We start from the raw sequence: 41,385 nt of genomic DNA, 5'->3' as shown, positions 1-41,385 counted from the left end.
CACAACCGGCCCTCACGCCAGCGGAACGCCGAGCGGGTGTACTCCGCCGACGCCCGGGACTTCTTGCGGGACTTGAATGTGGGGTAGTTGGCGCGCCTGGCGAAGAAGTTCGCGAACGCCGCCTGAAGATGCCGCAGCGCCTGCTGAAGAGGGACCGACGACACCTCCGACAGGAAGTCATAGTCTCCGCTGCGCTTCCACTCCGTCAGGCGCGCGGAGGACTCCACATAGGAGACACGGCGGCCTTCCAGCCGGTAGGCGCGGGTGCGCTCCTCGAGTGCCTTGTTGTAAACGAGACGGACGCAGCCGAACGTCCTGGCAAGCTCGCCGGCCTGCTCAGGGGTCGGATAGAAGCGGTACTTGTAGGCCCGCTTCACGATCTGCGCCACGCCCCACATGCTACCGAACGATCAACCAAAGCTCGCTCCTGTGTTCGATACACCGGTTCACCTGACGGCGAACCGGCTGCCCCTGTCCTGCCCCGCAGGGGTCCGAATCCTTCCCCGCCTGAAGGCGGGGGTTTCCACGGAGGTATCTGATGACGGCGGAACACCTCGACGGCAACGCGCTGGCCGGCCCGCTCGGCGAGATCTTCGCGGTGGACGTGGTCTCCGCGACCGGCCGCTGCGCGAGCTGCGGCCTCACCGGGCCGGTGGCGTCACTGCGCGTGTACGGGCCGGAGCCCGGCCTGGTCGCCCGCTGCCCCGGCTGCGACGAGGTGGTGCTCAGGCTGGTGCGCGGCCCCGGCACCGCCTGGCTCGACCTGCGAGGCAGCGTATCCCTGCGCATGAGCGTGCCTGACTGAGTACACTCTGGCACTGTTCACCGGCCGAGATCTGTACGGCGAGGCTCTTGGCCACGGGCGGCTACCCTCGGCCCCGGTCTAGGGGGAAGTCACGTGAGCAGCGGGCTTGTCGAGGTGCCACCGTCCGGTCACCGCACTCCGCGGCGGCGCCGCCACTGGTTGCGCTGGGTCATCACGATCAGCGTGGTCGTCGTGCTCCTCGTCGTCGGGGTGGCGGTGGGCGTCTTCGCCCGGCTGACCGGCAACGTCAAACACACCGACCTCACGGCCGACGACCTCGGCGCCACCCGCCCGCCCAAGGTGGCAGGCACCGCGATGAACCTCCTGGTCGTCGGCTCCGACCAGCGCAACGGCAAGAACGCCAAGTACGGCCGGGTCGCCGGCGAGCGCACCGACACGATCATGCTGGTCCACGTGTCGTCGCAGCGCGACAACGCGATGGTGATCAGCTTCCCGCGTGACTCGCTCGTCCAGCTGCCCGCCTGCCGGGCCACCGGCGCCTTCCCCGGCCAGCAGGCCCACCTCGGCATGATCAACGAGTCGTTCAACTCCGGCGGCATCGGCTGCACCTGGAAGACGATCGAGTCGCTCACCGGCATCCACATCGACCACTTCGTGAAGGTCGACTTCACCGGCTTCAAGGGCATCGTCAACGCCGTCGGCGGCGTCGAGGTGTGCCTGCCCGAGCCGGTCGACGACAAGAAGGCGCTGCTGCACCTGCCCGCCGGGCGGCAGAGCCTCAACGGCGAGCAGGCGCTCGGCTACGTACGCGCCCGCTACAGCCTCGGCGACGGCTCCGACATCGGGCGCATCCAGCGCCAGCAGATGTTCATCGCCTCGATGGTGAAGAAGGTGCTGAGCGGCGAGACGCTCACCGACCCCGCCAGGCTGCTCGCCATCCTCGACGCGGCCACCCAGGCCGTCACCACCGACCGCGGCCTGACCCTCGGCGTCATGAAGGACCTCGCCACCAGCCTCCAGGGCATCGACGTCGGCAAGATCCGCTTCATCACCACCCCGTGGCACTACTCGCTCACCCAGCCGGGCCGCGTGGAGTGGGTGCAGCCGCAGGCGCGCAAGTTGTTCCAGATCGTCGCCAAGGACGAGAGCGTCGAAGGCGTCAAGGGCGGCCAGGAGAAGGTGGCCCGCTCGAAGATCCAGGTCGAGCTGCGCAACGGCACCTGGCGTACGGGGCTGGCGACCGAGGTGGCCGCCGCCCTCGAACAGCGCGGCTATCACATCGCCAAGATCGGCGACACCGCCCGCAAGCCGCAGAAGCAGACCACCGTCTTCTACGGGCCCAACGGAGAGACCCGGGTGCCCACCCTGTCCAAGGACGTGCTCAAGAGCCGGCCGAAGGAGCTGGCGGCGGCGCGTACGAGCCGGTTGGTGCTGGTCATCGGCGACGACTGGCAGGGGCTCAAGCCGCTGCGGGCGGGCGACACCGAGGCGCTCAAGGGTTTCGACGCCACGCACGACACCTGCGCCACCTGACCGGTGGACGCGGCGTCATGGGGGTCGCCGGAGCCCAGGGCTCCGGCGATCCGCGCAGCGGGCCCCTGGTCAACGCCCGCGTTCGGACTCCTGCTCCGACGGCGTAGGCGGGTACATCTCCTCGCGTCGCGTGTCGGCGCCCAGCTCCTCGCGCAGCCGGTCGTAGTCGATGTTGTGGTTGGCGTACTTCAGCTGGCGAGCGACCTTCGTCTGCTTCGCCTTGGCTCTTCCTCGGCCCATGGCTTCTCCCTAGTCCCCGCTGTCATGCTATCCAACAACATAGCGACTTGAAGAATTATGCAACTGAACTAGATTACTCTGAAGCTATGCACGTGGAGGTCTACCAGGCCAAGGCCGACTTCTTCCGAACGCTCGGCCACCCCGCTCGCATCCGAGTGTTGGAGCTACTCCAGGAAGGGCCACTGCCCGTCAGGGACCTGCTGGCCCAGATCGACATCGAGGCCTCGAGCCTCTCCCAGCAGCTCGCCGTCCTGCGCAGGGCCGGCATCGTGAGTGCGATCCGCGAGGGCAGCACCGTGGTCTACACGCTGGCCACGCCCGAGCTCGCCGACCTGCTGGGCGCCGCCCGACGCATCCTCACCGACATGCTGGCCGACCAGGGGGAGCTGCTCGCGGAGCTGCGCGCCGAGGTCACCTAGCCGACACCCGCCGCACGTGGCCGGGATACCACGCGGTGAAGGCGGCGGGCACCACGAACGAGAGCACTTTGATGGCGACCACCGTCGCCGTCGCGTGAAGGGAGGCGTGCAGCACCACGGTCAGGGCGATGGCGGCGACGGTGAAGGCCACCGCCCAGGCCGGGGTGAGCACGGTGTCGAGCCGGAGGAAGCGCGGGTGGTCCCAGGCTGATCTACGGCCGCCGCCTCGCCGAGAGCCGGCGCCAGTGGGGCGAATGGGCGGAAAACCAGATCGGTTAGGCTCTCGGCCATGGTCTCCGAGTTGTTCGATCCCAAGGCGTGGCAGCCCGTCGAGGGCTTCGACTTCACCGACATCACCTACCACCGGGCCGTCGACCACGGCACCGTGCGCGTCGCGTTCAACCGGCCCGAGGTGCGCAACGCCTTCAGGCCCCAGACCGTGGACGAGCTCTACCGCGCGCTCGACCACGCCCGGCAGACCACCGACGTCGGCTGCGTGCTGCTGACCGGCAACGGCCCCTCGCCTAAGGACGGCGGCTGGGCCTTCTGCTCCGGCGGCGACCAGCGCATCAGGGGCAAGGACGGCTACCAGTACGCCGACGGCACCCCCTCCACCGGCCGCCTGCACATCCTCGAGGTGCAGCGGCTCATCCGGTTCATGCCGAAGGTCGTCATCTGCGTCGTGCCAGGGTGGGCCGCGGGCGGCGGGCACAGCCTGCACGTCGTCGCCGACCTCACGCTCGCCAGCGCCGAGCACGCCCGCTTCAAGCAAACCGATTCCGACGTCGCCAGCTTCGACGGCGGCTACGGCTCGGCGTACCTCGCCCGGCAGGTCGGGCAGAAGTTCGCCCGCGAGATCTTCTTCCTCGGCGAGACCTACAGCGCGGCCGACGCCCACCGCATGGGCATGGTCAACGCCGTGGTGCCGCACGCGGAGCTGGAGGCGACCGCGCTGGAGTGGGCCCGCAAGGTCAACGGCAAGTCGCCGACCGCGCAGCGCATGCTCAAGTACGCCTTCAACGCCGTGGACGACGGGCTGGTGGGCCAGCAGCTGTTCGCGGGCGAGGCGACGCGGCTGGCGTACATGACGGACGAGGCGGCCGAGGGCCGCGACGCGTTCCTGGAGAAGCGCGAGCCCGACTGGTCGCCCTACCCCTGGCACTACTGATCCGGAGCCATGCGGATCACGGTGCCCGCCGCGCTGACCGCCTCGCACCTGCGTCACGCGGACGACGCGGGGCCCGCCTGGGTGGCCGCGCTGCCCGGGCTGGCCGAGCGCTTCCTCGACGAGTGGGAGCTGCGGCCTGACGGCGAGCCGAGCCACGGCATCGTGGCGCTCGTGCTGCCCGTGGTGCGGGCCGACGGGACGCGGGCGGCGCTCAAGCTCCAGCCCGTCACGGAGGAGACCGCCGGCGAGGCCCTGGCGCTGCGTACGTGGGCGGGCGACGGCGCCGTACGCCTCCTCGCCGCCGACCCCGGGACCGGCACTCTGCTCCTCGAACGCCTGCACGCCCGCCGCTCCCTGGAGGACGTCCCCGACGTCACCGCGGCCCTGGAGACCCTCACCGCCCTCCTGGGCCGCCTCTCCTCCCATCCCGCGCCGGCGTCCGGGTGGCGGCGGCTGGAGGACATCGCGTGGCGCATGCTGGACGAGGTGGACGCGGCCGTCGCCGCGTTGCCGCGCGAGCGGGACCGCGCCTGGTTGCGGCGGTGCGCCGATGCCGTCGCCGAGCTGGTTCCCGAGCTGGCGGGCGGGCATCGTGACCGGCTGCTGCACTGGGACCTGCACTACGCCAACGTGCTGGCCGCCGATCGGGAGCCGTGGCTGGTCATCGACCCGAAGCCGCTGGCCGGCGATCCAGGGTTCGAGCTGCTGCCCGCCCTGTGGAACCGCTGGGACGAGGCGGTGGCGACCGGCGACGTACGCAGGGAGACGCTGCGCCGCCTCGACCTCATGACCGAAGCACTCCGCGCCGACCGGCGGAGGGCGGCCGGCTGGACGCTCGGCCGGGTGCTGCAGAACTGCCTCTGGCTGGTCCGCGAAGGCGATCGCGAACTGGACGACGTCCAGCTCACGATCGCCGAGGCCGTGCACACGCGCTGGTGACCGGCCGAGCGACCAGAGACACTCCACCCACCCCGAACGCCTGCCGGCCGCCCGGGCGGCCCGCCCCATGACGGGGTGGGGGCGTCAGGGGGTGATGACGACCTTGCCGGCGCCGTGGCGGCCCTCGACGTCGCGGTGCGCCTCCGCCGCCTCCTCCAGCCGGTACGTCCGCCGCACCCGCCAGGAGAAGGAGCCTTCCGCGTACAGCCGCGCGTACCGTCCGAGCCGCTCGGCCGACCGCTCCCCCTGCACCAGCCGCACCCCGAGCGCGCCGGCCTTGTCGTGCTCGACCATGGTGACGATGCGCCGCCGGTCGGCGACCAGGTCGAGCGAGACCTCAAGCGCGTGCCCGCCGGCCCCGTCGAGGGCGGCGTCCACCCCGCCGGGCGCGAGCGCGCGGACCCGGTCGGCCAGTCCCTCGCCGTAGGTGACGGGGATGGCCCCCAGCTCACGCAGGTAGTCGTGGTTGGCCTCGCGGGCGGTGCCGATCACGGTGGCCCCGCGCCGCCTGGCGATCTGCACCGCCGCCGTGCCCACGCCGCCCGCCGCCGCGTGCACGAGCAGTGTCTCGCCGGCGGCCAGCCCGAGGTTGTCGAGCGCCAGCTCGGCCGTCTGCACCCCGGCGGTGAGGCTCCCCGCCACCTCCCACGGCACCCCGGCCGGCTTGGGCGTCACGTTGGCGGCCGGCACCACGACGTACTCGGCGCAGCAGTTGAGCACGTTGAACCCGAGCACCTCGTCGCCCGCCGAGAACCCGGTCACGTCCGGCCCGACCTGGTCGATCACGCCGGCGAACTCGTTGCCTGGAATGCGCGGGAAGGGGATGTCATCGAGGTAGCCGGGCATCCAGCCCGCCCGGATGGCCGTGTCGAACGGCTGCACGCCCGCCGCCCGCACCCGGACTCGCACCTGGCCGGGCCCCGCCTGGGGAGCGGGCAGCTCCATCATCTTCAGCACTTCCGGTCCGCCCGTTTCCGTGAAGGCGGCCGCTCTCATCAGATCGCTCATGCGATCAAGCCTGCTACCTCAACTTGGCTTGAGGTCAACACCATATCGACTCGGGAACTTTTTCCTTTACTTGTGCTTTATCTAGATATAGTCCTATTGGACACACACGGGGACGGGGCAACACCGGGGCGGCATGACCGACTTCTTCAGCATCGCGTTAGGTTTTCCGACTGTCATTTTCACCTTCCTGCTCGGGGTGGTCGTCGCCTATTGGCTGGCCGTGATCACCGGTCTGTTCGAGATCGAGGACGACGCCGCCTGGCTGGGGTTCGGGGGAGTTCCCGCCGGCGTCGCGCTGTCGTTGCTCGTCGCGCTGGCCTGGCTGCTGTGCCTCATCGGCGCCGTGCTGACGAGCGGCGGCCTGCTGATCGTCGTGCCGCTCGCCGCGTCGGCGGCGGCCTGGCTCGCCGTCCGTGCCCTGCTGAGACCGCTGCGCGCACTCTTCCCCCAAGGGGAGACCCGCTCGCGCGACGAGTTCGTGAGCCAGCCGTGCGTGATCCGCACCGGCACCGCGACCCCCGACTTCGGCCAGGCCGAGGTCACCTCCGCCGACGGCTCGTCCGCGATCGTGCAGGTGCGTACGACCGGCGCCGACCGCCTGAAGCGCGGCGACGCCGCCCTCATCTTCGACTACGACAAAGACGGCGAATTCTTCTTGGTCATGCCGTACGAAAGTGAGCACTGATGGACGTCATCTCCACCGGCTTCGGCGTATTCCTCGCCGTCGTCCTCGTCATCGTGATCGGCCTGCTGCTCGTGATCGGCCGCCTTTTCCGCAAGGTCGAACAGGGCAAGGCACTCATCGTGTCGAAGGTCAACAAGGTCGACGTGACGTTCACCGGCGCGGTGGTCCTTCCGGTCGTCCACAAAGCCGAGATCATGGACATCTCGGTGAAGACGATCGAGATTGAACGCACCGGCCGCGAGGGCCTGATCTGCCGCGACAACATCAGAGCCGATATCAAGATCACTTTCTTCGTCCGCGTGAACAAGACCGCCGAGGACGTCATCAAGGTCGCCCAGGCCATCGGCACCGCCAGGGCCAGCGACGAGACGACCCTGCAGGAGCTGTTCAACGCGAAGTTCTCCGAGGCGTTGAAGACGGCGGGCAAGCACCTCGACTTCGTCGACCTCTACACCAAGCGCGACGAGTTCCGCGACGAGATCGTCCGGCTGATCGGCACCGACCTCAACGGCTACAGCCTTGAGGACGCGGCCATCGACTACCTGGAGCAGACCGCGCTGAACCAGCTCGACAAGAGCAACATCCTCGACGCGCAGGGCATCCGCAAGATCACCGAGCTGACGGCGATCGAGCACGTGCGGACCAACGAGTACCAGCGCAACGAGGAGAAGGAGATCACCCGCCAGAACGTGGACGCCCGCGAGGCCATCCTGGAGCTGGAGCGCCGCCAGGCCGACGCCGAGCTGAAGCAGCGCCGCGAGATCGAGACCGTCAAGGCCCGCGAAGAGGCCGAGATCGCCCGCGTCCAGGCCGAGGAGCGGCTGCGCGCCCACGCCGCGAACCTCAAGACCGACGAGCAGCTCGGCGTCGCGAACGAGAACAGGGCCCGCGAGGTCGCCGTCGCCGAGAAGAACCGCGAGCGCGTGATCGCCATCGAGGCCGAGCGCATCGAGAAGGACCGCCTGCTGGAGGTCATCGCCCGCGAGCGGGAGACCGAGCTGTCGCGCATCGCGAAGGACAAGGAGGTCGAGACCGAGAAGCGGTCGATCGCCGAGGTCATCCGCGAGCGCATCGCGGTGGACAAGACCGTCGCCGAGCAGGAGGAGTCGATCAAGCGGCTGCGCGTGGTCGAGGAGGCCGAGCGCACCCGCCAGCAGGTCATCATCGCCGCCGAGGCCGAGGCCCAGGAGAACCTGGTCAAGGACATCAAGGCGGCCGAGGCGGCCGAGGCCGCGTCCAAGTTCAGGGCCCGCGAGGAGCTCGTGCTGGCCGAGGCCAGGCAGCAGGCCGCCGACCTGGACGCGCGCGCCAAGATCCGGCTGGCCGAGGGCATCCAGGCCGAGACCGCCGCGGCCGGCCTCGCGGAGGTGCAGATCAAGGAGCGCGACGCCGAGGCCATCGAGAAGGTGGGCCGCGCCGAGGCTCTGGCGCTGAAGGAGCGGCTGGCCGCCGAGGCCGACGGCGCCAAGGCGATGGCCCTGGTCGAGGGCGAGCGGCTCAAGGCCCGCGCCGAAGGCGAGCAGGCCATGGCGCTGGCCGGCGCCGCGGCGGTGGGCGAGAAGCTCAAGGCCGAGGCCGAGGGTCTGACCGAGAAGGCCGCCGCGATGGCCGCGCTGGACGAGGCCAGCAGGGCGCACGAGGAGTACCGCCTGCGCCTGGAGGCCGACAAGGAGATCAGGCTCAAGCACATCGACGTCAACAGGCAGGTCGCCGAGTCGCAGGCCAGCGTGCTCGCGGCCGGTCTGGCCAAGGCCAACATCGACATCGTCGGCGGCGACACCATGTTCTTCGACAAGGTGGTCGGCTCGATCACCGCGGGCAAGGTCGTGGACGGGTTCGTGGGCCACTCGCAGGTCGCCGAGGCGGTCGTGTCGCCGTACGTGAACGGCAGCGCGAGCCTGGCGTCCGACCTCGCGCGCGTGGTCGGCGGCGTCAGCACCGAGGACCTCAGGAACGTCACCGTCTCCGCCCTGCTCATGAAGCTCATCCAGGACGGCGGCCCGCAGTCGTCGGCCCTCGGTGAGCTGCTGGAGACCGCCCGCAGGCTGGGTGTCGCGGACTCGCCGGTGGCGGCGCTGGCCGGCGCGAAGTGAGCACGCTCGAAGCGAGTCTGGAGGCGGGGACGTACGAGGTCCTCAGGAACCGCCTCCAGGCTCAGGCCAAGGCGCTCGCGGAGGCGGCGGCCAGGCTCAACGACGCGCGGCTGAAGGTCTTCGGCGGGGCCGAGCTGCGCCTGCTCGGCACCGAGCGCATCCGTACGGAGCACAACTGCGTCCCCAGGGACATCGTCTCCCTGGGCGACGTGATGTTGTTCGGCTACAACGTCTTCATCGGGCTCAAGCCGGAGACGACGGTGGCCGACGTGTTCGCCGTGCACCGCTTCTCCAGGGACGGCGACGCCTTCAGGTTCGACGCCGACCGGCTGGCCGCGCTGGACGACCCGGCGTTCAGGAAGGACTTCGCCGAGCTCTACCGCTACTACAAGGAGACCCGGCTGCAGCAGCTCAGGCGGGTCGAGGGCAAGCTGCTCGCGGTCTTCAGGACCGGTCCTGGGGACACGCGGGTGCTGCGCTGGACGGTCAGCACCGCCGGAGTCTCGAAATATCTGGATAACAGGGGTGAGCGCGACCACGAGTTCCCCCCGTCCCACGACTTCGAGTGGACCGCCACCACCCGCGACGACCACGTGCTCGGCCGCCACCCGCACATCTCCATCGACGGCGAGGTGTTCGTCGAGACCGTCGGCGGCGACCTCACCATCAAGGTCGAGGACAACACCGAGACAGGGGCCGGCATCTACTCCGAGCCCGTGGCCGAGCCGCTGCAGAGCCTCGGGGACGCCGACGTCGAGTACGCCCGCGTCGGGCCGCTCATCCTCATGCGGATCCGGCCGTACAAGGAGCCCGACTGGCGCCACCTCGTCTTCAACACCCGCACCAAGGGCGTCGAGCGGCTCGACGGCATCGGGCAGGCGTGCCAGCGGCTGCCCGAGGACCAGGGGCTCATCTTCCCCGGCGGCTACTACCTCGCCACCGGCGTCAGCAAGACGTTCGACACCGACGTGACGGACCTGGAGTTCGAGCGGATGGTGCGCTCCCCCAACGGCGAGGACGTCCTGTACGTCTTCCACGCCAGGGGCGACGGGCGCTCGCTGCTGCTGCCGTACAACGTGATCAGGAAGGAGGTGGCCACCCCGATCGTCTGCCACGGGTACTCGCTGTTCGACGACGGCACGATGGTGGTCTTCCGCGCCACCTCCGACGAGCCCACCCGGGTGCACCCGATGCAGGTGTGGCAGACGCCGTACGTGTCCGACACCTACGCCGCCACCCAGCCCGTCGGCACCGGGCCGCTGGAGCGCATCGGCAACGCCGAGCTGGTCCGCGGCATCTCCGACTGCCTGTCGGTGGCGCGGATGGTCGAGGAGATGGCGCCGTCCGCCGGCACGTTCGAGGGGCTGATCGGGGCCTGCACGCGCGCCTTCGACTCCTACCACTGGCTCGGCGAGCACGGCCTGCTCGGGCCGCTCACCGACGTCCGCGCCACCGCCGAGCAGGTGCTCGACGAGTACGAGAACGTCGAGCAGCTCACCCGCCAGGCCGCGCGCACGCTGGAGTCGGCCACCGAGGAGACCACCCAGCTCGTCCGCCGCGCCCAGGCCGACGACCCGGACACCGCCGACGCGTGGGTGACGCTGCTGGCCACGCTGCGCCGCGCCCAGGGCCACCTGGTGACGCTGCGCGAGACCCGCTACATCGACCTCGCCGCGCTCGACGAGCTGTCCGCCGCCGTCACCGAGGCGGTGGCCGGCACCGGGCAGCGGGCCGTCGCGTTCCTGTCCGGCGAGGACGCCTTCACCGCCTACCACGCCGCCGTCGAACGCCTGGCCGCCGACGCCGCCGCCATCGGCACCGCCGCCGAGGCCGCGCCCGTCGCCGACCGGCTCGCCGAGCAGGCAGAAGGGCTCGAAGTCGTCACCGAGGTCGTCGGGTCGCTGGACATCGCCGACGCGACCGTCCGCACCTCCATCCTGGGCCGCATCGCCGAGGTGCTCGGCGGCGTGAACCGGGCGCGGGCCGTGCTCGACGGCCGCCGCCGCGAGCTGCTCGGCGCGGAGGGCAGGGCCGCGTTCGCCGCCGAGTTCGCGCTGCTCGGGCAGGCCGTCACCGGCGCGCTCGCGATGGCCGACACGCCCGCGCGGTGTGACGAGCAGCTCGGCCGGCTGATGCTGCAGATCGAGACCCTGGAGTCGCGCTTCGGCGAGTTCGACGACTTCGCGGCGCAGCTCGCCACCAAGCGCGACGACGTCTACGAGGCGTTCTCCGCCCGCAAGCAGACCCAGCTCGACGAGCTTGCCAGGCGCGCCGACCGCGTCTTCGCCTCCGCGGAACGGGTGCTGGCCGGCGTCACCAGGCGGCTCGGCACGCTCGGGTCGCTCGACGAGGTCAACACCTACTTCGCCACCGACCCGATGGTGGCGCGGGTCCGCTCGGCGGCCGGCGAGCTGCGGGAGCTGGGCGACGCCGTACGAGCGGAGGAGCTCGAAGGCCGGGTCAAGTCGGTGCAGCAGGAGGCGGGACGGGCCCTGCGCGACCGCCTCGACCTGTACGACGACGGCGGCGAGACGCTGCGCCTCGGCCACCACCGCTTCGCGGTCAACACCCAGCCGATCGACCTGACGCTGGTGCCCCACGACGGCTCGATGTTCTTCGCCATCACCGGCACCGACTACCGGGCGCCCGTGCCCGAGTCGTTCGCCGACACCCGGCCGTTCTGGGAGCAGTCGCTGGTCTCGGAGACGCCGGAGGTGTACCGCGCGGAGTACCTCGCCGTCTCCCTGCTCGACGGCGTCACGGCCGGCGCGCCGCTCGCCGACCTGGTCAGGCAGGCCGCCGAGTCGCGCTACGACGAGGGGTACGAGCGCGGCGTCCACGACCACGACGCCACGCTCATCCTCGACACGCTCGTCCGGCTGCGCGAGGGGGCCGGGCTGCTGCGCTATCCGGCGGAGGTACGGGCGGCGGCGCAGCTCTTCTGGGCCTTCGGGACCGACGAGGTTTCACGTAAAACATTGGCCACCCGGGCCGTGTCGCTGGTGCGCGCGCGTGAGCTCTTCGGCTCCGCACCCGCCGTGACCGAGCTGGCCGAGGAACTGGGCACGGCCATCGCCCGCTTCTCCTCCGAGACCTCAGGATCCCCTGATCAGGGTGGGGTCGCGGGGCTCGCCGGCGAGTACCTAGTGGAGGAGCTGGGCGGGACGCCGGCCGGTTTCGTGACCGGGAAGGCGGCGCGCGACCTGCTCGACGGGTTCAGGCACGAGCTCGGCCCGGCCAAGAACCGCGAGTTCGAGGACGACCTCAAAGCGCTCCCCCTCCCCGAACGCCTCCAGCTCGCCCGCGCCTGGCTCACCGCCTACCGCCAGGGTCCCGAGCTGCCCGAGGCGGTCGCCGTGCTGCTGTGCGACCTGCCCCGCCACGACTCCAGCGCCGCCACCGCCGAGACCGTGCACGGGCTGCTCGGCAGCCATCCCCGCATCCGGGACCGCGCGCTGGAGCTGCGGCTGGACGAGATCCTGCCGCGCATCAGGCGGTTCGCGGCCGAGCGGGTGCCGGCCTTCCGCGCCTACCAGCGCCGCCGGAGCGAGCTGGTCGAGGCCGAGCGCCGCCGCCTGCGCCTCGAGGAGTACAAGCCGAAGGTCATGAGCGCCTTCGTCCGCAACCGGCTGCTGGACGAGGTCTACCTGCCGCTCATCGGCGACAACCTCGCCAAGCAGCTCGGGGCGGCGGGCGCGGGCAAACGCACCGACCAGAACGGCCTGCTGCTGCTCATCTCGCCGCCCGGCTACGGCAAGACCACCCTCATGGAGTACGTGGCCAGCCGCCTCGGCCTGGTCCTCGTCAAGGTAAACGGCCCCGCCCTGGGCCACGCGGTGACCTCGCTCGACCCCGCCGACGCGCCCGACGCCACGGCCAGGCAGGAAGTCGAGAAGATCTCGTTCGCGCTGGAGAGCGGCAACAACACCCTGCTCTACCTGGACGACATCCAGCACACCTCGCCCGAGCTGCTGCAGAAGTTCATCTCGCTGTGCGACGCCCAGCGCCGCATGGAGGGCGTCTGGAACGGCCGCACCCGCACCTACGACCTGCGCGGCAAGCGGTTCGCGGTGTGCATGGCGGGCAACCCGTACACCGAGTCGGGGCAGCGCTTCCGCATCCCCGACATGCTCGCCAACCGGGCCGACGTGTGGAACCTGGGCGACGTGCTGGCCGGACGCGAGGAGCTGTTCGCGCTGAGTTACATCGACAACGCCCTCACCTCCAACCCGGTGCTCGCGTCCCTCTCCGGCCGCGACCGCTCCGACGTCGAGCTGCTCGTACGCCTGGCCAAGGGCGACACCGCCGTCCGGCCGGACCAGCTCACGCACCCGTACACCAAGCCCGAGCTGGAGCGGATCCTGGGCGTGCTCGCCAAGCTGGTGCGCGTCCAGGAGGTGGTGCTGGCCAACAACCGGGCCTACATCGCCTCGGCCGGGCAGTCGGACGCGGCTCGCACGGAGCCGCCGTACCGGCTGCAGGGGTCGTACCGGAACATGAACAAGCTGGCCGAGCGCATCGTGCCCGCGATGAACGACGCCGAGCTGGAGGCCCTGATCGACGACCACTACCTGGGCGAGGCCCAAACGCTGACCACCGACGCCGAGGCCAACCTCCTCAAACTGGCCGAACTCCGCAACCGCCTGTCCCCCGCCCAGGCGGAACGATGGGCCGCGGTGAAGGCCGCCTACCTGAGGGACAAGGCACTGGGCGGCGCCGAGGACGACCCGATGACCCGCGCGGTGGGCGCCCTCGGCCTGCTGGCCGACCGAGTGGGCGAGGTAGGCACCGCCATCAGAGCATCAGACCACTGACCCCACCCGGCTGCCCTGCACCTGACCGCCCGCCCGCCGGCCCGAAGCCGGCCGGGCCTCAGGCAGGCGCCGCCCCAGCCCGCCGCCCGGCCGCCGCCCGGCGGCCGGTCCGCGGCCGGGCGGGCGAGTGGCGGGGCAGCGGGGCGGTCGTGGGTCAGGCTGGGGCGCCGTTGCGGAGCTCCAGGTGGGAGCCGGTGAAGGTGGCGCGTAGGCGGCGGTCGTGGGTGACGATCATCAGCGCGCCCTCGTAGGAGGCCAGCGCCGCTTCGAGCTGCTCGACGAGGTCCGGCGACAGGTGGTTGGTCGGCTCGTCGAGCAGCAGCAGGTCAACGGGGTCGCTGACCAGGCGGGCCAGCTCGACCCTGCGGCGCTGCCCGTACGACAGCTCGCCCAGGCGCAGCCGCAGGTCCGCGGGCCGGAACAGCCCCAGGGCCAGCAGCGCGTCCGCGTGCTCGTCCAGCGACCCCGGCCGCCCGTGCGCGTAGGCGGCGAGCAGGGTGCGCTCCGGCGGCCCGGCCGCCTCGTCCTGGCGCAGGAGGCCGGCCCGGCCCGTGCGCACGACCGTCCCGGCGTCCGGCCGCAGCTCCCCGGCCAGGACGCGCATGAGCGTGCTCTTGCCCGCCCCGTTCGGCCCGGTGACGAGCAGCCGCTCGCCGGCCCGTACGGTGAGGGCGTCCAGCCGCAGCCGCCCTGCCACCTCCACCCCATCGAGCACCACCACCGCCACCGGCTCGCCGGTCGCGGACACGGCGGTGGCCGAGGGGACGGTGGTGAAGCGTAGGGGGTCGGGGGGCGGGGTCAGCGGGTTGGCGGTCAGGCGCTGCACTCGCTGCTGCGCCTGACGGATGCGGCCCGCGGCGCCGTGCGCGCGGGAGCGGGCGCGCCACGCGCCGGTGCCCATGCTCGCCAGGGTCAGCTTGCGCGGCACCGCGGCCAGCCGGCCGGCATTGGCGGCGACCAGCGCGGAGTGGCGGGCCAGCTCCTGGCGCCACTCCTCGTACGCCCGCAGCCGCGCCGCCCGCTCGGCGGCCTTGGCGGCGAGGTAGCCGTCGTACCCGTCGCCGTAGCGGCGCACCCGTCCCTCGCCGACCTCCAGCACGGTGGAGGTCACCCGCTCCAGGAACATCCGGTCGTGGGTGATCGCCACGACCGTGCCCCGGTGGGCGCGAAGGCGCTGTTCGAGCCAGGCCACGGCCCGGTCGTCCAGGTCGTTGGTGGGCTCGTCCAGCAGGAGCAGCTCGGGTTCGGCGGCCAGCGTGGCGGCCAGCGCCAGCCGGGAGCGCTCGCCCCCGGACAGCGTGGCCACCGGCCGGGACCGGTCGAGCCCCGGCAGCCCGAGCCCGTGCAGCGCGGCGTCCACCCGCGCGTCGGCCTCGTACCCGCCGCGCGCCTCGAACTCCGCGACCAGCCGGGCATAGGCGTCCATGGCGGAACCGCCGGCGGCCAGCGCGTGCCCGGCCTCGCTGATCCTGGCCTCCAGTGAGCGGAGGTCGGCGAGCGTACGGTCGATCGCGTCGGCCACGGTCGCGTCCGGCGGCAGCTCCAGAGACTGCGGCAGGTACCCGACGCCGCCCGGCGCGACGACGGTCAGGTCGCCGTTGTCCGGCCGTTCGGCGCCCGCCATGAGCTTGAGCAGCGTGGACTTGCCCGCTCCGTTGTCCCCGATGACCCCGATCCGTTCGCCGGGGCTGACGGTGAAGGAGACCCGGTCGAGGACGAGCCGGGTGTCGTAACGCTTGGTGATGTCGTGAAAAGTCAGTTGGGCTTGGGCAGCGGTACGCATAAAGCGCGTTCCCCTTTGATCGGTACGGAAGATGACCGATGCGGGGCGGCACGGGCGGAGCTCAGGCTCGACGCGCGTGCGCCCCGGGGGCGAAGATCACAGAGTTCCCATTGGGGGGAGAACTTAGCCCGATACCCCCTTCATGGTCAAGCCCTTAGCGCGGCCAGTGCGCGGGACACCGTCTCCTCGGCGGCGGGCAGCAGCGGCAGGCGGACGTCCGGCGTCGGGATCAGCCCCTGCGCGTGCAGCACGCCCTTGATGACGGTCGGGTTGGGTTCGGCGAACAGCGCCGCCGACAGCCGGGCCAGCCGCCGCCCGAGGTCGCGGGCGCGCGCGACGTCCCCGGCGTCCCCGGCGCGCCAGGCGTCGGCCAGGTCGGCGAAGCTCCTGGTCTCCAGGTGTGCGGAGGCCAGGATGCCGCCCGCCGCGCCCAGCGCCAGCAGCGGCGAGATGACCGCGTCGTCGCCGCCCAGCACCGCGAAGCCCTCGGGCACGTCGCCCACCAGGTCGATGGCGTCCTGATCGACGCCGCCCGTCGCGTACTTGACCCCGGCGATCCTCGGGTGCGCGGCGAGCCGCCGCAGCGTGGCGGCACCGACGGCCTGCCCGGTGCGGTAGGGGATGTGGTAGATCACCAGCGGCACCGGCGACTCCTCGGCCAGCGCCTCGAAGTGCGCGACGACGCCGCGCTCGCCGGGCCGCAGGAAGTACGGCACGGTGACCAGCGCCGCGCTCACCCCGGCGGGCAGCTCGCGCAGGGCCGCCGCCGTCGTCCGCGTGTCGTTGCCGGTGACCCCCACGGTCAGCGGCGCCTGCCGCTCCTCGCAGACCCGCGCGCACGCCTCGATGACCCGCGCCCGCTCCTCCGGGGTGAGCGCCGCCACCTCGCCGGTGGTGCCCAGCGCGACCAGCCCGGACGCGCCCTCGTCCAGCATGTGCCTGCCGAGCTTCTCGACGGCGTCCACGGCCACCGCGCCGGCGGCGTCGAAGGGAGTGATCAGCGGTACGTGGATTCCTGTCAGCATGCTCCGAGCCTGCCGCCCGCCGACCCGTTAGGTCCAGCACGGATTTCTGACTTCGAGCTTAAGCTGAACTTATGCTCGACCCGCGTAAGCTCCGCCTGCTCCGCGAACTCGCCCGCCGCGGCACCATCACCGCCGTGGCCGAGGCGGTCACGTTCACCCCGTCCGCCGTCTCGCAGCACCTCGGCGCGCTGGAGCGGGAGGCGGGCGTGCCCCTGCTGGAGCGCACCGGCCGTACGGTGACGCTGACCCCGGCCGGGCGGCTGCTCGTCGAGCACGCCGACGCGGTCCTGGAGCAGCTCGAACGCGCCTCGGCCGCGCTCGCCGCCGTGAAGGGCGGCCCCGCGGGGGCGCTGCGGATCGGCGCGTTCCCGACCGCCGCCCGCGTGCTGCTACCGCCCGCCCTCGCCGAGCTGGCCGGCGCGCATCCCCGGCTGGAGCCGATGGTCTCGGAGATCGACCCGGCGGACGTCTCCGCCGCGCTGCGGGCCGGTGAGCTGGACGTGGCGCTCGTCCACGAGTACGACTTCGTGCCGCCCGTCACCGACGCGTCCATCGAGACGGAGCCGCTGTTCAGCGAGCCGATGTACCTGACCGACCGGCCTTCGATCGCCGCCGCCCGCGCCGACGCCTGGATCACCGGCAAGCCCGGCACGCTCTGCCACACGATGGCGATCAGGGCCTGCCAGGCGGCCGGTTTCGAGCCGCGCGTCCGCCACCACATCGACGACTTCGACACCGTCCTGGCCTTCGCCGCCGCCGGCCAGGGCGTCGCCCTCGTCCCCCACCTGGCCGCCACCACCCCGCCGAACGGCGTGACCCTCACCCGCCTCGACCTGAGCCGCCGCACTCTGGCGGCCTTCAGGCGCGGCAACAGCGCCCACCCGGCGATCAAGGCAGCGGTGGCCTCCTTCCGCACCGCCACCGCGGCCCTCCCCCTCTGAGCCGCGGCGCGGCGCGCGGCGGCCCCCGTCTGCCGCTGCGGGGCGTCAGCGGCCGAGGACGGCGTCCAGGGCCGCTTCGGCGCTCGATTGCTCCCGGTCGTACTCGCCGGCCGTCACCGCCACCACCAACCGGTCGTCCGGGGCGATGAGGAGGCGCTGGCCGCCGTTGCCGATGGCCTGGGCCCGGCCGTCGTGGAGGTACCACTGGTAGCCGTAGCGGGTGCCGGCGTCGAGGACGACCCGGGGGCGCAGGGTCTCCTCGATCCAGGAGCGGGGCACGATGTCGCGGCCGCCGTCGAGCACGAGCTGCCCGATCGCGGCCAGGTCCACCGGACGCAGCCGCAGCCCGGACGCGGCCCTGGTGACGCCGTCGTCGCCCCTGGACCACTCGTACCGGGTGATGCCGAGCGGGCCGAAGAGCCGGTCGGCGGCGTACTCGGCGAGCGGCCGCCCCGCTCCCCTCGTGATGATCTCGCCGATGAGCGCGCTGGCCCCGCCGCAGTAGTGCCACCGCTTGCCCGCCTCCTCGACGACGGGCCGCTCCAGCACGTACCGGTGCCGGTCGGGGGCCAGCTCCATGGCGATCTCACTGTTGGCCGCGCTGGTGTAGGGGGCGTCCTCGTTCCATTCGAGGCCGAGCGTCATGGTCAGGGCGTGCTCGATCGTCAGGTGCTCGCGCCCGGCGGGCGAGCACTCGGGGAACGACGCGAGCAACGGCGCCCCCACCTCGGGCACCAGCCCTTCGCGCAGCGCGATGCCGTACACCAGCCCGACCACGCTCTTGGACACCGAGCGCAGGTCGTGCAGGGTGTCGCGGTCGAAGACGACGTGCCCGAGCGGCTCATCCAGCCGGTGGTCGGGGCCGGCGCCGTAGCGTTCGAGCACGACCTGCCCGTCGCGCAGCACGACGAGCCCGTGCATTCCCGGGGCCCGCCCGGCGTCCAGCGCCGCGTCCACCCGCTCGGTCAGCCCCATCCTCATCCCTCCAGAGAGCCCGCGGTCGCCGCACGCAGCTCGCCCAGCGCCCGCCGCCACGGGTCGCCGCCGTCCTGGTCGAGGACGACCCGCACGCCGTCGGCCCGCAGGTCGCGCAGGCTGCGCCGGTACGCGGTGCGCGCCGACAGCGCCTCGTTCACGAACGGCAGCACGACCACGGGGATGCCCAGCCCGGGCGCCTCGGCCAGCACGCCCAGCGCGTACGTGTCGGCGATCCCCTGGGCGAACTTGTTGATCGTGTTGTACGTCGCCGGCGCCACCACGAACGCGTCGGCCCTGGGCGGCTTCGGCTCATGGGGCTTGCGGTAGCGGCTGCGCACGGGCCTGCCGGTCTGCCGTTCGAGTGCGGGAACGTCGATGAAGTCGAGCGCCGACGGCGTCGCCACGACCTGCACCACCCACCCGTCGTCCTGCGCCAGGGTGACCAACCGGCTGACGTCAGCGGCGGCACCGGCGGCGCAGACGACGAGGTAGAGCACACGCACCACGCCAGCATCCCCTATTTCACCGGGAATGACGAAACGACCGTCAGGTGGCCTTGGTCGCCTCGGCGGCGGAGAGCGGCGCCGCGATGTCCTCCAGCCCCTTGCGTTCGGCCTTGACGCCCAGGAACAGCTCCACGAGCCCGCCCGCGATCATCACCAGCCCGCCGATGGTGAACGCCAGCGCCGTGTCCCCCGGCACCCCGCTCTCCACCAGCGTGGCGAACACCAGCGGACCGGCGATGCCACCGGCCGCCGTGCCGATGGCGAAGAAGAACGCGATGGCCATCGCCCTGGTCTCCATGGGGAAGATCTCGCTCACCGTCAGATACGCCGAACTCGCCCCCGCCGACGCCACGAACAGCACCACCGACCAGCACGCCGTCAGCGTCACGGCGGTGAGCACCCCCTGGTTGAACAGCCACGCCGTGCCCAGCAGCAGCACCCCTGACCCGATGTACGTGGCCGAGATCATCGGCACCCTGCCCACGGTGTCGAAGAGGTGCCCGAGCAGCAGCGGCCCGAGGAAGTTGCCGACCGCGATGACCGCGAAGTAGTAGCCGGTGTGCGTGTCGATGTTGAAGAAGGTGGACAGGATCTGCGCGTACCCGAAGGTGATGGCGTTGTAGAGGAACGCCTGTCCGATGAAGAGCGACAACCCCAGCACCGTGCGCTTGGGATAGAGCGCGACCATGGTGTGCGCGATCCGGACGAACCCGATCGACTTGCGCTGGTGGATGGTCATCGACTTCTCGGGCTCCGGCAGGTCGTCCCGGCCGATCTGCCGCTCGACCTCGTCCACGAGCTGCTCGGCCTCGCGGTCCCTGCCGTGGATGAACAGCCAGCGCGGGCTCTCGGGGACGTTGCGGCGTACGAGAAGGATGGCCAGGCCCAGCACCACGCCGAGCCCGAACGCGACTCGCCACCCGATGTTGACCGGCAGGTCGTTGAGCAGCGGCACGGTCAGCAGCGCGCCGCCGGCGGCGCCGAGCCAGTAGCTGCCGTTGATGATGATGTCGATGCGCCCGCGGTGCCTGCTCGGGATCAGCTCGTCGATGGCGGAGTTGATGGCCGCGTACTCGCCGCCGATGCCGAACCCCGTCATGAACCTGAACAGGAAGAACCACCACGCGCTGAAGGAGAACGCGGTCAGCAGCGTCGCCACGAGATAGACGACCAGCGTGATGATGAACAGCTTCTTGCGGCCGAACTTGTCGGTCAGCCAGCCGAAGAACAACGCGCCCGCGCAGGCTCCCGCGACGTAGAGTGCGGCCGCCACGCCCGCCACCTGCGCCTGCGTGATGTCCAGTCCGCTGCCCGGCTTGGCCAGCTGCGCCGAGAGGTTACCGACAATGGTGACCTCGAGACCGTCGAGGATCCAGACGGTGCCGAGGCCGATGACGATCATCCAGTGCCAGCGGGACCATGGGAGCCGATCAAGCCGGGCTGGCACTTTCGTGGTGATGGTGCCGGTTTCAACATCGCTCATAAGGACCCGTGGCTACCCGGTGAACGGAATTTCTATCCGGTCGGCTTCCTGGCCTCGATGATCGTGGTGGCGAACCAGGGCCCGCCGTACCAGAACCGCCAGCCGGCGTCGCGCCGCCGTACGTCGATCACGCCGAGGTCGCGCAACGCCTGCTCGTAGTCGGGGGTGTGCTGGAAGTCGGCGAGCAGCATGAGCCCGCCCGGCCGCAGCACCCGGTACGCCTCCCGCACGGCCTGCGCGCGCCCGTCGGCCGACGGGATGTTGTGCAGGGCCAGGCTGGAGAGCACGACGTCGAACGCGTCCGCGCCGAACGGCAGGTCACGCAGGTCGCCGGTGACCAGGTCCACCCGCTCCGCGACGCCTTCCGCTCCGGCGTTGGCCTTGGCCGCGGCCTCGGTGTTGCCCGTCTGGTCCTTGGAGCGCCACAGGTCGACACCGGTCGCCCGGCCGCCGTCGGTGAGCCGCGCGGCGGCGGCCAGCAGCACCGCGCCCCTGCCGCAGCCGAGGTCGACCACCCGCTCGTCGCCGCGCAGCCGCCCGAGTTCCGCGTCCCAGACGGCGAACTTGCCGCGCCTGGTCGTGTAGAGGTAGCTGAACGCGCTGGCCAGGGTGTAGAGGCCGCCGAAGGCGAAGGCGACGCCCGCGGCGAGGATGTCGAGGACGAACGAGAGCGCCGCCAGGGCCAGCAGCGCGATCGCTCCGATGAGCAGGCCCACGAGGGGCCAGGGCGCGTCGAAGCCGTAGTGGCCGTGTCGCTTCCGCACATTCACGTTATATCTCAAGTTTCGCTTGACCGCTATTTGACCCAACCCCTCCCTTTTGCTCCGGAGGCCGGGCGCGCAGCATAACTAGGGTTGCTTGGATGGGCCGTCTATGGGGGTTTGACCAGGCATGACGGGAGTAGATCGACGCTTCGGGCTCGGCGCGAGCCTGGCGCTGACAGTGGCATCGACCCTGCTGTGGGGGGTCGCTCACCTCGCCGTGGAGCGCCGCAGAACAGGGCTGGCGCTGATGGCCGCGTACGTGCTGATGCTGGCCGGGGTGCTGACCGTGTTCACCGCGTACAGCACCAAGCTGCTGTCGCTGGCCGTGCAGCCGTACTGGCTGGCCTGGTTCACCGTCGGGGTGGCGGTGATCGCGCTGGCCTGGACCGGCGTGATCGTCTGGTCGTTCCTCCTCGTACGCCCCGAGCGCTCCGACACCGTCGGCCGCTTCCTGACCACCACGCTCACGGTCGCCCTGTGCGCGCTCGTCCTGGCGCCCACCGCGTACGCGACCCGCCTCGCCTACCTCTCCCGCGACGTCGTCAACACCCTGTTCACGCCGAGCAGCACCGCCGCGCCCGTGCTCGCCCAGGACCCGTGGAACGGGGCCGAGCGGGTCAACTTCCTGCTCCTCGGCGGCGACGCCGCGCCGGGGCGGCCCGGGGTGCGCACCGACAGCATGACCGTGGCCAGCGTGGACGTCGAGACGGGCGCCACCGTGCTGTTCGGCCTGCCGCGCAACCTGCAGCGGGTGCAGCTGCCCACGGGACCGGCCAGGGACCGCTTCCCGTACGGCTTCACCGGCGAAGGCCCCGACACGCCGGGCCTGCTGAACGAGATCTACCAGTTCGGCGAGGATCACCCGGAGATGGTGCCCGGCGTGGAGAAGGGCAAGCGCGGATCAACCCTCCTCAAAGCCACCATCAGCGACATCCTCGGCATCCCGGTGAGCTATTACGCCATGGTCGACATGAAGGGCTTCGCCGAGATCATCGACGCCATGGGCGGCGTCCAGGTCACGATCAAGGACCCCATCGTGTACGGCAAGTACCGCGAGGGCCTGCTGCCTGCCGGCACCCGCAGGCTCTCCGGCCAGGAGGCGCTCTGGTACGGCCGCTCGCGCACCGACAGCGACGACTACGTGCGCATGGGCCGGCAGAAGTGCCTGCTCAACGCCGTCGCCAAACAGGCCGACCCGGTGACCGTGCTGAACAGCTTCGAGCGCCTCGCCGCCGCCACCAAGCGCGCCATCTCCACCGACCTGCCCCAGGACCTGCTGCCCGCCGTCGTGGACCTGGCCGGCAAGGTCAAGAGCGCGCGGCTGCGCAGCCTGAGCTTCGTGCCGCCGCTGATCAACACCGCCTACCCCGACTGGCACCTCATCCGCCGCAAGGTCAAGGAGGCCCTCGACCCGCCCGCCGCGACCAGGACCGCACCCGCCCACGCCGCCTCCACCACGCCCACACCCACCCCGGACGACCCCCTGACGCTGGACGCGGTCTGCCACTGAGCAGCCGCAGATAAGCCGCGAACCACCCCAAAGCGCCCGCAGTCCGCGCGACGCCAGGTCGAACACGCCCTCATCCCGCATGCGCTGTGGCATGATGATATCCGTCCCCAGTGGAAACGGTTTTCATCATCATTCTTGGAGCATCCCGTGAGAGTGGCCTTCGTCGGAAAGGGCGGCAGCGGCAAGACCACGATGTCGGCCCTGTTCGCCAGGCACGTGGCGGCCCAGGGCGCCCCCGTGGTCGCCATCGACGCCGACATCAACCAGCACCTCGCCCTCGTGCTCGGCCTGGACCGTCAGCCCGAGCCGCTGGGCGCCCACCTCACCGAGATCAAAGACCGGCTGCGCGGCACCAACCCCCGCATCCCGTCCGCCGACGCCATGGTCAAGACCACCCCTCCCGGCCGCGGCTCCACCCTGCTGAGCTTCGACGACCTCGCCACCGACCCCCACGGCCTGACCACCCCCGAGGGCCTGCGCCTGCTCGCCACCGGCCCGTTCAGCGAAGACGACCTCGGCGTGGCCTGCTACCACTCCAAGGTCGGCGCCGTCGAGCTGCTGCTCAACCACCTGATCGACGGCCCCGGCGAATACGTCGTCGTCGACATGACGGCCGGCGCCGACTCCTTCGCCTCCGGCCTGTTCACCCGCTTCGACCTGACCTTCCTGGTGGCCGAGCCGACCCGCCAGGGCGTCGGCGTCTACCGCCAATACCGCGACTACGCGGCTCAATACGACGTCGCCCTGGCCGTGGTGGGCAACAAGGTGCACGGCGAGTCCGACGTCGCGTTCCTGCGCGAGCACGTGGGTGACGATCTCCTCACCTGGATGGAGCACTCCGCCGCCGTACGCGCGATGGAGCAGGGCCGCCACTTCACCCTCGACGACCTCGAACCGGCCAACGCCGACGCGCTGGCCGTGCTCCGCAAGACCCTCGACGAGCAGGACAAAGACTGGGCCAGGTTCGGCCGCCAGACCGTCGAGTTCCACCTGCGCAACGCCAAGGCGTGGGGCGACGAGCGCACCGGCCTCGACCTGGCGGAGCAGATCGACCCCGGTTTCGTCTACGGCCCGGCGACCACATGACTGTGCCCGTCAAGGCTCTGGAGCGTGCCCGCTCCAGCGATCTAACGTCCGATTTGACCCATCCGAGAGGAGACAGCATGTCGCTGACCGTTCCGAACGATCTGCTCGACCAGGCCAGAGCCGGCGAGGTGGACGACGAGGCGTTCCTCGCCTGCGTCCGCGACTCGCTCCCCTACGCGTGGTCGCTGATCAGCGAGCTGGTCAAGCAGCGCGAGCACAGCGGGGCCGCGTTCGCCGACAACGAGGTGCCGCCGCCGTCGGAGGAGGCGCGCGGCCAGCTCCTGCGCTGCATGGCGAGCGACTCGATGCGCGGCGCGCTCGAGCGCCACTACGGCGTGCGCCTGGCCTTCCAGAACTGCCACCGCGTCGCCGTCTTCGACCCGTCGGCCACGCAGGCGCTCGCCGAGTTCGTCACCCCGCGCGCGCAGATACTCAACCAGAAACCGGAGCTCGTCGACTGCTGACCCCTGACCGGCGAGCCGGGCGCCCGCCCGGCTCGCCGGGCGGCTCTTCGAGCCGAAGCGGCCCGAGCAGGCCGAAGAGGGCCCACGCAGGCGCGCAGGCTTGAGCGAGGCGGAGCGAGCCGGGTCGCGTGTCAGTCGCGCAGCAGGGGCAGCACCTCGGCGCCGAAGCGGCGGATGTTCTCCAGGGTCCGCTCGTGCGACCCCATCCCCTCGACCAGCAGCACGAAGTGCTCGATCCCGGTGCGTTCCGCGGTCCGCCGCAGCGTCTCGGCGCAGTGCTTGGCCGACCCCACCGGGTGGATCTTGGTGAGCAGCTCGACGTAGTCGTCCACGTCGCGGTGCGGCCGCGGCCGGTCGTCCACCGGCTCGTACCCGTCGAGCCCGGGCCCCAGCCAGGCCGGCATCGCCCGCATGAGGTCGCGAGCCGCCCCGATCGTCGAGTCCGCGATGTACGCCACCCCGGCGGCCACGTGCTCGACCGGCGGCCCGCCGAAGGCGCGATACCGCTCGACCATGGCGGCCTTGTCGTCGTCCCCGATGTGCAGCCCGAGCAGCATGGGCAGCCCACGCTCGGCCGCCAGCCGCACGGTCGGCTCCGAGGTGCAGGCGACGACCGGCCGCATCCGGGCGGGCGGCACCATCGCGACCTCCCTGAACCGGAAGAACTCCCCGTCCGCCGCCACCCGGTCACCCGACAGGGCGGCGAGCAGCAGGTCGAGCGACTCGGGGAAGCCCCGCTCGTACCGGTCGAGCCCGGCGCCGAACACCTCGAGGTCCACCCAGGGCCCGCCCCTGCCGACGCCGAGCGTGAACCGCCCGCCCGACAGGTGGTGCAGGACGGCCGCCTGCTCGGCCAGCGCGACGGGATGCTGCGTGGACAGCACGCTCACGGCCGTGCCCAGCCCGATGCGGCCGGTCCGCCCGGCCGCGACGGCCGCCAGCGTGGTGGGCGACGGGCACACGCCGTACGGCATGAAGTGGTGCTCGGCGATCCACGCGTCGTCGAACCCCGCCTGCTCGGCCGCGACGATCCACTCGACGGCGTCGGCCAGCACCCGCCCGGCCTCCTGCCCGGGAAAGAGCCCCGCGACGACAAAGATCCCGATCCGCATGCACGAAATAGTGACCGATGACCGCCGCGAAGGCGGGCAGACATGCGGAGCTCGCCGATACCCGTCAGGAGAAGAGGCTGGCCTGGCCTTCTCCGACGAGTGGGTCGCGGTGATGCTTCAAATGCCGCCATTGGGGCAGTTCGTCAAGGTATGACCAGGAGAGCCGGTGGTGCGCAGTGGGCCCGAGCTGTGCCAGAGCCTCCTGATGCGCGGGTGAGGGGTAGCCCGCGTTCTCCGCGAAGCCGTACTCGTCGCAGCCGATCGTCGCCATGTAGGCGTCGCGCCGGACCTTGGCGAGGACGGAGGCGGCGGCGACCGAGATGCTGGCCGCGTCCCCCTTGACCTCAAGGCGCACCGGCCACGGCGCTCCGATGTAGTCGTGCTTGCCGTCGAGGATCACCGCGTCAGGGCGTACCGGCAGGGCCTCCAGGGCCCGGCGGGCGGCCCTGCGCAGCGCCTCGGTCATGCCGAGCGTGTCGATCTCCTGATGGCTCGCCTCGCCGTAGCCGACGCCGGCGGCCCACTCGGCCAGCTCGGCGGCCAGCGGCCCGCGCCTGACCTCGGAGACCTGCTTGGAGTCCGTGAGCCCGGCGGGCGGCTCCGACAGGTCGGTGACGACCGCGCAGACCAGGACGGGCCCGGCCCAGGCGCCGCGGCCGACCTCGTCGACGCCGGCGACCGTGCGCGTGCTGGGCTGGGCGAGCAGGAGCCGCTCGATGTCGTACGTAGGCGCCATGAGCGCAGACGTTATCGCGATCGCGCGTCACTCTCCGAACGATCGGCCGACCACGTCGCTGGCCGAACGTACGGGGAGGTCGAGCCCGTCCAGCGACGGCTGGCCCACCTGGGAGCGCTCGGCCGGGCGTACCGGATCGAGGTCGGCGGCGATGTAGCGGGCGGCCACGTGGATGGCCCGCAGCGTCACCGACACCGAAGGCCGGTGCACGCTGGAGGTGCGTGCGACGGCGTGCACGTCGCGCCCCACCGGGTTGCCGGGGAACCGCCGCACGGCCAGCCCGCGGACGCCGGCGGCCAGCGCGAGCGCGGGCACGGCGGCGATGCCGATGCCCTTGGCGACGAGCGACAGGATGGTCCCGAGTCCCTCGAACTCCCAGGGGCTCGGCCGGGTGCCGCCGACGTCGACGAGCAGCCGGTCCACGGCCAGCCGTGAGGGCTCGCCGTCGGGGGTGGCCATCCAGGGCTCGTCGCGCAGCTCGCGCAGGTCGACCGGCACGTCGGGGTCGGCGAGGCGGTGCTTGCGCGGCACGACGAGCACGAGGGGGTCGCGCAGCAGGGGGAAGACGCGCACGCTGTCGCTGTCGCGGACGCGGCCGTACCAGTCGTCCACGAGCGCGATGTCCACCTCGCCCGACTGCACCTCGCGCAGGCCGCGCCCGGACCTGCTCTGCCCGAGCCGCAGCGTCAGCTCGGTGTGGCGGCGCAGGGAGCGGGCGAGCGCGGGCGCGAAGGCGACCGCGGCGGTGGGGAAGGCGGTGACGACGACCCGGCCGGCCGGCTTGCCGGCGTGGGCGGACAGGTCGGACTCGGCCTCCTCGACCATCGACAGGATGCGCTCGGCGTGCATGACGAGCCGGCGTCCCGCGTCGGTCAGCTCGGCGCTGCGCGCCGTCCTGTCGATGAGCGCCGTGCCCGTCTCGCGTTCGAGCGCGACGAGCTGTTGGGAGACGGCCGAAGGACTGTAGCCCAACGACTCGGCCGCCGCCGCGATACTTCCCTTCCTTGCAAACTCGCAGATCAGGACCAAACGTCGCAATTCGAGCATCAGACTTCCTTATGCCTACCCACAAAAAGCCTCGCTTGTGCTGATGCCTTCATCCAATCACCCTGGGAACGTGACAAACATGACCGTAACCCTGTCCGCCACGTTGGCGGCCAACGAGGACATCGAGCGAAGACGGCGCGCCGGGGAACGCGTGCTCCACCTCGCCTTCGGCGAGGCCGGGCTGCCCGTCCACCCGGCGCTGCGCGACAGGCTGGCCGCCGCATCCGATTGCAACGGCTACGGGCCGGTCGCGGGGGCGGCCGAGTTGCGCGCCGCGGCGGCGGGCTACTGGACACGACGGGGGCTCATCACCGATCCCGACCTGGTCGTCTGCGGCCCGGGCAGCAAGTCGCTGCTCTACGGCCTGCTCCTGGCGATCGGCGGTGACGTCGTCCTGCCGGTGCCCAGCTGGGTCAGCTACGCCGCGCAGGCCGATCTGGTGGGTTCGCGTCCCATCCTGGTGCCCGCACCGCCAGGAGAGGGCGGCGTGCCCGACCCGGACGCGGTGGCGGCCGAGGTGCGCAGGGCCAGGTCGCTCGGCAGGACCGTGAGCACGGTCGTGGTGACCCTGCCCGACAACCCGACGGGCCGGCTGGCCACACCCGAGACGGTGGCCCGCCTGGCCCAGGTCGCCCGCGAGCTCGACCTGACGATCATCTCGGACGAGATCTACCGCGATCTCGTGCACGAGCCCGGCCTGACCTACACCTCGCCGGCCGAGCTCGCGCCGGAGCGCACGATCATCACGACCGGGCTGAGCAAGAGCCTCGCGCTGGGCGGCTGGCGGATCGGCGTGGCCAGGCTGCCGGAGAACGGCGACCTGCGCAGGAGCCTGCTCGCGGTGGCCAGTGAGATCTGGTCGGCGCCCGCGGCGCCCGTGCAGGAGGCCGCGACGTACGCCTTCGGCGACCCGCCCGAGCTGACCGAGCGCATCACCCGCAGCCGCCGCCTGCACGGCAGGCTGGCCAGGGCCGTGCACGAGCGCTTCGCGGAGATCGGCGCCGACGTGCCCGTCCCGCAGGGCGGCTTCTACCTCTATCCCGACCTCGGCCACCTCAGGCTCGGCGGCTCCGCGGAGATCACCAAGATCCTGCTTGAGGAGCACGGCCTCGGCGTCCTGCCCGGTCACGCCTTCGGCGACGACCCCTCGGCCGCCCGGGTCCGCGTCGCGGTGAGCCTGCTCTACGGCGACTCCGCCGAGCAGCGGCAGGCCGCTCTCGACAGTCCCGATCCGCTGCGACTGCCGTGGATCGCCGACAACCTCGACTTCCTGACGACGGGCCTCAAAGAGCTGGCCCTGGTCCGTCACGGGGCAGTGAGCAGGCCGCATCCGGCCCTCGTCCCCGCCCCATGTCACGGTTAGGCGAATCTTTCCCCAAGAGCGGGTTTACCTTCCCCCAAAAGGGGCCTCTGACCTGCGGAAACGATGCCACTGTCACACCGGTGAAAAGTTGTCCCATTACGCCTGGTCACAGGGATGCCCGGCAGCCTCCATCATGTGCTCATGCCCGCTCTTGTCACCTTGTCCGGGCGCTTCGTGCGCCTGGAACCTCTCAGCCTCGCGGCGGTCGATGACCTGGTCGCCGCGGCGAGTGAAGACCGCACCATTTATGCCTTCACTCGCGTCCCGCAAGGCCGGGACGAGGTGGTCTCCTACGTGGAGGCCGCCATGGCTGAGCAGGCGGAGGGCCGCTCGTTGCCCTTCGCCATCCGGTGGCTGAACACCGACCGCGTGGTCGGTGCCACCCGTCTCATGCACCTGGAGTACTGGCAGGGCCCCATGCCCTGGCCGCCGGGTACACGAGGTGCGGTGGGCGACATCCCGTCCGTGGCCGACATCGGTTACACCTGGCTGGGCGCGAGCGCCCAGGGCACCGGGGTCAACCGGGAGAGCAAATACCTCCTGCTCTCGCACGCCTTCGAGGACTGGAACGTCCACCGCATCACTCTGAAGGCCGACGTACGCAACAGCAGATCCCGGGCCGCCATCGAGGCACTCGGCGCACACTTCGACGGGGTGCGGCGAGCGGACAGCCGAGGCGCCGACGACACGGTCCGAGATACCGCGTTCTACTCGATCCTGAACTCTGAATGGCCGGCCGTCCGCGACCGGCTGCGCATGAGGCTCGGCCTGGTCGAGGCAGCCTGAAACCCGTCCATCCAAGGCCCCATCCGGAAATCCGGGTGGGGCCGGTATTTTTCCGGCCCTGCCCGCACTCCCTAGAGACACACGCCCCCGCGATGCGTGTCCTGCTTGCCGGTTCTCATCATCCAGGGGCGGGTTCAACACCGGATTGACGACGGATCAACAGGAAAATGAACGGATCTGCCGGGATCTAGGTGGCAAAGGTCGTTGGACTTATCATTTGGGAACAAATTATCTCGCTGGCTGGGAGACGAACGGCATGGCTGGTCAGAGCGGCGAAGGCGGGCTGCGGTTCGCCGTGCTCGGTCCTGTCCGCGCCTGGCATGACGGCCAGGAGCTCGACCTGGGCACCCCGCTGCAGCGTTCCATCCTCGGCATGCTGCTGCTGCGCGAGGGCCACGCGGTCACCCCCAACGAGATGATCGACGCCGTCTGGGGCGAGGAGGCGCCGCCGCGCGCGCTCGGGGCCCTGCGCACGTACGTCTCGCGCCTGCGTACGGTGCTCGAACCGGGCAGGCCCGCCCGCTCCCGCCCCGAGCTGCTCACCTCGATCGGCCGCGGCTACGCGCTGCGCCTGCCGGACGACGCGCTCGACCTGACCCGCTTCGAACGCGGCGTCACCCAGGCCGAGGCCGCGCGCAAGGCCGGCAGGCTCGCCGAGGCGGCCCGCGAGCTGCGCGCCGCGCTGGCCCTGTTCGAGGGCGAGCCGCTGGCCGGCACCGTCGGCCCGTACGCCGAGCACCAGCGCGACCGCCTGATCGAGCGGCGCATCAGCGTCGTCGAGACCCTCATGGACGTCGACCTGGAGCTGGGCGAGCACGCCAAGGTCGTCTCCGAGCTGATCGCGCTGACCGCCGAGCACCCGCTGCGCGAGCGCCTGCGCGCCCAGCTCATGCTCGCCTACTACCGCTGCGGCCGGCAGGGCGACGCGCTCAACGTCTTCACCGAGACCCGCGAGGCGCTCATCGACGAGCTGGGCATCGAGCCAGGGCCCGAGCTGACGGCGCTGCACCAGCGCATACTCGCCGCCGACCCCGCGCTCGCCGCCCCGCATCGGGCCGAGGAGGACGAGGAGGAGGAGCCGCCGGCCGCCGACGACGAGCAGCCCGCCGCGCTCGATCTGCCGAGACCCGCCCAGCTGCCCGCCGCCGTCAGCGACTTCACCGGCCGCAAGGAGGTCGCGGTACGCCTGCGCACGATGCTGTCGGCCCAGCCGTCGGCCGAGGGCGTGCCGGTGGCGGCAATCTCCGGCATCGGCGGGGTCGGCAAGACGACGCTGGCCGTCCACGTGGCCCACCTGCTCGCCGACGTCTTCCCCGACGGGCAGCTCTACGCCGACCTGCGCGGCTACAGCGAGGAGCCGACCGCGCCCGAGTCCGCGCTCGGCGCGTTCCTGCGCGCGCTCGGCATCCCGCCCGACGTCATCCCCGACGGCCTCGCGGAACGCTCCGCGCTCTTCCGCTCGATCCTGGCCGAGCGCCGCATCCTCGTGCTGCTCGACAACGCCCGCGACGCCGGTCAGGTCAGCCCGCTGCTACCGGGCTCGCCGGGCTGCGCCGCGATCGTCACCAGCCGGGGCAAGCTCGCCGACCTGCCCGCCGCCCGGCTCATCGACCTCGACGTCATGGAGCCGGACGAGGCGCTGCAGCTCTTCGCCGCGGTGGCCGGCGCCGAGCGCGTCTCGGCGGAGCACGGCGCCGCCATGGACGTGGTCGCGGCCTGCGGTTTCCTGCCGCTCGCGGTCCGCATCGTGGCCGCCCGGCTGGCCGCCCGCCCCTCCTGGACGGTCGCCTCCCTGGTGCCCAGGCTGGCCGACGAGCAGCGCCGCCTCGACGAGCTGCGGGTGGGCAACCTGGCGGTGGAGGCCACGTTCGCGCTCGGATACGGGCAGCTCACCCCCGTTCAGGCCCGCGCCTTCCGCCTGCTGTCGCTGTCGAACGGCCCCGACATCTCGGCGGGCGCCGCGGCCGCCGTGCTCGCCGCCGACGCGTTCGAGACGGAGGAGGTGCTGGAGTCGCTCGTGGACGCGAGCCTGCTCGAAGCGCCCGCGCCCGGCCGCTACCGCTTCCACGACCTGCTCAAGCTCTTCGCCCGCCGGACGCTCGACCGGACAGAACGCCCGCAGGCCCGCACCATGGCGCTGCGCCGCCTGCTGGGCTTCTACCTGGCCTCCGCGCAGTCGGCGCACGCGCTGGCGTACGAGGGCAGCATGATCTCGGCGAACCTGGTCGTGGTCGGCACCGGGCGCACGTTCAGCACCGTGGACGAGGCCGTCGCCTGGCTCATCGCCGAGGGCGACTCGTTGTTCGCCACGATCAGCCAGGCCGCGTCCTGCGCGCGCACGCCCGAGCACCTGCTGCCCGCCGCCGACCTGCTGGTGGCCATGGAGCCGCTGCTGGAGTCGGGCACCCACACCCGCGAGTTCGACCAGAGCACCCGCGCCGTGCTCGCCGCCGCGCGGAAGAACGGCGACCAGGGCAGCGAGCTGCGCTCCCGGTACGTGCTCGGCCGGGTGCTGTTCGCCGCCAACCGGCTCAAGGAGGCCGAGGAGCACTTCAGGATCGTCCACGAGCTGTCGGTCGCCCGCAGGGAGAAGGTCGTCACCGGCGAGGTGCTCAACGCCCTGGCCGTCGTGGTCGGCAGGCAGCGCCGCCACACCGAGGCGCTCGGCCTGTTCGACGAGGCGATGCGCTTCTACCGCGACAACGACGTGCCGGCCGGCGAGGCGCTCGTGCTCAGCTACTCCGCCCGCGACCACCTCGGCCTCGGCCGCCCCGACGACGCGATCGCCGCCGCCGAGAAGGGGCTCGCCATCTTCACCGAGATGGGCTCGGGGGCCGGCACCGCCCGCGCCCGCTACCACCTCGGCATCGTCCTGTCGCGGGTCGGCCGGCTCACCGAGGCCGTCCACCACCACGCCGAGTGCCTGGCCTTCTTCCGTGCCAGCAAGCAGCGGGTGTGGGAGCAGCGGGTGTGCTCCCGGCTGGCCGAGACGTTCATCGCCGCCGAGCGGTACCCGGACGCCGTCCGCCACGCCGAGGAAGCCCTGGTGGTCTCCCGCGACATCGGCCACCCGTACGGCGAGGCCCTGTCGCTCACCGTGCTCGGCAAGGCGCTGCGCGGGCTCGGCAGCACGACGCGCAGCCGCGACTGCCTACGCCGGGCTTTCGAGATCTTCACCAGGCTCGGCGCTCCCGAGGCCGGCGATCTGAAGGTCCTGCTCGACAGCATCCCCGCCGACGAGCCCGGCAGCAGGAGCGGCGCCGATTCCGTCGTCGAGTCCTGAGTACAGCTCGTCGTCCAGACGTGTCATCCACACATGGTTGATCAAGGCTGTCCTTAGGGTGTCACGAAGAGCTCGTGATCGATGGAGTTCAGCCCGGCCGGCCATCTTCGGCCGCCACACGTCGCTAGGGGGCCCGGTTATCCGGATGCTCCGTATGACGGCCTGCCGCCTCACACAAGACGACCGGCCGGACCTGACACGGCCCTCGAACCCCCCAGGTCCGTGTCCTGTCCCAGAGACTCCACCCCCGGTGTCAACGTCCGATCAACAGCGAATCAAAGCAGGAAGTAGCCCTCGGCGATGAGCGGCCGCAGCGCGTCGGCGTTGGTGACCTCACCGTTTCCGACCAGCTCGGCGATGACGTTGAGCAGCGGGCCGAGCGCCAGCTGGCCGTCGCAGACGCCGGCCAGCGCGGCCTCGACGGTGCCGACCTCCCTGCTGCGGCGCAGGCCCTGCGTCTGGCGCAGCACGATGCGCATCGGGTCCTCGGCGCCCGGCAGGCCGATGCGCTCGTCGAGCAGGCCGTCGGCGGTCCGCAGCAGCGCCGACTCCAGGCCCTGCGCCCGGTGCGCCGCCGCGATGGCGTCGATGACGCCGTCCACGTAGTCGCCGACCGGGAGCGCGACCTGGTGGTCCAGGTGCTCGACGCGGACGACGGGGTCGAGCGTGCCGGAGTTGCGCATCGTGATCCAGCCGAACCCGACGCCCTCCACCCTGCGCTCCTCGAACCAGGCCAGCCACCGGTCGTAGTGCTCGGTGTAGGCGGCGCTGCCCTGCTCTGCGGCGTCGCGCAGCCACAGCTCGACGTATTCGGCCGGGTCTTGGACGTCGCGCTGCACCACCCAGGCGTCGCACCCGGTCTCGCGCAGCCAGCCGCCCACCCGGTCGTGCCAGTCCTCGCCCGCGACGTGCAGCCAGTTGGCCAGGAAGTGGGCCTGCCCGCCGGGGTTGAGGTAGGCGGGAGTGCGCCGGACCAGCTCGCGGCAGAAGTCGTCACCGGACGCCCCCGACTCCCGGTACGTCAGCCGCCCCTCCCGCTCGGGCGCGATCACGAACGGCGGGTTGCTCACCACCAGGTCGAACCGCTCACCCTCGACCGGCTCGTACATCGACCCCACCCGCGCATCGACCCCGGAGACCCCCGACAACTCCCAGCTCAGCCGGGCCAGCTCCAGCGCGCGCGGGTTGACGTCGGTGGCGGTGACGCGCTCCGCCCGCCCGGCGAGGTGCAGCACCTGCACGCCGCAGCCGGTGCCGAGGTCGAGCGCGCTGCCGGCCGGGCGGCGGGTGACGAGCTGGGCCAGGTTCGCCGAAGCGCCGCCTGCCCCGACCACGTGGTCGGGCCGCAGCGCGGGGTCGCCCGGACGTACCTTCCTGTCGGAGACGACGTAGCCGCCGGTCTCCCATGGCTGCAGGTGCACGGTCGCGGTGATCTGGTCGCCGTCGGCCGCGACCAGGCCCGACTCCAGCACCTCTGACGCGACGCCCTTGGCCGGCACGGGCACGCCCAGCCACCACAGCCTGATCAGCGTGCCCAGCGGGTCTCCGCCGGCGGTGGCACGCAGGGCCGGTGTCAGCTCCTCGCGCGCCAGGGCCGAGGCGGCCGTGGCGCCCAGGCGCTCGCGGACGCCGTCGATCGTGTAGCCGGTGTCGAGGAGGTGATGGCGCAGTCGTTCCACCTGACCATCCTTTCACCGCGGACATGCCCGCTTGATCCGACACCGAGAGTGTTCATACTGTTACTAAGACTCCCAACCGTTCTGCAAGCGGCGGACAAGGGATGCGCGATATCTCTGGAGATGCACCTCACGTCACCACCCCCAGGAGCAGGACCATGCTCATCCCCTGCTTGGCTTGTGACTCCAAGTTCCGCCCCGACGAGTACTTCGAAGCCTGCTCCGACTACAACCGCGGCCTGGACCTCGTCTCGTGGACCTGCCCGTGCTGCGGCAACCGCGACGACCTGCGGGTGCTGCCGGGCGAGCTGGGCTTCGGCTATCCGAGCCGCGGCAGGTTCGACGTGCTCGACCGCGTACGCGTGCCGGGGCTGCGCAGGCAGCGCGGCGAGCTGCGGCTGGACATCTCGCTCAACCGGTCGATCTGGCGCGTTCCAACCCGGCTGGGGCAGCCCGTGCAGGCGGGCACCTGGCCCTCGCCGCGCAGCAGCCGCGCGATGTCCTCCACCAGCGTCCCGGCCGGCTCCCCGTATCGGCGCGGAGGGCTCTGACCAGCGCGGACGTACGGGTCAGGCGGGCTGGCGCAGGCTCTGCCAGGCGGCCTCGCCCAGCGCCTTGATCTCCTCCTCGGTCGGCGTGTGCGCGCCCGCGAACCACAGCCGGCACATCTCCTGGGCGGGCCCCAGCCACAGCACGTAGCACATGGTGGGGTGCACGGGCTGGAGCCGGCCGTTCTTCATGTGCGGCCGCCACCAGTCGGAGACCTGCTTGAAGAACCCGCGCCGCGCCTCGGCCACCTCGGCGCCGCCCGGCTCGTGCTTGCGCGGCGGACGCTCGCTGATCAGCAGCCTGGCCCTCTCGGGGTGCTCGCCGGCCCAGCGCATGTGAAAGGCCACGATGGCCTCGATGCCCGCCCTGGCGTCGTCGTGACGGACCAGCTCGGCGAGGAACGCCGCCTGGTAGGCCTCGAGGATCTCGCCGTACAGCACGCCGAAGACGTGCTCTTTGCTGGCGAAGTGGTGGTAGAAGCTGCCGACGCTGACGCCGCTTTCCTCACGGAGGCTGGCCAGGGTGGTGGCCGAGACGCCGTCCTGGCTGAAACGGCGGAGGGCGCCCTCGATGATCCTGGTGCGGCCGTCGCGTCCGTTCTTCACACTCTTCACACTGTCAATGGTGTGGCACCAGAACCTTGTTCCGCAAATAGGCCAGCTGATCGATCATAGCGGTCACTTCGACCGTACCGGATTCGACCCGCATCCTGGCGTCCGGCCAGAGGCGGCGGACGAGCCTCAGCACGCGGCGGTTCTCGCCCATGACGTCCATGCCCACGGTACGCGCCCCGCGCAGGGCGGCGCCGAACAGCAGCGCGTCGACCAGCCGCGGCCCGAGCCCCTGGCCCTGCCAGGCGTCGGCGACCACGACGGCGATCTCCACGTCGGAGCACCCGCCGCCCTGGAAGCTCATGGCGTGGGCGACGATCTCGCCGTCGCCGTCGGTCGCGACGAGCGCCTCGCGCTGCTCGTCCACGGCCAGCAGCGTACGCACGAGCGCGGCGGACGGCGCGGAGACCCCGGTGAAGAAGCGCAGCGTCTGCGTGTGCAGCGACAGCCCGGCGAGGAAGCGCCGCATCCGCTCCTCGTCGTCAGGGGTCACCGTCCGCACCTGAGTTCGTTGCATGGACTCAGCCTGCCCGGGGAAGCTGAGTCTGTCAATCAAACTCAGGTATAATGCAAAAATGAACATGCCTTATCGCATGGATTTCCCAGTGGACAATTGCTCGATCGAGCGCACCCTGGAGATCGTCGGGGAGAAATGGACCTTCCTGGTGCTGCGCGAGGCGTTCAGCGGCGTACGCAGGTTCGCCGACATGCAGGCCGGCACCGGCGCCCCCCGCCAGGTGCTCAGCGCGCGCCTGTCCCGGCTGGTCGACGAGGGCCTGCTGCGCAAGGTGCCCTACCGCGAGCCGGGCCAGCGGCAGCGCGACGAATACCGCCTCACCGACAAGGGCCGCGACCTCTATCCCCTGCTGGTCGCCCTCATGCACTGGGGCGACAAATACCTCGCCGGCGACGACGGCCCTCCCGTGCTGCTCACCCACCGCGACTGCGGCGCCCCCATCGAGCTGCGCTTCCGCTGCGCCGACGGCCATGAGGTCGCCGGACCGCGCGAGGTCACCCCCGTCCCCGGCGAGGGCGCCCACCTCACCCGTGCCTGAGTTCGGCACCACCGGTGCCGGTGCCTAGTCTTGAAGGCGTGTACCGGTTCCTGCTGACGCCTCGATGGCTCGTGCTCCACGTCGTGGTGCTGCTGGTCATCCCCGCTTTCGTGCTGCTCGGGCGGTGGCAGTTCGGCCGGTTCGAAGAGCGCTCGGCCAACAGCGAGCGGGTGACCGCCAACATCGAGGCGCCGCCCGTGCCGCTCGACCGGCTCGCCGCGCCTGGGCAGCCGGTCAAGGAGGACGACCGGTTCAGGAAGGTGACGGTCGCGGGCACGTACGACACCGCCCACGCCCTCGTCGTACGCCGCCGCCCCCAGGAGGGCCGCAACGGCTACTACGTGCTGACCCCGCTCGTCACCGGTCCGGGCACCGGCGTGATCGTGAACCGGGGCTGGGTGCCCGCCGGCGCCACCGCCGACACCCCGCCCGACGTGCCCGCCCCGCCCACCGGGCAGGTGACGGTGACCGGCCGGCTGCGGCCCAGCGAGACCGAGGAGAACAGCGGCGTACGCGACCGTGGCGGGCTGCCGCCCGGCCAGGTGCTGCTCATCAACGCGGGCGCCATCGGCAAGGGGCTGCCGTACACGCTGGTGGGCGGCTACGTCGAGCTGACCGAGCAGCAGCCCGCGGCCGCCACCGCGCCGGCGCCCGTGCCCGCGCCCGACGTCGGCTCCGGAGGCGGGCTCAACCTGGCCTACGGCGTGCAGTGGTGGTTGTTCATCGGCATCGCGATCGGCGGCTGGCTGCTGCTCATCCGGCGCGAGGCGGCCGAGCGCCGGGCGTCATCGGCCTCGGCATCGGCATCGGCCTCGGAAGAAAAGGCGGCCTCGGAAGGAACGGCGACCTCGGAGACGAAGAGCGTCGCCAATTAAGGTGTTGAGGGTGATCCGCCACATTGAGTTCACCAATCTGTGCAACTTCCGCGACGTAGGTGGATATGCCGCCCAAGGCGGGCGTATGGTCCGCTGGCAGCGGCTCTACCGCGCCGACTCCCTCGGCTGGCTGGCCGGCGACGACCTCGCCGCCTACCGGGCGCTGGGCGTGCGCAGCGTCATCGATCTGCGTCACCCCTTCGAGGTCGAGAAGGCCGGACGCGTGCCGGAAAGCGACTGCCCCCACTACCAGAACCTGCCCATCGAGGGCCGGCGCTGGGAGCTCACCCCGTACAACGAGGAGGTGGGCATCGCCCGCTACCTCGCCGACCGCTACCTGGAGATCACCGAGGACGGCGTCGCCAACCTCAGGACCGCCCTGGAGACCGTCGCGGCGGCCGACAACGCGCCCGTGGTCGTGCACTGCGCGGCGGGAAAGGACCGTACGGGCGTGCTCACCGCGCTCGTGCTGTCGCTGGTCGGCGTGGACGAGGACGACATCGTGGCGGACTACGCGCTCACCGGCCGCGCCACCGAGCGCTTCATCGCCGACTGGCGCAGGCGCCACCCTGACACGCCGCTCTGGCCGGGGTTCGGGCTGGCTCCCGCCGAGACCATGCGGCTCTTCCTCACCGACCTCACGGCCCGTCACGGCAGCATCGAGAGGTATGTCACTCAGGTGCTCCAACTTTCCCCCGACGCGGTCGCCGAACTCCGCGCACATTTGCTGACTGAGTCGAACGGCGCTGGGTAGTGGAGCGCAGGGCCTGCTTGCTGCGCGAGGCGGGCCCGTTCATCCCGGGATCGCCAGCCATCCCCCTCCCGGCGGTCCCGGGTCAACATCTTCGCGCAGAGACCCAACGGATACGTCGCAGCTTGTTCGACGTTATGCCGCCGTCGTACGGTTACGTGCGTGACTACGCCGCTGCTCCCCGATCCTGACCCCAGGCGGCGCGACTACGTGATCATCTCAGCAGACGATCACCTGATCGAGCCGCCCGACCTGTTCGAAGGGCGCCTGCCGGAGAAATACGCCGAGGTCGCGCCCAAGGTCGTGGAGACGGAGGCCGGTCACCAAGTCTGGCGCTACGGCGGCGCGACCTATCCGTGCGCCGGCATCGACGTCGGCGCGGGGCTGCCACGCGAGCAGCGGACGCTCGACCCCATCAGGTTCGAGAACATGCGTCCGGGCTGCCACGACATCGAGGCCCGCATCCAGGACATGGACCTCGCCGGCATCTGGGCCGCGCTCTGCTTCCCCGGCATGCTGGCCGGGCAGGCCGGCATGCCGTTCGCCAGGACCCGCGACCAGGAGCTCGGCCTCGCCCTGGTGCGGGCGTGGAACGACTGGCACATCGACGTCTGGGCCGGCACCTACCCCGAGCGCATCATCGGCCTGCAGCTGCCCTGGCTGCCCGACCCCGACGTGGCGGCCAAGGAGATCAGGGCCAACGCGGCCAGGGGCTTCAAGGCGGTCGTCTTCCCCGAGTTCCCGACCAGGCTGCGGCTGCCGTCGATCCACTCGGGCCACTGGGACCCGTTCTTCGCCGCGTGCGAGGAGACCGGCACCGTCGTCTGCCTGCACGCCGGCGACTCCTCCTGGTCGCCCGTGCCGTCGCCCGACACCCCCATCGAGGCCATCACCACGCTCATGCCGACGAGCGCCATGTTCGCCTGCGCCGACTGGCTGTGGTCAGGGCTGCCGCTGCGCTTCCCCGCGCTGCGCATCCTCATCGTCGAGGGCGGCGTGGGCTGGCTGCCGATGCTGGCCGAGCGCGCCGACTACGCCCTCGACCACCCGGTGGCCGGCGAGGCGTCGTGGGAGGGCGGGCTCAAGCCCAGCGAGGTGCTGCGCCGCAACTTCTTCTTCGGCACCCTCGACGACCACGCGCTGTCGGGCGTGCGGCTCGCGGTCGGCCTCGACCACGTGCTGCAGGAGAGCGGCTACCCCCACTCCGACTCGACCTGGCCCGACACGCAGAAGTCGGTGGCCCAGAATCTCGGAACGCTCCCACCGGCCGACATCGCCAGGGTCGCCTACGGCAACGCCGCCCGCCTGTTCGGTCACCCGCTGCCGTCGCGGGCCTGGCTGCGGATGGAGGAGATCTAGACCTCGTCGAGCCGGCCCTGAATGACCTCGCGTTCCCGCTGGACGTAGCGGCCGCTCTCGCCGAGCAGCGAGGCCATCAGCCACAGGAACACGCCGAAGTCGTCGGCCACCCCGATCAGCATGAGGAAGTCGGGGATGACGTCGATCGGCGAGATCAGGTAGACCACGCCGAGCCCCATCAGGGCCAGCTTGCCCTTGCCCATGCCCGCGTACTGGCCGCGCATGACCGCGCCCAGCATCCGCGGGATCGCCCTGACCCTGGTCATCAGTGGCGGCGACCCGGGCCTGGTCACCTCGCGGTAGGTCTTCCACGCCGCCGCCGCCCGTGCTGCTTTCGCCATCATGTGCAACCCCCTACCCCCGGTCTCTCACGACATAACGCGTCGGAAAGGCCAGGGGTTCCTGTCCTCAGGTCAGGGCAGGCAGGGATGTTCGAACGGCCTGGCCTGCTCGATCTGGGCGGCCACCCGTACGAGGAGGTCCTCGCGCCCGGCGGCGGCCACGAGCTGCACGCCCACCGGCAACCCCGCTGAGGTCCTGTGCAGGGGCAGTGAGACGGCCGGCTGGCCGGTCGCGTTGATCGGCGAGGTGAAGGCGACCACCGACGCGGTACGCCCGAACGCGGTGCTGAGGTCGTCCGGCGGGATCCAGCCCAGCGGGAACGGCGCCGCCGCCACCGACGGCACCAGCAGCAGGTCATAGCCGGAGCTCCACCAGGCCGCCATCCTGCGGCGGAACCCGTCCATCCACTGCGTGGACAGCAGGTGGTCGGCGGCGCCGCGCTGGCGGCCCGCGCCGACCATGGCGGCGTTGCGCAGCTCCAGCTCCTCCATCTCCACCGGCTTGCCCCGTGCTTCGCCGAGTGCGGCGACCAGCGCGGCGAGGTTGTCGGAGACGATGGCGCCGAAATGGCGGGGGAAGTCGGGATCGGCGAGGGCCGGTGGCCCGCCCTCGGTGACGTCGTGGCCCAGCGACTCCAGCAGCGCGGCGGCCCCGGTGACCGCCTCCGTCACCTCGGGCGCCTCGGGGATGTCGCCGCGCGGGTGCGTGGTGAGGAACCCGACGCGCAGCCGTCCCGGGTCGCGGCCCACCTCGTCGGCGAGCCTGCCGGGCAGCGGCGGGGCGTCGTACGGGTCGCCCGGGTGCATGCCGGAGACGGCGTCGAGGGCCGCCGCGGTGTCGCGTACGGTCCTGGTGACGAAACCGGGGCAGGAGAAGCCGTTCCACCCCTCGCCCATCGCCGGCCCGAGGCTGACCCGGCCGCGCGACGGCTTGAGCCCCACCAGCCCGCACAGCGACGCTGGCACCCGGATCGAGCCGCCGCCGTCGCTCGCCGTGGCCAGCGCGACCATCCCGGCCGCCACCGCCGCCGCCGACCCGCCGCTCGACCCGCCCGCCGAGTACGCCGGATCGTACGGGTTCCGCGTCGCCCCGAACGCGACGGGCTCCGTCGTGATCGTGCTGCCGAACTCGGGGGTGTTCGTCCGCCCGAGCAGCACGAACCCGGCCTCGCGCAGCCGGACGACCCCGTACGCGTCGGCGGCGTCCTCGACCCCGTCGCGCACGTTCGACCCCGCGCTGTACGGCTCGCCCGCCTCCCGCCAGCCGAGGTCCTTGAGCAGGATCGGCACCCCGCGGAAGGGCGCGCCAGCCGGGATGGCGTCGATCTCGGCGAGCGCCCGCTCGAACCGCCGGTGGACGACCGCGTTGAGCACGCCGTCGGTCTCCTCGATGCGCGCGATCACGGCCTCGGCCAGCTCGCGCGGCGACACCTGACCGTCCCTGACCGCCTGGGCCTGGCCGGTCGCGTCCAGCCGCAGTAAGTCGCGCATCGCCTACGCCTCCGGTGCCAGCTCGCGGACCGCCTGGTCGATGGGCATCGCGCCGGGCAGCGGCGCGAGGACCGGGGTGTCGAGGCCGTTGGCGACGTACTCCTTGATGCGGGCCCGGCAGGTGGCGGCGTCGCCGTGCACGATC

General features: G+C 71.6%; 39 protein-coding genes (1 of these 39 running past the window's edge). 20 read left to right on the top strand and 19 right to left on the bottom strand.

Annotated features, from left to right (window positions below; genetic code table 11):
* Positions 1-389, bottom strand: a 389-nt coding sequence (locus ACFFR3_RS37390) for an RNA-guided endonuclease InsQ/TnpB family protein (RefSeq protein WP_379484655.1), incomplete at its 3' end; no start/stop codon positions are given.
* A 149-nt stretch (positions 390-538) separates the two neighbouring features.
* Here ACFFR3_RS37390 and ACFFR3_RS37385 point away from each other — a divergent pair.
* The gene (locus tag ACFFR3_RS37385) at positions 539-805 is read left to right on the top strand and encodes a DUF6510 family protein (RefSeq protein ID WP_345392893.1); all 267 of its coding nucleotides are present in this window, start codon (positions 539-541) and stop codon (positions 803-805) included.
* Positions 806-898: 93 nt separating this feature from the next.
* Positions 899-2,299, top strand: coding sequence for an LCP family protein (locus ACFFR3_RS37380; protein ID WP_345392896.1), 1,401 nt, complete (start codon positions 899-901; stop codon positions 2,297-2,299).
* Between the two features lie 69 nt (positions 2,300-2,368).
* Here ACFFR3_RS37380 and ACFFR3_RS37375 read toward each other — a convergent pair whose 3' ends face one another.
* Positions 2,369-2,539 carry a DUF3073 domain-containing protein gene (locus ACFFR3_RS37375; RefSeq protein ID WP_345392899.1) on the bottom strand — a complete coding sequence of 57 codons (171 nt, stop codon included), beginning with the start codon at positions 2,537-2,539 and terminating at the stop codon, positions 2,369-2,371.
* An 86-nt stretch (positions 2,540-2,625) separates the two neighbouring features.
* On the opposite strand from ACFFR3_RS37375, the gene ACFFR3_RS37370 reads away from it, so the two are divergent.
* The gene (locus ACFFR3_RS37370; RefSeq protein ID WP_043615149.1) at positions 2,626-2,958 is read left to right on the top strand and encodes an ArsR/SmtB family transcription factor; all 333 of its coding nucleotides are present in this window, start codon (positions 2,626-2,628) and stop codon (positions 2,956-2,958) included.
* Here the strand turns inward: ACFFR3_RS37370 and ACFFR3_RS37365 are convergent.
* The gene (locus tag ACFFR3_RS37365; protein WP_345392902.1) at positions 2,951-3,130 is read right to left on the bottom strand and encodes a hypothetical protein; all 180 of its coding nucleotides are present in this window, start codon (positions 3,128-3,130) and stop codon (positions 2,951-2,953) included. The two genes, ACFFR3_RS37370 and ACFFR3_RS37365, sit on opposite strands and share 8 nt — an antisense overlap.
* A gap of 117 nt (positions 3,131-3,247) precedes the next feature.
* Here ACFFR3_RS37365 and ACFFR3_RS37360 point away from each other — a divergent pair, with 117 nt between their 5' ends.
* Both ACFFR3_RS37360 and ACFFR3_RS37355 read left to right on the top strand, forming a co-directional pair.
* Positions 3,248-4,126 (top strand): 1,4-dihydroxy-2-naphthoyl-CoA synthase, encoded by an 879-nt coding sequence (locus ACFFR3_RS37360; protein ID WP_345392905.1) that lies wholly within the window; start codon positions 3,248-3,250, stop codon positions 4,124-4,126.
* A gap of 9 nt (positions 4,127-4,135) precedes the next feature.
* Complete coding sequence (locus tag ACFFR3_RS37355; protein WP_345392908.1) at positions 4,136-5,065, top strand: aminoglycoside phosphotransferase family protein; 930 nt, start codon at positions 4,136-4,138, stop codon at positions 5,063-5,065.
* 84 nt (positions 5,066-5,149) lie between these two features.
* On the opposite strand, the gene ACFFR3_RS37350 is transcribed toward ACFFR3_RS37355, so the two are convergent.
* Complete coding sequence (locus ACFFR3_RS37350; RefSeq protein ID WP_379484654.1) at positions 5,150-6,073, bottom strand: NADP-dependent oxidoreductase; 924 nt, start codon at positions 6,071-6,073, stop codon at positions 5,150-5,152.
* A gap of 133 nt (positions 6,074-6,206) precedes the next feature.
* Between ACFFR3_RS37350 and ACFFR3_RS37345 the strand changes: the two genes are divergently transcribed.
* Genes ACFFR3_RS37345 through ACFFR3_RS37335 form a run of 3 tightly spaced genes read left to right on the top strand, consistent with a single transcriptional unit; the run spans position 6,207 to position 13,665 of the window.
* Positions 6,207-6,758 carry a hypothetical protein gene (locus ACFFR3_RS37345; RefSeq protein ID WP_379484653.1) on the top strand — a complete coding sequence of 184 codons (552 nt, stop codon included), beginning with the start codon at positions 6,207-6,209 and terminating at the stop codon, positions 6,756-6,758.
* Positions 6,758-8,851 (top strand): flotillin family protein, encoded by a 2,094-nt coding sequence (locus ACFFR3_RS37340; protein ID WP_379484652.1) that lies wholly within the window; start codon positions 6,758-6,760, stop codon positions 8,849-8,851. The genes ACFFR3_RS37345 and ACFFR3_RS37340 overlap by 1 nt, the downstream gene beginning before the upstream one ends.
* Positions 8,848-13,665, top strand: coding sequence for a DNA repair ATPase (locus tag ACFFR3_RS37335; protein ID WP_345392920.1), 4,818 nt, complete (start codon positions 8,848-8,850; stop codon positions 13,663-13,665). The genes ACFFR3_RS37340 and ACFFR3_RS37335 overlap by 4 nt, the downstream gene beginning before the upstream one ends.
* Positions 13,666-13,819: 154 nt before the next feature.
* On the opposite strand, the gene ACFFR3_RS37330 is transcribed toward ACFFR3_RS37335, so the two are convergent.
* Both ACFFR3_RS37330 and dapA read right to left on the bottom strand, forming a co-directional pair.
* A complete protein-coding gene (locus ACFFR3_RS37330; RefSeq protein ID WP_379484651.1) occupies positions 13,820-15,448 on the bottom strand; it encodes a TlrC/CarA/OleB/SrmB family ABC-F type ribosomal protection protein in 1,629 nt (542 codons plus the stop codon).
* A 146-nt stretch (positions 15,449-15,594) separates the two neighbouring features.
* Positions 15,595-16,473, bottom strand: coding sequence for a 4-hydroxy-tetrahydrodipicolinate synthase (dapA, locus tag ACFFR3_RS37325; RefSeq protein ID WP_364368902.1), 879 nt, complete (start codon positions 16,471-16,473; stop codon positions 15,595-15,597).
* A 71-nt stretch (positions 16,474-16,544) separates the two neighbouring features.
* Here dapA and ACFFR3_RS37320 point away from each other — a divergent pair, with 71 nt between their 5' ends.
* Positions 16,545-17,414 (top strand): LysR family transcriptional regulator, encoded by an 870-nt coding sequence (locus ACFFR3_RS37320; protein WP_345392929.1) that lies wholly within the window; start codon positions 16,545-16,547, stop codon positions 17,412-17,414.
* A 45-nt stretch (positions 17,415-17,459) separates the two neighbouring features.
* On the opposite strand, the gene ACFFR3_RS37315 is transcribed toward ACFFR3_RS37320, so the two are convergent.
* From ACFFR3_RS37315 to ACFFR3_RS37300, 4 genes are all read right to left on the bottom strand, one after another.
* A complete protein-coding gene (locus tag ACFFR3_RS37315; RefSeq protein WP_364368899.1) occupies positions 17,460-18,389 on the bottom strand; it encodes a serine hydrolase domain-containing protein in 930 nt (309 codons plus the stop codon).
* Between the two features lie 2 nt (positions 18,390-18,391).
* Positions 18,392-18,898: a flavoprotein gene (locus tag ACFFR3_RS37310; RefSeq protein ID WP_345392935.1), complete on the bottom strand. Its 507-nt coding sequence runs from the start codon at positions 18,896-18,898 to the stop codon at positions 18,392-18,394.
* A gap of 40 nt (positions 18,899-18,938) precedes the next feature.
* The gene (locus ACFFR3_RS37305) at positions 18,939-20,300 is read right to left on the bottom strand and encodes an MFS transporter (protein WP_379484650.1); all 1,362 of its coding nucleotides are present in this window, start codon (positions 20,298-20,300) and stop codon (positions 18,939-18,941) included.
* Between the two features lie 113 nt (positions 20,301-20,413).
* Positions 20,414-21,145 (bottom strand): class I SAM-dependent methyltransferase, encoded by a 732-nt coding sequence (locus ACFFR3_RS37300; protein ID WP_345392941.1) that lies wholly within the window; start codon positions 21,143-21,145, stop codon positions 20,414-20,416.
* Positions 21,146-21,272: 127 nt separating this feature from the next.
* Here ACFFR3_RS37300 and ACFFR3_RS37295 point away from each other — a divergent pair, with 127 nt between their 5' ends.
* From ACFFR3_RS37295 to ACFFR3_RS37285, 3 genes are all read left to right on the top strand, one after another.
* The gene (locus tag ACFFR3_RS37295) at positions 21,273-22,655 is read left to right on the top strand and encodes an LCP family protein (RefSeq protein WP_364368892.1); all 1,383 of its coding nucleotides are present in this window, start codon (positions 21,273-21,275) and stop codon (positions 22,653-22,655) included.
* A 147-nt stretch (positions 22,656-22,802) separates the two neighbouring features.
* On the top strand, positions 22,803-23,741 hold the full coding sequence (locus tag ACFFR3_RS37290) for an ATP-binding protein (protein ID WP_345392947.1): 939 nt from the start codon (positions 22,803-22,805) through the stop codon (positions 23,739-23,741).
* 77 nt (positions 23,742-23,818) lie between these two features.
* The gene (locus ACFFR3_RS37285; RefSeq protein ID WP_345392950.1) at positions 23,819-24,205 is read left to right on the top strand and encodes an SCO5389 family protein; all 387 of its coding nucleotides are present in this window, start codon (positions 23,819-23,821) and stop codon (positions 24,203-24,205) included.
* 131 nt (positions 24,206-24,336) lie between these two features.
* Here ACFFR3_RS37285 and ACFFR3_RS37280 read toward each other — a convergent pair whose 3' ends face one another.
* From ACFFR3_RS37280 to ACFFR3_RS37270, 3 genes are all read right to left on the bottom strand, one after another.
* Positions 24,337-25,317, bottom strand: a complete 981-nt coding sequence (locus tag ACFFR3_RS37280) for an LLM class flavin-dependent oxidoreductase (protein ID WP_345392953.1) — start codon at positions 25,315-25,317, stop codon at positions 24,337-24,339.
* A gap of 64 nt (positions 25,318-25,381) precedes the next feature.
* Positions 25,382-26,053 (bottom strand): ribonuclease HII, encoded by a 672-nt coding sequence (gene rnhB, locus ACFFR3_RS37275; RefSeq protein WP_364368885.1) that lies wholly within the window; start codon positions 26,051-26,053, stop codon positions 25,382-25,384.
* Positions 26,054-26,080: 27 nt separating this feature from the next.
* Positions 26,081-27,100, bottom strand: a complete 1,020-nt coding sequence (locus ACFFR3_RS37270; RefSeq protein WP_364368882.1) for a LysR family transcriptional regulator — start codon at positions 27,098-27,100, stop codon at positions 26,081-26,083.
* Between the two features lie 79 nt (positions 27,101-27,179).
* Here ACFFR3_RS37270 and ACFFR3_RS37265 point away from each other — a divergent pair, with 79 nt between their 5' ends.
* The 3 genes from ACFFR3_RS37265 (at position 27,180) to ACFFR3_RS37255 (ending at position 32,532) form a co-directional block, all read left to right on the top strand.
* The gene (locus tag ACFFR3_RS37265; RefSeq protein WP_364368879.1) at positions 27,180-28,463 is read left to right on the top strand and encodes a pyridoxal phosphate-dependent aminotransferase; all 1,284 of its coding nucleotides are present in this window, start codon (positions 27,180-27,182) and stop codon (positions 28,461-28,463) included.
* A gap of 141 nt (positions 28,464-28,604) precedes the next feature.
* The gene (locus ACFFR3_RS37260) at positions 28,605-29,249 is read left to right on the top strand and encodes a GNAT family N-acetyltransferase (RefSeq protein WP_364368876.1); all 645 of its coding nucleotides are present in this window, start codon (positions 28,605-28,607) and stop codon (positions 29,247-29,249) included.
* Between the two features lie 256 nt (positions 29,250-29,505).
* On the top strand, positions 29,506-32,532 hold the full coding sequence (locus ACFFR3_RS37255; RefSeq protein ID WP_379484649.1) for an AfsR/SARP family transcriptional regulator: 3,027 nt from the start codon (positions 29,506-29,508) through the stop codon (positions 32,530-32,532).
* A gap of 275 nt (positions 32,533-32,807) precedes the next feature.
* Here the strand turns inward: ACFFR3_RS37255 and ACFFR3_RS37250 are convergent, their stop codons facing one another.
* Positions 32,808-34,211: a DUF7059 domain-containing protein gene (locus ACFFR3_RS37250; RefSeq protein WP_379484648.1), complete on the bottom strand. Its 1,404-nt coding sequence runs from the start codon at positions 34,209-34,211 to the stop codon at positions 32,808-32,810.
* A gap of 155 nt (positions 34,212-34,366) precedes the next feature.
* Here ACFFR3_RS37250 and ACFFR3_RS37245 point away from each other — a divergent pair, with 155 nt between their 5' ends.
* On the top strand, positions 34,367-34,759 hold the full coding sequence (locus ACFFR3_RS37245) for a hypothetical protein (RefSeq protein WP_364368867.1): 393 nt from the start codon (positions 34,367-34,369) through the stop codon (positions 34,757-34,759).
* Positions 34,760-34,777: 18 nt separating this feature from the next.
* On the opposite strand, the gene ACFFR3_RS37240 is transcribed toward ACFFR3_RS37245, so the two are convergent.
* Together ACFFR3_RS37240 and ACFFR3_RS37235 are read right to left on the bottom strand one after the other, a co-directional pair.
* Complete coding sequence (locus ACFFR3_RS37240; RefSeq protein WP_345392964.1) at positions 34,778-35,371, bottom strand: TetR/AcrR family transcriptional regulator; 594 nt, start codon at positions 35,369-35,371, stop codon at positions 34,778-34,780.
* 4 nt (positions 35,372-35,375) lie between these two features.
* Entirely contained in the window at positions 35,376-35,885 is a 510-nt protein-coding gene (locus ACFFR3_RS37235) for a GNAT family N-acetyltransferase (RefSeq protein ID WP_364368864.1), read from the bottom strand.
* Between the two features lie 76 nt (positions 35,886-35,961).
* Between ACFFR3_RS37235 and ACFFR3_RS37230 the strand changes: the two genes are divergently transcribed.
* The 4 genes from ACFFR3_RS37230 (at position 35,962) to ACFFR3_RS37215 (ending at position 39,408) form a co-directional block, all read left to right on the top strand.
* Positions 35,962-36,423, top strand: coding sequence for a winged helix-turn-helix transcriptional regulator (locus ACFFR3_RS37230; protein WP_364368861.1), 462 nt, complete (start codon positions 35,962-35,964; stop codon positions 36,421-36,423).
* 38 nt (positions 36,424-36,461) lie between these two features.
* Complete coding sequence (locus ACFFR3_RS37225) at positions 36,462-37,298, top strand: SURF1 family cytochrome oxidase biogenesis protein (protein ID WP_379484647.1); 837 nt, start codon at positions 36,462-36,464, stop codon at positions 37,296-37,298.
* A 10-nt stretch (positions 37,299-37,308) separates the two neighbouring features.
* Complete coding sequence (locus ACFFR3_RS37220) at positions 37,309-38,052, top strand: tyrosine-protein phosphatase (RefSeq protein ID WP_364368855.1); 744 nt, start codon at positions 37,309-37,311, stop codon at positions 38,050-38,052.
* Between the two features lie 159 nt (positions 38,053-38,211).
* Positions 38,212-39,408, top strand: coding sequence for an amidohydrolase family protein (locus ACFFR3_RS37215; protein WP_364368852.1), 1,197 nt, complete (start codon positions 38,212-38,214; stop codon positions 39,406-39,408).
* Here the strand turns inward: ACFFR3_RS37215 and ACFFR3_RS37210 are convergent.
* From ACFFR3_RS37210 to ACFFR3_RS37200, 3 genes are all read right to left on the bottom strand, one after another.
* The gene (locus ACFFR3_RS37210) at positions 39,405-39,752 is read right to left on the bottom strand and encodes a YkvA family protein (RefSeq protein ID WP_345392976.1); all 348 of its coding nucleotides are present in this window, start codon (positions 39,750-39,752) and stop codon (positions 39,405-39,407) included. The genes ACFFR3_RS37215 and ACFFR3_RS37210 overlap by 4 nt on opposite strands.
* A 69-nt stretch (positions 39,753-39,821) precedes the next feature.
* The gene (locus ACFFR3_RS37205) at positions 39,822-41,240 is read right to left on the bottom strand and encodes an amidase (protein ID WP_345392979.1); all 1,419 of its coding nucleotides are present in this window, start codon (positions 41,238-41,240) and stop codon (positions 39,822-39,824) included.
* 3 nt (positions 41,241-41,243) lie between these two features.
* On the bottom strand, positions 41,244-41,385 hold the 3' end of the coding sequence (locus ACFFR3_RS37200) for an LLM class F420-dependent oxidoreductase (protein WP_364368848.1). The gene runs 815 nt beyond the window's last position; the window shows 142 of its 957 coding nt (coding positions 816-957); its start codon lies off the right edge, out of view; it ends in the stop codon at positions 41,244-41,246.

Origin of the sequence: Nonomuraea salmonea, from assembly GCF_042428605.1 — a bacterium.
Classification (GTDB): domain Bacteria; phylum Actinomycetota; class Actinomycetes; order Streptosporangiales; family Streptosporangiaceae; genus Nonomuraea; species Nonomuraea salmonea.
The sequence above is the reverse complement of the archived record's forward strand: the minus strand, read 5'-3'. Positions and strand labels throughout refer to the sequence as shown.

Coding starts and splice junctions, on each gene's coding strand:
- ACFFR3_RS37385 (WP_345392893.1), top strand. CDS start 539: ATGACGGCGGAACACCTCGACGGCAACGCGCTGGCCGGCCCGCTCGGC.
- ACFFR3_RS37375 (WP_345392899.1), bottom strand. CDS start 2,539: ATGGGCCGAGGAAGAGCCAAGGCGAAGCAGACGAAGGTCGCTCGCCAG.
- ACFFR3_RS37370 (WP_043615149.1), top strand. CDS start 2,626: ATGCACGTGGAGGTCTACCAGGCCAAGGCCGACTTCTTCCGAACGCTC.
- ACFFR3_RS37360 (WP_345392905.1), top strand. CDS start 3,248: ATGGTCTCCGAGTTGTTCGATCCCAAGGCGTGGCAGCCCGTCGAGGGC.
- ACFFR3_RS37355 (WP_345392908.1), top strand. CDS start 4,136: ATGCGGATCACGGTGCCCGCCGCGCTGACCGCCTCGCACCTGCGTCAC.
- ACFFR3_RS37350 (WP_379484654.1), bottom strand. CDS start 6,073: ATGAGCGATCTGATGAGAGCGGCCGCCTTCACGGAAACGGGCGGACCG.
- ACFFR3_RS37345 (WP_379484653.1), top strand. CDS start 6,207: ATGACCGACTTCTTCAGCATCGCGTTAGGTTTTCCGACTGTCATTTTC.
- ACFFR3_RS37340 (WP_379484652.1), top strand. CDS start 6,758: ATGGACGTCATCTCCACCGGCTTCGGCGTATTCCTCGCCGTCGTCCTC.
- ACFFR3_RS37330 (WP_379484651.1), bottom strand. CDS start 15,448: ATGCGTACCGCTGCCCAAGCCCAACTGACTTTTCACGACATCACCAAG.
- dapA (WP_364368902.1), bottom strand. CDS start 16,473: ATGCTGACAGGAATCCACGTACCGCTGATCACTCCCTTCGACGCCGCC.
- ACFFR3_RS37320 (WP_345392929.1), top strand. CDS start 16,545: ATGCTCGACCCGCGTAAGCTCCGCCTGCTCCGCGAACTCGCCCGCCGC.
- ACFFR3_RS37315 (WP_364368899.1), bottom strand. CDS start 18,389: ATGGGGCTGACCGAGCGGGTGGACGCGGCGCTGGACGCCGGGCGGGCC.
- ACFFR3_RS37305 (WP_379484650.1), bottom strand. CDS start 20,300: ATGATCGTCATCGGCCTCGGCACCGTCTGGATCCTCGACGGTCTCGAG.
- ACFFR3_RS37295 (WP_364368892.1), top strand. CDS start 21,273: ATGACGGGAGTAGATCGACGCTTCGGGCTCGGCGCGAGCCTGGCGCTG.
- ACFFR3_RS37285 (WP_345392950.1), top strand. CDS start 23,819: ATGTCGCTGACCGTTCCGAACGATCTGCTCGACCAGGCCAGAGCCGGC.
- ACFFR3_RS37280 (WP_345392953.1), bottom strand. CDS start 25,317: ATGCGGATCGGGATCTTTGTCGTCGCGGGGCTCTTTCCCGGGCAGGAG.
- rnhB (WP_364368885.1), bottom strand. CDS start 26,053: ATGGCGCCTACGTACGACATCGAGCGGCTCCTGCTCGCCCAGCCCAGC.
- ACFFR3_RS37270 (WP_364368882.1), bottom strand. CDS start 27,100: ATGCTCGAATTGCGACGTTTGGTCCTGATCTGCGAGTTTGCAAGGAAG.
- ACFFR3_RS37265 (WP_364368879.1), top strand. CDS start 27,180: ATGACCGTAACCCTGTCCGCCACGTTGGCGGCCAACGAGGACATCGAG.
- ACFFR3_RS37260 (WP_364368876.1), top strand. CDS start 28,605: ATGCCCGCTCTTGTCACCTTGTCCGGGCGCTTCGTGCGCCTGGAACCT.
- ACFFR3_RS37255 (WP_379484649.1), top strand. CDS start 29,506: ATGGCTGGTCAGAGCGGCGAAGGCGGGCTGCGGTTCGCCGTGCTCGGT.
- ACFFR3_RS37245 (WP_364368867.1), top strand. CDS start 34,367: ATGCTCATCCCCTGCTTGGCTTGTGACTCCAAGTTCCGCCCCGACGAG.
- ACFFR3_RS37235 (WP_364368864.1), bottom strand. CDS start 35,885: ATGCAACGAACTCAGGTGCGGACGGTGACCCCTGACGACGAGGAGCGG.
- ACFFR3_RS37230 (WP_364368861.1), top strand. CDS start 35,962: ATGGATTTCCCAGTGGACAATTGCTCGATCGAGCGCACCCTGGAGATC.
- ACFFR3_RS37210 (WP_345392976.1), bottom strand. CDS start 39,752: ATGATGGCGAAAGCAGCACGGGCGGCGGCGGCGTGGAAGACCTACCGC.
- ACFFR3_RS37205 (WP_345392979.1), bottom strand. CDS start 41,240: ATGCGCGACTTACTGCGGCTGGACGCGACCGGCCAGGCCCAGGCGGTC.